Consider the following 45711-nt stretch of genomic DNA (forward strand, 5'->3'; position numbering starts at 1 on the left):
TCATTAGCGTGGTTTGAGGAGAGGGTGAGGGAGATGGCGAAGGCGTGGGAGACGGTGAAGGGGAGGGTGAAGGGGCCACAATCACCGCCGGCTCATTTTTTACTACTGGTTTGGCAGAGTTTTGTACTTTGCAACCCCCGAGGCTGCAGAGCAGGGCTGCAGTGATGAGACATTTCGACAATCCGACCTTGTGCATTTAGTTTTTCCCATGAGTTCTCACTTAAGATCGATTAAACTGCCTAAGTTCAGGTTAATGGTGGGAGAGGGAATCTCCTGATCAGGATTGCCTCTCGGGCAAATCACAGGCCACTGCTTATCCAGTTCGGCGACGAACGCCGCCGGGGTTAGAGAGCCGAGGGATGAGTGCGGTCTCTCCCGGTTGTAATCCTCCACCCAGGCCGCGATCTCGACGCGAGCATGCGCGAGGCTGCGAACGATTTGCGTGAGCGGACAGCGACGGCGGTGGCATCGGGTCGCAGTTGCCGTGAGGTGGCGTCATTGTTCGGGGTGAGCGTTGCAAGCGTTGTGAGGTGGTCACGACGCCAGCGATCGACGGGTACGGCGGCATCGCGGCGTATGGGCGGTCACCGCAAGCGGCTGCTCGAACCGCACCGGGCACTGGTGATCGACCGGGTGAAAGCCTTGCCGGACATCACTCTCAAGGCGCTGGTCGCAGAGCTGGCCGAACAGGGCATCACGACCAGCACGGTATCGGTGTGGCGGCTGGTGCGCCCGGAAGGGCTGCGCTTCAAAAAAAACGCTGTTCGCGGTCGAGCAGCTGCGGCCAAAGATCGCGCGCCGGCGCGAGCAGTGGAAGAAATACCAGGGACGGCTTGATCCCAGGCGCCTCGTCTTCATCGACGAGACCCGGGCCAAGACCACCATGACACCGATCCGGGGATGGGCACCGCGGGGGCAGAAGCTCGTCGCCCGCGCACCGTTCGGGCATTGGCGAACACTGACCTTCCTGGCCGCGCTCAGACATGACCGGATCGACGCGCCATGCGTCCTCGACGGACCGATCAACGGCCTCAGCTTCACCGCTTGGTCGAGCAGTTCCTCGTGCCAACGCTGGCGCCCGGCGACATCGTGATCATGGACAACCTGGGCAGCCAAAAGGGCGCAGCCGTCCGTCAGGCGATCCGCTGCGCCGGGGCCAAGTTGCTGTTTTTGCCGCCCTACTCGCAGACCTGAACCCGATCGAACAGGCCTTCGCCAAGCTCAAGCTCCTGCTGCGCAAGACCGAGGAGCGATCCGTCGATGCAACCTGGCAGCGCATCGGCCCCCTCCTCGACGCCCTCCCGCCACAAGAATGCTCCAACTACTTCCGAAACTCCGGATACGCCTTAAACTAAGGGAAAACGAGTTTGGAGTTCCGAAGCTTAGTACCTACTCTGAATAGTATCGATCATAGTTGGCGGAGCCATAACCATAACTATCAAGAATACCCCCTGCATACCTGTTCAGCACGGTGCCAAGGCATGGTACAGGAGCTAACATTTCCATGGCGTCGGTGAGTTGGCGGCGTGTGGTTTTCCCGCTGTCTACCACCATGATGTAGCCGTCGAGCAAGCGGGTACTGAGTACTGCATCGTCATTAGCGAAGACTGGCGGTAAATCGAAAATAATGACTGCTCCTGCAGTTTCATCTCGCATAGTCCTAACCAATGAGTCATACGTCCCGCCGGCAATCGCTTGAGCAGAGTCCATGGAAACTGCGCGAGTGGGAAATACAGCCAAACTGGTGCCCTCGATGCTCAATCCGACCTCTCGGAGGTTTTGCTGATCACCAAGCAAATAATCGCTGATGCCCGATTGGAAGTCGATTCCGAGTTCTTTCGCTACGCAACCGCGCCGAAGGTCTAAGTCTACCAAGAATGTCGAAACTTGTAGTATTCTCGACAGCGATGCTGCGAGGTTGGCCGATAAAAAGGACTTCCCGGCCGCCGGGGTGGCCGATGTTATGCCAACCAAGCGAACCTTCTCTTCGATAAACTGTTTTGCAAGCTGGGTGCGCATCAGGTTGAAGGGACGCGATCGTTTATCGCGACTGTTGAACCCTACAATTTTGTTAGCTTCAACCGCTCCCTTGCGGGGCTGCACAACCTGAAGCCTCCTGATATCCAGTTGGTCACTGCCGATAAAGGCAGTATCGGCATCTTGCATTCTCATTTTCCTTGTCCCCAGGTCAGCTCGACGCACGGCGTCGAAATGACCATGAATTCTTCTTGGAGCGCGCGCGCGGGCGCCTCTTTATAATAGGAACGACAGCCAGCGGTGCGGCCCCAGTTAGCCCCTGTAACGTTTTCGGGTCACGAATGGGTCGTAGGAAAAGTTCGACTGCCATCGCGAACAAGAAGCCAAGCGCCAGGCCGCCTCCCAGTCCCAAAGCGGCAATCAGTAGCCTGTCAGGACGCACGGGCGAATCCGGTACGACAGGAGGATCGACGACGACGAGCCGCTCGCCCAATTGCTCATCCTCGGCTCGAACCCCTGTCTGCGCAGCTAATAATTGGTCCTGCACCGAGCTATATTGACTGTTCAACACGGAGAGCTCTTGCTCCAGTTCGGAAACCTGTTGTTGGACCAGGGGCTGCCTCGCTTGATTGGCCCGTCCAGCAGCGATTTGCGCTTGCGCTCGCTCCTTCGCGGCACGGAGAGTTGCAATCTGCGAGTTGTTATTCGCGATCTGTTGGTCGACCCCCTCCAATGGGATCCGATTAACGTTCTGTTTCGCCAATTCTCTTGCTTCCGCTAGCCGCTGCCTGGCGAATATGACGTCAGGGTGGCTTTCGGCGTAAACTGCGCGAGCGGCAGCCAAAGCAGACTCGGCCTGCTGCACCACTGCAGAGCGTTCATCAGAGCCAAGCGCTATGTTTTTCTGGGTAATTAAGCTTGAGTTTTCCCGTTGTAGCGCAGCGATCTGCATATCGTAGCTGGTCGGATCGCCGCTGAGCATCATGCCTCCAGCCCCCAAGATGCCTCCGTACTGCGAATTAATAGAGGAAATTTGCCCCTGCAGTTCTGCAATCTGTTGCTCCAGCCCGACCGCTTGGTCCGTCAGGAACTGAACAGTACCAGTCGCCTGCTCCAGAGTTCCGCTGTAGTCGAGCTCCAGAATGTCATCCATCAAATCCTGAGCGACCACTTGTGCAGCGGCAGGCTCCGGATATTCGAACGAAATCCGAAAGGCGATGGTACCTTCTGTGCGGCTCCCACCCATTGCAGGAGCGATCGTTATCGCATCGCGCATCCGCTGGACGATTTCGGAAAGGGGCTGGGAGCGTCTTGGGTCTGTGTAGAGACCATGTTGTTCGATCATCGAGAGAAGGGCAGGCCGGCTCGTGACCTGCTCGCGGAAACGCGCAATTCTCCGCTCTACCACTTCGCCGTCTGGCGTCCCGACAACCGATGTTGGCAGTTGTGGCGACTCAACGAGCATTATGGCGCTGGACTGGTATACGGGGGGAATTGCGAAAAATGCGGCGACAGCAGCGATGACGCCTAGCAGAGTCGGCGCTGCAATCCACCAGCGGCGATGCCACAAGATTGCCGGAAGCTGCTCGAGTATATTTCCAGAGACCGGCTCTTCCCCGTACTCCGTTGTTGAAAATTCATTCATAGAGTACTTCCAAACCTATAACGTAGACCAAAGCTAATCTGATAGTTTTCCCTGTTTTCAGAACGCACATCACCGAACGTTTTCGCGTAACTGGGGCTAACGAAAGCAAAAAGCTGCTCGGCTATTTTACGATCGTAGCCAGCTGAAGCAGCAAACACACTTCGTGAACCGTCGAAGCCAACCTGAGCGGGCAAAAGACTAGCGCCTCTATGACTATAACGAGCTGTGACATTCACACTATCTCGCAAACTAAGACTTCGGGAGTAGCTGACCGCTGCCGAGGTAACCGAAGTGATGCCTCCAAAAGCGGTGGCTTGAGCTCCACGGGATGCAGTACCGCAAAGGTTCCCGTTGTATTGCAGCTGACACACGCTGAAGCTTCCGGCGAAACCGACATTGTTTTCGGATTCACCGTTGGGTCCTTCGACGTCTGTAATAGAAATTCCCACATTAAGGTTGGCGTTCAGAGTCTCGCTAAACCGATGCGAGATGCCGACTGTTGGAGCGATCGTTGTTCCATTTCCTCGCCTAGGTCCGCTGTTTCCCTCGTAGTCTGCCCAGACAACGCTGACACCAGCGTTCAATCCAGTTCTGTTGGATAGCTTCCGACCATAAGAGCCTGTTATGCTGTTGGAACGATAATTAGAGGCCGCTGGGTCATCGGAGTTATTGAATCTCACAGACGCGCCCAGCGAAAGTGAGTCTAGGGAGCTGAGTGCATGGCTCACAGCGCCGCCTAGCTGATAGCTGTTGGTGCGGCCTCGGCCTCCGGTCTCCGTAAGGTCGGGATCCAGGTCAAGCAGTTCGCCGGGGCCAAATTGTGGGGAAATTACGGAGCCCGTGTCCTCCGCTGCGGGGTTAAAATTTGCTGAAGTTTCCCGCGGAATCGTCGGATTCAGAAGGAAATCGCGAACGGTCGATCGAGTGGAGCGGACTGAAGCGTTCAGGCTCAATGTCGTTCTACTGCTGATCAGTTGTTGGATGCCGCCGCTAAGGCCCAGATTTATAGGCGTGCCATTTTCGCCATCATAGAGATCTATACCAACGTTACCCCGCAAGGCCCCGCTGGTCGTCTCGTCCCCCTCATAAAACACTGATGGGCTAATCTGCAGCCTTGCGGACACGGCGCCATTTTCTTCACCGTCATCAAGGAAGGGGCTTGAGCCCACAACCCCTTGAGCTGAAATGTCAACGGTGCCGCGCACCTGCGCATAAGCTTGCGACGAAATCGGTGAAACTAACACCGTCGCCAATCCGCTCCAAAGCAGCCACTTCGTTTTCTTATGAGCGCCCCTGCTCATGATACGATAATCATATCGCCCGCTTCAATCTGGACGATGTTTGAGCTTTCGAGATCAGCCGCGTCCACTCTGCCCCGCATAAGAGGCTTTATGTTTGCCCCGAGAACCCTCAGGCCATCGGCCGACTTACGCAGAATTGTGATCCTGTCGAGGTTAGCGAATTCGGTGCCACCCCCGGCCAAGCTTAGCGCCTCGAGAACATTGATGTCTCGTGCTGTTTCAAACGTACCTGGCGATCCTACCCGCCCAAGCACCGTAAACTGAATGGGAGCCGGCGTTAGGACTGAGACGGTCACTTGCGGAACCTCGCCGCGGTACTGAGAACTCAAGGCATTCCGAATTACTGTCTCGAGTTCCTGCGGCAGACGACCCGCCGCAGCAACTTGGCCCACTAGCGGGAAAGCGATACTGCCGTCTGGTAAAACGCTCATACTACGCTGGAGCCGCTCTTCCCCCCACACGTACACCTCAATCTGATCCCCAGACTTTATCTTGTAGGTAGAGATGCTAGCAGTCGGTTGAAATTGGGTCGGCGCGCTCTGCGAAGGTACGTTCTGCGCATCCTGCGCGACTGCCGGTGAAGCAAAGAGTAGCGCACAGAGCGAGAGAGGGGCAAGTTGCTGGTAGAGATCCTTCATGTAATCCTCCAATTGCGGTCGACCGCAGATCCAACCCCGCTATAATGGAGGTTATGCATTTGAGCCAACCTGTTTCCTCTGTCGTCCTTTTCTGGAACAAACTGTTGCTGCTGTGTCTCGGCCTCTTAATCACGGCTGCCTGTGCTGACCGCACTGAACAGGCAACGCAACATGCAGCCCAAGCCGATCTGCACTTGCAGGCTGGGGAGCTCTGGCTGGCTCGGCAGAGCATTGGTGACGCGATCGCAGAACGGGATGACCTTCCCGAACTCCACCTGCTGCATGGCCGCATCGAAGCTGCCTCGGAGGCTTATGGGACCGCGTTTGCCGCGTATTCGAATGCCCTCGCCTTGGACAGTAAAAACATGGAGGCCTTGCAAGCCGTTTCGCAGCTTGGGTTACGCACCGGCGACTTGCGCGAGTCGCTCGACGCAACTGAACGAATCTTGGTTCTCCAACCTAGCCAAGAAAGCGCGTTGCTGGTCCGCGGCATTCATGCTTTCGCGAGAAATCGATACGGTGACGCTATTGAAGACGCCGATCGCGTCATCGCATTGCGCCCTGGGAGCGAGGAGGCGTCCATCCTCAAGAGCCGCGCGCTCTTCATGATGGGCGATGCAGCAGAAGCGTTAGAGGTGATTGAGGCAGTGCAGGGCGGTACAGCCGACAGCGAAGGCGTCGCCCGCACCAAGCTTGAGCTATCTCGCGAAACGGGTAGCCCTCAAGGAATGCAGGCTCAATTCAATCGGCTGAGGCAGCTCCGCCCGGATGACGCAGACCTCAGGATCGATGAGGCGAACTTGCGCTTCAAGCTGGGCGAAATTCAGGCAGGGACAAAGCTTTTAACTGACCTCTTAACACGCGAGGACCTTCGGCAGATGTCTGCATCCCAAGCAATTGATCTTTTGAGGGATTACTCGGCTGCAATTCCCGAGGGCGCTGTGCCAGACCTCGCCGCCAGCGCTAGCCAAACCACGCTGGTCGAACTTGCGAGGTATTTCCTTGAGAATGAGCGCGCGGGGGCGTCTGATTTGGTAATTCGGCAGCTTCCGGCCAGTGAAGCCCAACCCCTTGAAGCAAGGCTTGCGCTTTTGAGAAACCAGCCGTCACAGGCACTAAAGACTGCAAAGGAGGTCCTCAGCAGAGACGAGACACAGTGCGATGCTTTGCTCGCGCTTTCAGAAGCTTCGCTGGCGAACCGCGATGTGCCTAGCGCGACGCGCAGCGCTCAGCGCGCAGCGGCTGAATGCCCGAACCGGAGCGAAGCGTGGCTAGCGACAGCCGCCGCTTACCAAGCGCGGGACGAGCCAATCGGCGTGCAGCGCGTTTATCGCGACGCAATCAAGGCCAATCCGCAAAGCTTCTCAACTGCCAAGGCATATGCGGATTGGCTCGCAAGGGAAGGGCGCCAACGCGAAGCATTGGCCATTGTGAGAAGCTTTACCCGCAGTTCTCCCGCCCTCCTTCGAGGGTGGGCATATTACCGGTCGCTCTGCACTCGATTGAATGGAGGATGCGAAAACGATGCGCAGCGCGGATTGGCTGAAGCGCGCACCCGTTACGGCATTGATACGAGGACGGGAGAGCTTCCCCAAACTGGACTTTTTGGAAGGCTGGCTCGCCGGTGAGCTCACAACGGGACGAAAAGGTAAAATTTCTCGGGCTGCTCTTCGACAATTTAACGGAAGAGGAGGTCATCGGGCTGGTCCTGCGGCAGGCAGGTTCAGCGGACTTCTTTTATGTAGTCACACCCAATGTCGACCACCTCGTCCAGCTTCACCGTCACAACGCAGTTGAAGAACTCTGGCTCAGCTATGACGCTGCCGATCTGTGCCTATGCGATAGCCGCATACTGCATGCCCTCGCTAAAATCTCAGGGACCGATCTACTAGTGGTCCCCGGCAGTGACCTGACGGTACACTTGCTTGGCCGGTCTGCACTGCACAGGAAAACTATTGCAGTGGTCGGAGGCGGTGACGAAATCTGGACGAGCTTGGCGAACCGCTTTCCAAGCTGCACCTGGCATCACCACCTCCCTCCAATGGGAGTAAAGTCGAACTGCCAAGCCCAGCAGGATATCATCGATTTCGTCGAAATGACGGGCGCCGATATTGTTTTCTTCGCGATCGGAGCGCCGCAGAGCGAGTTGCTTTGCCGCCGGCTCAAGTTGCGGCAGAAAGCAAAAGGCGTTGCACTTTGCATCGGTGCATCTCTGGAGTTTGTCACAGGTGCCAAAAGGCGCGCTCCGCAATGGATGCAAAAATTCGCCTTGGAATGGCTGTTCCGTCTCGTTAGCGAGCCGAGCCGACTGTGGCGGCGGTATTTAGTCGAAGGACCTGCGATATTTTGGATTTGGCTTCGCTATCAACTCAGCGCCGGTCCCCATCGCGGGGAGTCCGATTCCAGTTCGACTGGCGGGACGTGAAGAGCCCAAGATAGATAGGGATCTTCTGAAAGACGTAGAGAGGTACCCGCGCCAGCGTGGCAGGGGAAAGCACGGACCGCCCTTCTTTCCACCAAGCGAGAAGGGTGGCGCTAAGAGCAAGTGCCAAGGCCAATAAGATCGTCCAGGACGCAGCCCAGCACCCGCTCCACAGGCCGATTGTCAAAGTAACGAAAGAAGCGGCTGTCCCGACCAATAAAAGCAAGGCAAGCGGCGGCACACATAGGTGCATACCAAGCGCTGTTTGGTGCGGCGATAAACGAGTCATTCCTGTCAGCAGTTGGGGCAAGGCGTATTTGGAAGCGATACGGAGGAAGCCATGCTCCCACCGGCGGCGCTGGGCTACCGTGTCTCCGGCTGCGGCTGAGGAACTTGTAACTTGGGCACTCTCAACCAGTTGCACGGCTATACCCTGACGGGCGAGCTCTATCGAAAGGCGCAGATCCTCGACGACGTCCGCTGATGCTAACGGGGCGCTTTCGAAAATGACCCAGGGGAAAGCCATGCCTGTACCGAATAACGGTATCCCACCTCCTATCCGGTAGAGACCTCGAGCTCGGACGGAGTTCTTGATGAGCATCGCGAAATTCGAAATCTGGACGATAGGCGGGGCGCTTGGCGGTGCGTTTAGAAGATTGCTGGCCTGTACCGGCACCCCCATCGAAAACGCGCTAGAGATCAGACGTTCGATGCTCAGTCGGTCCGTCCGGCAGTCAGCGTCGAGGACCATCACAACGTCCGGCGGGTCGAAAATTAGGTGGTCTCGGCCATAAGCGAGCGCGAAGCCTTTTCCCCGCCTGGCCGCATCCGTCCGCTCAATCACCGTAGCACCGGCATCGCGTGCGATCTCGGCCGTCGCGTCTGTGCAGTTATCGGCGACGACCAACAACCGGACCTCGGGTCCGGCAATGGACAGCAAAGAGCTGACCGTCTCGCCTATCGTCACTGCTTCGTCGTGTGCTGGTATGAGGATTATTGCGCTGCGGGGCAGCGTTTCTCGCGGCGTTTCCCGCAAAGGGCGCAAGCCGACTAACACCTCAAGCGAGTAGGCCGCCAGAGCGACGGTGGGCGGAACAGCAATTAGCCACGCCAAGATCTCAAACATCAGATGGCTATGCTCAGGCATGCTCAATCATTGCAAGCTCAGCCTCGGATTTGTCCTTTTTCGGCCCCTCCGGAACGATTGCCTTGCCTCTGCGCAGCAATGAGGTACTCGGCCTGTGATAAAAGGGAGCAGCTATGTCACGGACGTATTTTTCGCAAAGGAGAGTGCTCGTTACCGGTGGTGCGGGCTTTGTCGGTTCCCACTTGATCGATAAACTGATCGAACAGGGAGATGAGGTGTTGTGCGTGGACAACCTGTTCACCGGCGCCAAAGCGAACATTGCGCACCTCTTGGGCCACCCACGCTTCGAATTCATGCGCCACGACATATGTTTCCCCCTCTTCGTCGAGGTCGATCTCATCTATAATCTGGCGTGTCCGGCTTCCCCCATTCATTATCAGCACGATCCGGTCCAAACCACGAAGGTGTCGGTCATCGGCTCAATCAACATGCTTGGGCTCGCAAAGCGCGTTGGAGCGCGCATATTGCAGGCCTCAACCAGCGAAGTATATGGTGATCCCGCCGAGCATCCGCAGACGGAAAGCTACTGGGGCAACGTCAATCCTATAGGATTGCGTTCTTGCTATGACGAAGGCAAGCGGTGTGCTGAGACATTGTTTTTTGACTACCACAGGCAACACGATCTTGAAATCAAAGTAGCCCGCATTTTCAACACTTACGGACCTAGAATGCACCCATCGGATGGGCGGGTCGTCTCTAACTTCATCATGCAAGCTTTGCGCGGAGAGGACATCACTATTTATGGTGAGGGCAACCAAACTCGCAGCTTTTGCTATGTCGATGACCTCGTTCGAGGCCTGATGAAGTTGATGGAAAGCAACGATGGTCTAACCGGCCCGGTGAATATCGGGAATCCCGTAGAGTTTACGATCCGCGAGCTAGCAGAGCTCGTGCTTGAGATGACGGGCTCGCAGTCGAAGCTTATTGAGATGCCATTGCCTTCGGACGACCCCACGCAGCGGCGCCCCAACATTGAGTTGGCACAGAACGAGCTCGGGTGGGAGCCCAAGATTCCGTTGCGCGAGGGCCTTGTGCCCACAATCGAGTTTTTCCGCCGGCTATCCAATTAGCGCCGGGCGAGAATTCCTACGATAAATTCACGGTATTGCTCTGCGATTGCAGGCCAAGCGAACCGCTCGATGCCCGCTGGTGCTGGGGTTTTGCCCGCAAACAGCGCTGATCGCAATTGCGTCACCAGTTGCTGCTCCTGCTCAGTGTCGCACAAGAATTGTCCTGCGCCGAGTATCCAGCGCAGGCGCTCAGTCTCGTGTGCAACGATCGGAAGGCCGCAGGCCCAGGCTTCGAGAAACACATTGCCGAAAGACTCGAGCAAGGAAAGATGAAGGAAGGCGTCGGCGCAGCGGTAAAGGTCCGGCATTTCGTCTGCGGAAAGCGTGAGTTGATTGTATCGGCCGGGCAACAATTCGGCGGCGAGTTGCCGGGCTTCACCCCTTAGCGGGCCGTCTCCAGCAACTGCAAGGAAGGCATCGTCGAGCTTGGACACTGCCTTGATGCCATCCAGTACCCGTTTGCTCTCGATAAAAGCGCTGACCATGAGGATGACCGGCCTATTGGCAGGTAACCCAAAGCGTTCCCGGCAAGACGCGCCCGGTTGGAAGCGCTTTAGATCAACCCCATTGGGTATGAGCGCGCAATTCCATTTCTCCTGATTTCGGGCAAGGTAGTCCGGGTTAGTGCAAACCAAGCCGTCGCAGTCGAACGAGCGATACTCGGAAGCGTTTGTAACAGCCGGCCAATCGCCGTTCTGAGTTACGAATAAATGCGCGGTTCGCGAGGGGCTCTTGGCTCGAAGCGACCACTGCGTGAACGGGAAGGAACAGGTGATCGTGGCGTCGTAGTCTGCAAGTCGCTCGCGCACCATGAGATTGGTGGCAAATGTAGCGTCCTCCCAAGAGGTCTCTGATCGAAACGGCGGAAACTTCGGTAGGCGCTCAAACCGTTCTCGGCGCACTGAGGGAACTTGATAAAACCGATAGGGTGCACCGGGCCTCGGCTCGCCCGAACCAGCGACGGTTACTACATCTCCTGAACGAGCCAGTTCGCTTGCAACGGCGAGGAGGGCTACCTCGGCACCGCGGTCATAACGATGAAAGCCAGGGAGCGCGAAAAGCAGCTTCAACGCAGAACGAGCTTCCGCTATCTCCCCCGTCGATGGCTGAGGGGAAGCTAACGTTGCAGACGATGGACTGCTTTCGTTCATTTGCCAGCCGTTTGCTCAGCTCGGGGCTTTTGCACGACCCTCGGCCGTTGCCGCATTACCGGAAGCCGATCCAGGCGATGCCGGCGGCCTAAAATCGTCTTGGTACTCAATCTCAGCTTGGTCACGGGCTGCCTTTAAGCGACGCTGCAATACGGTCATTAGACCCTGGTTTTGCAGCACTTGTACCGCTGCAGCCTGCGCTTGGTCTCCGGACGTCGGCTGCCTGGCTTCCCCAGTGATCACAGCCGCAGTCACCATTCCTCCTTCCGGAAAAATGAAAGGTTCAGTGCGGGGCAGGGCTACGATCGCATTCATAGCTTCCTGTCCAACTTGGGCACTATCCAACCGACCAGGTTCACGCGTGAATTCGATCCCGAGTTCGCGAAGCTGTGCAACAACTGCTTCCATCGTCTCGTCGTCTTCAAAGGCTTTCAGTTGTTCCGGATCCGCTGGCATCGGGAACTGAATACGGTCAATCGTATAGACCGTACGATCCGCAAACAGTGCCGGGTTTTCTTCGATGTATGCGGAAATCTCTGCCTGATCAGGCACGTCGGCGGAGCGTGATGCGTTCCTGCCGAGGATTTGCACAAGCAGCCCTTCCTCCATCTGGCGACTGCGCGTCACGAATTCCGGAGTTTGGTCGAGCCCCTCCTCGCGGGCAGCCTGGGCCAGAAGACGACGGTCTATAATCCTCTGCAGGGCTGCCTTCTGGATCATTGTCTTGTCGGCACCTTCTGGGACAGACATTGCCTCTAGCTCCGTATTGATTTCCTGAAGTGTGATTTCCTCACCGTTGACAACAGCGGCCACTTGGCCAGTCGCCTCTTTATCGCATGCTGCCAGAACAGTAAGGCAAGCAAGCAGGCTCAATTTTAACGACGCTCTCATATCAACACCCTCACACCAAAAGTAATTTCTGCAGGCCCTGCGGGGAAGCAGCGATGAAATCAGTAGAAAACCGCCTTAAGATTTCCAAGGCAGCGGTTGGATCGCGTCCAAGGAGCGACACGCGCATCATCGCGCCATCTGGAATACGTCCTTGCAGATTTGCTTTGGCGACAACCCAGCGTTGTTCGCCCCAGCTCCGAGGGTAGGCTGTACCGAGACGCGTAAAATACAAAACCTGCTCGATCCGGTCAGGGCCCTTAGCAGTAAAAAAGTTTGAAGGAATCTGCCTTCCCGGAAGGTTGAGCGGGACGTCCACCGTCGGGCTCAATTCAAAGCCACCCACAGGATAGCAGACTTCGGGCCTGTGAACCTGAACCACCCCATCTTGAAGATGGTTGTAGGCCAAGAGAAACATTACTGACGCACCAGGCCCCTCGTACACCCGAGTTACGAGATTGTCATAGAGGCGGTCTGACAAGGCGTCGGGTGGGGGCAGGATCACGCCGCTCGAACCAACTGCTTTCCAATTCCCAAACCTCTCTGGCACCCACTCCTCAAATCGCTTTGCTGGAACGGCCGCATAGGCTTTCGAGGGTTGCCGGGCGATCGCGACGGCTGAGGCAGCGGCAAGCGCGCCACCAATGAGGACATGTCGGCGAGAAATGAGCGGTGAACCACGAACTTCGAAGGATGTTTTTTCAGTCATTGCGCCGTCTTCCTGTTCTTTCCCAGATTGGCCTGATCAATTCATCCAACGCGAAGATCACAGCTAGGGCAATGGCAAACATGAAGATGCCTGCAAAGTCGTGAAGGAACCCCTGAGCCGTTGCTTCACCGGCATGGTAGGTGAGAAGGATCAGAGTAACGACTCGAAAAAAATTCGCCGCGATAGCAACAGGCAAGATGAAGAGAACAAGTAGGCCAGCGTAACGTAGATCGGCTTGATGGCGGATATATATGTAGAATAGCGAAATCGCCGTGAGAGAGACGATTGAATTCAATCCGGAGCAAGCAGCGGCAACTAAGAGCTCGTACTGCCCGATAAATATTCGGACCCCTTCTCCACCGATCGGATACCCGAATGCGCTTAAGAAAGCGATGGAGACCCGCGAGAGCTCCATTTTCAGTGGCGTGGTCACGGCTGCGACGACCGACTCAGGCGGTGGAAAAATAAATGCCAGATAAAGGAGAGGGAACCACAACTTGCGCATCGCTGCCCCGCCGATGACGCTGTAAAGCACCACCAGCAGAGCGCCATACATGAGATAGCCTTCAAGCTCTACGATCTGGGTAATTCGGGCAAAAACAAACAACGGCAGAAGGATGGCAAGTAGTGCAACCACCCGAACGACAGGAGGTGTTTGGGTTTCTGCTTTAGCTTGCGGCCATTCCCTCCACAGCAACCAGAGACCAGTGAAAAGTACGATCGGGCCGTGCGCTCCCTCCTCCCCACTCCATGTTTCCCTGATTACGAAGCTCATGGTCGGGACCAAAAAAAGAACCACGCCGACAAGGAGCGCAATCCATCCCAGGAGGGCATTCGGGCCTCCGAACCTTCCAGAGCCGTTCTCTCCTTTTGCCTCTGTTGCTACGCTGGCCATCTTTTATCGTATCTCACTTTTTGACTTGCCGGATCCGATGTCTGCCATATCTCTAGCGGTGCTTTCAGGTGGTAACAATCGCCGAATTGAGCTAGCGAGGAACCGTCTCTTATCGGGGCGCTTTGATATGCCGTGTCAGCGTTTAGCTTTAAATCAACGGCCCTCCGAGAGCAGCGCGCTGAAGGATGGTTGCAGCGCAAGTTGAAATATATGCGAGTGAAAAGAAAAGTCGGACGAAATGTGCTGCTTTGGACCGCAGTTGGCTTGATGACGTTATCGGCTGCCGGCGCGATCTTCTATTCAGGTTGGGGGCGCTCTGGCAAATTGAGTTCCGGCAGGGACACTCCAATTGAGGAATTATCGCCGATAGCGCAGCTTGCCCTTCCTCCCGGAATAGAGCAGCTGGAACTTCTGTCGGAAGACGAGGCTCTCGCCGCCAACAAGTCGCTCCCATACTCTGATGATCCTGTTGAAGCTGCCTCGCCTTTCAGGCAGTCTGCCGACTGGACGCAGGCAGCAACTTACGATTCTGCGCTCGAGTGCCTATCGGCCACGATCTATTACGAAGCAAATGGGGAAGGGGCGGCCGGCCAGCGAGCCGTTGCCCAAGTTGTCTTGAACAGGGTCAGGCATCCTGCATTCCCCTCGTCAGTCTGCGGGGTTGTATATCAAGGCTCACATTTGCGCACCGGGTGCCAATTCACGTTCACGTGCGACGGGAGCCTGCTTAGGACTGCTTCAGCGCAAGGCTGGAGCCGAGCAGAGCGGATTGCAAGCGAAGCGCTTAAGGGCAAGGTGGAGCCTTCCGTCGGAATGGCAACTCACTACCACGCCAATTATGTATTCCCTTACTGGGCACCGAGCTTGGCCAAGGTTGCGACGATCAACACGCATATCTTTTATCGCTGGAGTGGTTCCTGGGGTCGTCGACGTGCATTCAGTCAGGCGTATGCAGGCGAGCTCGTGAATTCGCCCAGCATTGAAACGGTCCCACTCCTTGAGGGCCTTGAGGAGGCTTTTCTCGATACGTCAGTTACCTCATCTGCAGGCGATCTACCGCAGAGCCGCCCAAACAGAACCAGCCCACTTGCAGACGTGGAAGCGCCTTCATCAGTTCGAGCTGATCAGCGCTCGGGAACACTTAAGTTAGATGAAGCCCCTTCGGAGTTGGTCGTAGAATGACATGATCTCCTTGAGGCTTTACTCACAAGGTGAGACATGGCGCAGCGTAATCGGTTGAAGTGTGGCCGGCCGCCTGCGGTGTAAGTATCTTTGCGCGTTTATGGCTCTGATCGAGTGCATTCATATGCTCTGTCTGTTCAAGCAGCACGGTGCGGCCGCAGTCCCTTGTGAGGCCCGCATGTTGCAGGAAAGCGCCGATCTTTCATCAACCGTCAGGCTGCTTTGCTGGACGCGGAGGGCACTTAATGATGCCGTCACCGCTCTGGGCGCTCCGCGATCGACAACCTCAAACTTATCAAGGTGACCCCCGACCTAAAACGACTACACGTCGCCACGACTAGGCTGATGCGAGAGCCGTCCACAATTTCGCATCAGGATAACAAAGCAACTAATCGTGTCTTCACAAAATTTCTTTGCCTAGTATGCTGAGAAGATGCGAGAATTAAGTCCCGTGAATTTGGGTGGCGATAGCGGCTCGCGGCGCCGCAACGATATGCCTGAGTATTCACCTTTAGCCGCAAAGGTGTGGCGCGAACAGCGCGTGTCGAAACGCATCATTGTCACTTTATACAGCGATAAGCCTTTTTCTGGCGCGCATGATTTTGGACCGCTTGTGGATGGGAAGTGCCGGTGATCCTCGACACGAAAACGGTCGCAAAACCTTGGGGCGTCGATGCTCTGCCCGCTCCTTTCAAGGGGCAAGGTGGGGGCGAGCGGATTGGCGAGATCTGGTTCGAGCCGCCCTCCTTGCTAAGTCAGCTCTTGGTCAAATACATCTTCACTAGTCAGGCGCTGTCGGTTCAGGTCCACCCCTCTGATGCACAGACTCTCGCCGATGGCAAGGGCTGCCAAGGCAAGGAAGAATGCTGGTTGATACTGGAGGCCGAGCCAAATGCAAAACTTGGCATAGGATTCACCGAAGACCTCAGTCCTGATGCGATGCGCGATGCGGCAATAGACGGTTCGATTGAGCGCCTCTTGGCCTGGCATCCGGTGCAAGCCGGCGACTTTGTCTACATTCCAGCTAACACTGTGCACGCGATCGGGGCGGGAATTGCTCTGATTGAAGTGCAGCAAAATTCTGACATTACCTATCGCCTTTACGACTACGCCCGGCCGCGCGACCTGCATCTGGAAAGCGGCATATCTGTCGCGCTGGGTAGACCGCACGACGCCCTCCTACGCTCGCGGGTGCCTGAAGCTGGACACCAGCTACTGGTCGATGGCCCGCTTTTTCGACTCGATAGGCTCGACGGAGAACCAGGGATAGATTTGCATACTTGCTACACTGGCCCGCTTCTCGTCATCCCTTACGAAGGGTTGGCTCGTGTGGCTGGGGACATAGTCGTGGCAGGCCAGTGTGCACTGGCCCAAAGTCTCAGCTCGGTGGTTTTTACGGACAATTCCAAGGTGCTAATTGCTCAAACTACATGAGTGATGCGAGCTGTAAGGGAGCAAAACTGTTCGATTGTTGAATTTTAAAGCAATCCTCGAAGTGGCCAGCACCTTATGGGTTTTCGTAAAGCTAAATGGGCGCCAGCATCCATCTGCGCTGCATTGCCGGAGATCATCCTCCGAACTGGGCTGGAATTTGCAACGGTGACTGAGATCCAACAAAGCAAGGTTGAACGAGCTCAATTGAGCGTTCCCGAATCGCAGTGTTGGCGCCTGCCACACGATTAATCCGGGACGTGCGCACCGATAAGCTAGGAAGTGCCTCTAGTTTGAATTTCGTCTAAAGGTGGGAACTTGAGAAAAAGCGGCGCTACGAAGAAGCCGAATAATAGCCCCCCAAGATGCGCTTCCCAAGCCACAAGCGCGCCACCCCCCGATAGGAAAGCGATGACCGCCAAGACGGCAAACAGGACAAGGTGGTTCTGAACGAAAAGTTTGACAACCATCCATGTCCTAGGCGATCGGATTGGAACAGCGTTTCCTGTCGAGGGATGGATCCGAGCTAGCATACCAAGCAGACCGAAAACTGCGCCCGATGCGCCCAGCATTGACGCGGCTTCTCGGTTGTTCAGCAGCAAGAAAAATGTAGCCCCTGATACACCGCTTCCAACAAGTAGGTACAGGTAACGCAGCCAAGCGATTGGAGGTTTTCCTAAGCGCGAAATAAGGGGCCCGCTCAATAGGAGCAGCACGGCAGAGTTCATGAGGATATGGACTAACCCCCCATGCGCTACAATGTGGGTGAAAATTGGTAAGACAGGGTTCCGCGAGAGCAACTGCCATGACACGGCCCAAGATGCCATTTGGCCATCGGAGCCTAGCCAAAGGCCAGCTAACAAAACCACGATCGCCAAGGGTGCCACATGCGCGTGCCATGGCACTGGCCAATCTCTTGTAAAAAGATTGTTGCCCCCGTCCTCCGGAAGAGGTGCATCTTCAAAGTTCATGGTCCGGGTGCCTAACTAACTTACGCCAATCCGCCAAGTGGATAGCGCCGCCTCAGGGCCCAGCTTCCTAAAAAGGGGGGGCCATATCGGCATCGGGATGTGATTCAAAAGGCTTCAGCGATGAGGCGTGTTGGATGGCAAATTACCGGTAGGAGTGGCCGCTTTACGCATCCGGTTCTGAAACAGGAGTGCATTTGGTTTGAGCCATCTTTGCCGAGGCATGAGTAGGATACCGAGAATTGATGACCGGCGGGTATTCTGTGGGTTCTGCACGGCCCTGAAGTGGCGGTTGCGGTAGCGGTTGGCTTGAAAACATTTGAGGTCCGAAGGAAACGCTTTACACAAAGTTTTGTCGTTGACCCAAACGCGGTGCCTCGGAACGGATTATCTCGAGGCTAACCAGCTTCGGGGCCCCGCCTGCTCTATCATCAAAGCCAACTGGATCGCCGGTGTCTCAAAAGTAAGGCCCAGGCCTATACTGTCGGGTCACCAAGGACGAGACGAACACCAACCTTCTTTTGTTCTGCAATGGGGAGGGGGCGCACCGAGCCACGGGGCCGCTGAGATTTGGTCCTAAAAGTTCGGGAGATGACCTTCGTCTGCATCGCAGGCATTCCCATTGCCGCGTAACCTTTGGCCGTCCCCTCTCTGTAAAGAGCGCTGAAAAGCCTCCGGTCTGAGCGGTTGCACTTCGGTCCCTTCTGCGCTTTGCTTTCGCGGCCAAGGCCGTTCCGAGACGGCCCTTTTCTCCTAACCACCCGCTCATCAAAGGGAGCATCTCGCGAGAGCTTTCAGTGGGGCGCTTGTGGATACTTGGCCGATTCCAATTGCCTTTTGACGCAGCTTTTCATCAGCAATCGAGCCACATCCTGCCACCACAAAGCACGGGACGCTTGTCCGGTGACACACGAGAGGATCGTTGCACGAGAAACCCCCCTGCGCTTGCCGGCCGATTCCGCATTGCAAAGCCGCGCCTTGCGTCAGGAAGATTGGTCTTAGTTCCCTTCCGGCTCGGTGGAACATCTGATTCCAACTTAATTTGCGCTCATCTCACCGCACAGAGGCGTAATTCAAAGCTATGAACTGCCATGGGCTATGGCCCGGGCGCCGGGCGGCGTAGGAGCCTCGGCCGTTAACCAAGCTTGGGTGTGCGGTTTTAACGATCTTGCCGCTACCGCTTGCCAATCCTTACGGATTTGGTTTTCTCATTATTTAGAGATCAGTGACAAGGAGGCTAGGATGAAATTTCGCGTCTTTACGCTCAAGCTAAGGCACGCTGAAATTGCAAGCGTTGCAGCAATGGTTATTTTCGCGGTGATTTTTGCCATTAGCTCAGCCGGGTCCGCCGGGTCACAGTCGGAGTCGAACTTCGCATTATCTATGGAGGGATAAATGATACAAGCCATCCAACGAACCTCTGCAAGCGGCACGCCGCTTACTGCTATGTTAAACTCGGGCGAAGATTCGGTCCTTTGCAGCATACTTCAGCCAGCGAATGCAGTAAGACAGGAGCGGACGATTGCTATTCGGTTAGCTAGCGATGAGGGCGCGAGAAGTTCTGCGAGCATGGTGATTAACCGCAGCTATGGCGCCCGCGGGTACGGCTCTGACCACCAAATTCAACCCGAGCATCAGACCGTTACGTTCACGGCCTCTTCGGGGAGTGACGTGTTCGGAACAATCACGCTAAAGGTAGACTCTGGCTTTTCATTAGCTACTGATATAACCTTCTCAGAAGAATTGAGTTTAATTCGCAGTGAGCCGGGAATGAAACTGTGTGAACTGTCCAAGTTTGCTTTCGATCCATCACCAGATGCCCGGCCTTATTTGGCTAGCTTGTTTCACATTATATATCTTTATGGAACCGATCGATTTGGGTGCAGTGACCTCGTAATTGAGGTGAATCCGCGGCACGTGAAATTTTATCACTTGATGCTCGGCTTCGAGTGTATCGGAGCGCTAAAGACAAACATGGCCGTATCTGCCCCGTCACAGCTTATGCGCATAAAAGTTCAGAAAATTGGGGAGAATATCGACCAGCTGGCCGGTAAATTCGGAAAGTCTGGTCGTTCGCTTTATCCTTACTTTTTCAATAAAAAAGAGGAAGCTGGCGTAAGGCAACGTATCGCCCGACTGACGAACGATACTGGCCGTGCTGTGGAGGACTCACTAAGCGATAGTAAGCCGCAAATTTATCTGAGGTGCGCTGCGTAAGTCGTTGCTGATAGATGGATAGTCAAAAATGAAATAGCGGATTGTCGGCCTACATCAATTCCAGAAAAAGTAACTGACTGTATGACATAACGCCCAACGTTCGCACGAGTTGCATGGCAATTGGTCCCGCTTTACCGCGCGGAACTGGTTGAGCAATGGGTTACGTGGCGGGGTCTTGAGGAGAACGAGTAGGCGACCCTGGCGGCTGCTCATTCAGTTTGGCGGCGAACCCACGGCGCTGCATATCGATGCGACGAATGCGCCTTGTCGTGGTTGTAGGCCTCTACCGAAGCGGCGCTGTAAAGGTGAGCAGGAGCGGGGCTGAAACAGAATGTTTCGTCGTGTATCTTAGCGCGCATGCGACCGTTCGCTTGAAGTGCGGCGAAGCCCACCTCTCATCAAAGTGTGTGTTTCGTCAGCATTCCCGGAGCGATCTAACGACACTCCGCCCGCTTTGACGCCCTACAGCGCTGGCTTTTTCGGCAAGTTCCGAGCTGTGGTGGCCGACGATCAGCATGGGGCTCGTCAGCGTGAGCGATGTGTTCCCTACGTTCACACACTAAATGTGATTCGACGCGAACTGCTGCTGGGAAAAAATAAGTCCCACCGCTTACCTGTATCCACTTGGGTTGGAACCTGGATCTTTTGAACAAGCGGAAGCGACGTCCGGTCGCTTTCGATCATAAACGCAGCCCAAGTTACCTGCTGGATCTGGAAGCATGCGCTACGGACTTCGAGCTAATCGCGAGAATCGCACCCGATTTTGTTCACGCCACACACTGGGTTTTTCCTGATGGCGACCTTAGGCTTTTTTTGCAGGTTTGATAGCGCCGATTCGGCGGACAAGGACGCGCATCTACTAATGTTGCTCCGGGTTGCGCCGATTGGATCCCGCCGTCGGCAATGCGTAGATGCGAGCACCGGATTCGATTTAGGCCCTATCTCGGTGCGGCAAAGTTCGTATCCTTGGGGGATACACAGGTACCGAGCCGTACGTCACTAAAAGGATGTGGCGTGGTTCGGGCACGTAAAGCACGGTCTCGCACAAGGATCACTAATCAGAGCCTGAATATCGAGATATAAGCTTATTTACCAAGTTCAGACGAAAAGAAGGTGCTAACTGCAGCCCGCAGTAAGCACCTTCCTTTTTTGCAAATTTTAGTGATTTAAAAGGCGTAATTAACCCGGACTTGCTCTTTGCGGCGACGCATAGCGAAGCCGATCGCGCCAAAGCCGAGTAGCATCAGGGCCCATGTGCCCGGCTCAGGAACTGGAGCAGATGGTTGGAAGCTAAGCTGACCACCATACGAGCCTTGACCGCGCCCAACGCCATTGACCGTAAGAGTGTTTAGAACGCCCGTAAAAATCGGGATATTTATGGCTTCAGCAAACTCAAAACTACCGGTACCACCAATTGGAACAATAAAATTATTGAACCCATTAAAGAATGAGACTGACGTAAAGTCGACATCGGTGGAGCCACCAAGAGACCCTGCAAGCGTTGTCGTTACCGACCCACTACCAAGCCCATCTTGGCCGAGAGTGAAATTGAACACATCAGAAAAGGCCGAAGCTGGCAGGTTCGAACGTGCGATAGCACCGGACACGGGCCCGGCAAAGGGATTGCCAGTGACTATGAACGAATACGACGAACCATCTGCCGCGATCCCGCCCGTGTTAGGAACAAACACCTCCGCAGAGGCAGGTTGAGCAGCCACGGCGAGGACACACGCCGAAGCGGCCGCCATAGCTTTAAGTTTTGTAGCACTGAATTGAAAGCTCATGTGGTTTCCCTTTCAAAAAGAGACCTAACGAATCGTTAAGGCCATCAATAGCGCAAAAATGGATGAGTGCAACAGGCTTTTGCGCCGATCACCCCAGAAGCTGCTAAAGGAAAATCGAATTTCCTTCTCGCAACGGAATTTCCTTCTCGCAACGAGCGTGCCTGACTAAGCCCGCGCCGTGACAAGCGAGGCCGTGAGGTATTAAGAGAGCTTTGCCCGTTTATGGGGGTCAGGCTAATACCCCGCTTAGGGCGTTTCGGGCTTCTATCCTCGGCCACCACTCTATTGACTATAAGTAAAATCATAAATTCTAAAAGACGTACGTGATACTGAAAGGCGGCGATATCAACCAGCAATTAGAGCAGTCTCAATCAGGAGACTTCCGCATTCTTGCGACCTTGAGTCTTCTGATGGCGTTTTCTTCTATATCGATCGATCTTTATCTTCCCGCACTACCCACAATGGCTCTCGATCTTGGCGCAGATGCTGGTGAAATGTCCTTCACGGTTGCGTCTTACCTTGCCGGGCTTACGCTTGGTCAATTGGTCTGGGGGCCAATTGGAGATGTGATTGGACGTAAACGCCCAATCATTTTCGGCCTGATTATATTCGTCGGAAGCTCGATCGGCTGTGCGTTGTCAGGCTCGTTATCCGAGATTATTGCCTTTCGCCTCTTTCAAGGCCTTGGCGCAAGCGCGGGCGTCGTCTTGAGTAGGGCGATCCTTCGGGATCTTTATTCCGGGGACGAGGCTGCTAGTAAGCTCTCTACGCTAATTGCAATTATGGCCTTATCGCCCCTCATCGGCCCAATAGTTGGGGCACAGCTATTAGAAACTTTCGGATGGACGGAAATTTTCTGGATGCTTGCAGCTATCGGTATCTTCACTATCGGCGCCGTCTGGAGATTGCCCGAAACCTGGCGACGACCATTTGATAAACATCCGCATCCAATCAGTGTTTTCGACCGGTATTCAGCGCTTGGGCGGAACAGAGAACTATGGATTTACGCCAGCGCGGGAGCGTTTTATTATTTTGGAATGTTTGGGTTTATTGGGGCGGCTGCCGATGTATTTATTAATCAAGAAGGCTTGTCGCCCAGCGAATTTGCTTGGTTACTCGCAGGTGGGACATTATCCATCATCATCACAAATTTAATAAACGCTAAGATTCTGAAGCGCTTCAGCTATCGACTGGTTTTACGAATGGGCGCGACAGTCGCGCTTGTGGCGGCATTGATCGGGTTGGCGATAATAGTGCTTCACGGAGAAGCACTGATCGCAATGATCGTAGTCATAGTGGTCTTTATGGCGATGGCGGGTTTTGTCGTGGGAAATTCCATTGCTGGCTCACTCGATACCTGCCCCAATCAGGCTGGCGCCGCATCTGCAATGGTGGGTGCCCTTCAATATGGTGGAGGAATGGCTGGGTCGTTGCTGGTGGCGCTCTTTGCCGATGGTTCCGCGCGTCCCATGACGATAGCGATGCTGGTTGGCGGGATCGGAGCCTGCGCGCTTTCGATGCGCACTTCGCCTCGCCGTCCTAGCCTGTGAGTTCTTGTGAGCGGTCCCATGACCTATCTCCATTTCAGACTCGCGAGGGCCGTAATCGGACAATCTCGTTGCTACCGGCTCAACGTCCGATACTGACGTAAGTGAAACCGGCCGCGCGCATTTCCGCAGGGTCGTATACGTTTCGTAAGTCGACCATGACCGACTCGCGTGCCAACTCCTTCACTCGCTCCAGATCAAGTGCTCGAAATTCGTCCCACTCCGTAATGAGGACGATAGCGTCTGCCCCCGTGATGGCTGCGTAGGGGCTGTTTGACATCGTCACATGCGGCATCATAGGTTGCGCGTTTTCCATGCCTTCAGGATCAAAAGCCACGAGCTCCACACCCGCATCTGTTAGGGCCTGTGCGACAGCAAGGGCGGGGCTGTCTCGCATGTCATCGGTGTTGGGCTTAAATGTCAGGCCAAGCAGTGCGACCTTCTTCCCGCGCGCAGCTTCGGCACCCCCCATGATATCTATCACTTTGCGGCCCATAGCGCGCTTGCGGCTTTCGTTCACTTTCACCACAGCTTCGATTAGCTGCAGCGGACTGCCGTAGTCTTCAGCGGTTTTAAGTAACGCCATCGTGTCCTTGGGAAAGCATGAGCCTCCATAACCTGGTCCTGCGTTCAGGAATTTGGGCCCGATGCGGTTATCGAGGCCGATCCCTCGGGCAACTTCCTGGACGTTGCCACCAGCCCGCTCGCACAAGTCCGCCATTTCATTGATGAAAGTGATTTTTGTAGCGAGGAAGGCATTGGCACCATATTTGATCAGCTCGGCACTGCGACGGCTGGTGAAGTGGATGGGTGACTGATTGAGGAACAAAGGACGGTAGACTTCACCCATCACTTGCTTACCAAATTCGTCCTCGACGCCGATCACAATCCTGTCCGGACGCTTAAAGTCGCCGATGGCTGCGCCTTCGCGCAAAAATTCAGGATTAGAAACGACCGAGAACTTTGAGGTGGTGCCGGATTCGCGAATGATCCGCTCGACTTCGTCGCCGGTGCCGACAGGTACGGTGGACTTGGTTACAATCACAGCAGGCTCATTGAGGCTGGCCGCAATCTCTGAAGCCACGCTGTATACATAGGACAGGTCGGCGTAACCATCACCGCGTCGGCTCGGAGTGCCGACGCCGATAAAGATCGCTTTGGCTCCTTGGATCGAACTTGGCAGGTCAGTACTGAACGATAGTCGCCCGGCATCAACATTATTCGCGACTAGATCAGCGAGCCCTGGTTCAAAGATCGGCATCTCGCCATTCTGCAGTTTGGTGATTTTGCCTTCGTCCTTGTCCACACAAGTGACCTCGTGCCCAAAATCGGCAAGACACGCGCCGGACACCAGCCCGACGTAGCCAGATCCTATCACCGCAATTTTCATATAATTCGCGTCCTTTGAATTGAATGGGCCTAGTTCACTTTCCGCCTCCACAACGCAAGGAGAGGCTAGATTTTTTTGCTAATTTTAATCACAACAAAGGCTAGTTGCGTACGGGAGCCGCTGGAGATCCGTGAGATCGAACGACGATCTTAAGATCCGACCGCATGAAGCAAGCGGCAAAACTAGAATAGGAGGTGTCCTGACTTGCGAACGGGTAACGCTAGATTCTTGTTGCTTGACGCCCGCGATCGCTCGCCCGTAACGCCGCTGCCATGAGCACCCATAAACCGATCCGCAAAGCCGTCTTCCCCGTCGCCGGCCTCGGCACGCGCTTCCTGCCCGCGACCAAGGCGGTGCCCAAGGAATTGCTGCCGATCGTCGACCGCCCGCTGATCCAGTATGCGGTCGACGAGGCGCGCGAGGCGGGGATCGAGCAGATGATCTTCGTCACCGGGCGCGGCAAGACCGCGATCGTAGAGCATTTCGATCGTGCCTTCGAGCTCGAGGCGACGATGACCGAGCGCGGCAAGGACATGGCCGTGCTCGAACCGACCCACGCGACCCCGGGCGACATCATCGCGGTGCGCCAGCAGGTCCCGCTGGGCCTCGGCCACGCGATCTGGTGTGCGCGTGCCGTGGTCGGCGACGAACCCTTCGCGGTGTTCCTGCCCGACGAGCTGATGGTGCCGCAGGCCGGCGGGGGGGCCGGCTGCATGGCGCAGATGGTCGCGGCGTATGACGAAATCGGCGGCAATCTGATCTCGGTGCTCGAGGTGCCGGAAGACCGGGTCTCGAGCTATGGCGTGATCGATCCGGGCGAGGAGCGCGGAAATCTGACCGAGGTGCGCGGTCTGGTCGAGAAGCCCGCGGTGGCCGACGCGCCCTCGAACAAGATCCTCTCGGGCCGCTATATCCTCCAGCCCGAGGTGATGCGGGTGCTCGAGACGCAGGGCAAGGGCGCAGGGGGCGAGATCCAGCTCACCGACGCGATGGCACGGATGATCGGCAGTCAACCGTTCCACGCGGTCACCTTTGCAGGCCGCCGCTTCGACTGCGGCAGCAAGCTGGGCTTCGTGGAGGCGACGCTGGCGCTGGCGCTGGAACGCGATGACATGGGCCCCGAGGTGCGAGCGATGGCGGCGCGTTTGCTGAGAGGCTGAGTTTAAGCGCAATCAAGCTTTGTAGGACCTTGCGAACGGAAGGCAAACGCGTCCCCGTTTGGGATCTGACGTTAAGTATAATCACACCCCGATACCGCTGATGCGTCGGTTTAAGAGGCCAGGCCTTAGAAAAACGGGTGCAGAGGGCACCCCGAAGTCGAACGTTTCGTTAGAACTGTTTGAACGAAATACTCCCTTCCTATTTTCTAAGTTTGATGATTGTTACATCTTACAGTCGTTCGTCCAGCGCATGGTGCCCTGGGACACTAAGCCAGACGGCCTAGGTGGACAAATCCGACGTTTGGAGTCCTCAATTTTGAACGATGATGTCGCCGGGATACGCGATGCAGATAAACGGCTACGATTGTCGCTATTGTGTTCGCGGATGAGGGGTTGATCGCCGCCTGAGGGTCGATGACAAATGGAACAAGCCGCTTTGGTTTGGGTTCGCGTCAGCTTACCGAAAGAAATTTGAGACTGCATCTAGCCAAGAAGCTGAAGTCGGCGTGAAGTGAAGGGTCAGCGCGGATGAGGGACGAGCCAGGCTGGGACTTTATGGGTCTTGTGTTCTGCAGCGTTGTCGAGGATCGCCTGGTCCGCCGGCACCTCGAACTCGATGCGATCGAGGAAGACGATGTAGGTAAATTTCTCGGTGGAGGCCGGAGCGTTCGGCTGCTTGAAGCTGGGCCAGCGGTGCGAAGCGAGGTCTTGGGCCTTCCTGGTCGCCTTCCCCGGGCAGTGCCTACAATCCTCGGCACCGCGCCCGTACCGTCCAGTGGGCCATCTTTTTAACCCTGCAGGCGCTCATGAGTCGACGAACAATCTCGGCGACGCGCTCCGGAGGGACCTGCGCCTTTCCAATTGGGCGGCACTTGTTGCGAGGAGTGCCTTCGCACTTTCGTAAATGCAACGCTCCTGCCAGCGTCGTACGCGGGTAGTGGACTTGCTCGTCCTTGCCTTGTTAACCGAAACGCCTCGACCATGGCCGGTCAGTAATTTTGATCGGAGCGCGCCAGATGTGCTTCTGAGAGCCTTGAGGCTCTGCTCCTATGTCGCGCAACGGATGGCGACCTGCTGCTGGTAGGACGAAGGATATCTCTTTGCGCGTGCGCGCAAAACCAACCCACACAGCAAGGAATTCCAGCCGAACTTACGGTCTGCTTGATCCATCGGAGTCAAAAACCCAAATTTGGCTCATAAAAAGGTTGCAAACATTGGCTCAGCGTTTCGCCATGATGCACTAAGGTTAGCACTGCGTAGCTATCCGCCCAATGCGATCCTTCGGGGCACGCTCCCAGCCGTAATCGGGGCAACACCAGCCCGGGCCATATTTGGGGCAAGGCCGCAGTATCTCAGCCAATGCCACGCTTAAGCACCCGTCACTAAACAACGGCGCCTCTACGTTTACGTTCAGCTCATGAATAGGTACCTTGAAAGCAAGCTCAATACCAAGCTCTCAGCATTCGACGCATCAGTCGTAAACGAGAAGGTCTGCCTAGGTTGCTTCTCGCGTTTGGACGAAGATTGGCCAATTCTGTAGAGAAGACGTGCTCGGCCGACCTCTCCGCCGCACAAGATGCAGATCTATGAAGCCAGCACAGTAACCTATTTTGTGGCGCAGGTCGTTCAATAGGTATACAGTAAAGAAAGTGGTCGCCTCGAATCAACTCGAATCAAAACGGGGAGGTTAACTTGGCTGAGTTCTCGAACCCTCGAAAGGTTGCCGAGCGTATTCGGATGGCAACAAAATCACTGGCTGATCCGCATGACATCGCTGTTGTGCGGCAATATATATATGAGTTAGAGGCAATTGCGCGCAAGCAGGAGCTAAAAGATGCGCGTGCGACGATGACGCAAGAGATAATTGGTTACCAGGAAGGCAGCCAACCTGAAGATGGATGTTCTGCGGAGGGTTCAGGACAAATTGTTCCTTTAGCAAGGCCACCACTGAATGGAAATCTCAAGCTCGTTTCGGAAGTGGGAGAGCGTCCTTGCAAGTGGATTCTAAAACTTGATGGGATCCCTTCTTCGGATTAAGCATTAGTGCTGCAAGAAGGTCACATCATTGTAGCCGACCTATCTATGCCCACCCAATTGGTTGGAGAGGATCGCATATGGCCAATGGAGGGAAATTCGCTCACCAGCTACGTAATTCCACTCAGGTGGTTTTGGGTAACCTTGAGCTACTCGCCTCAAGAGTAAAAGATCCATCCTGCATCCGGTTCATTGACAATGCGCAATCTGCCGTGGTCGAAATCTCGGTGGTTGCCGATAAAATTGAAGACGCGGACGATACCGATCAGAGTCCACGTTGAGGCTCGGTTTTATCGAAATATTAGGTGCGCAGCTCATCACTTGGGTGCACTCGAAGTACATGCTCTGACGCCTGTTTGAAAAATTTTGATACCCCAAGGCTGATGGTCTGACCCAACCATTCTAGCGGTTCGCCGTTGGCTAAAGGGTCCGTTGTATCACTACAGCCCAACCTTGCCTGACGCATCGTCGCTAGCGGGCCGGCCCAGGGGGTCACACCAGGTGAGTAAGGCGCCGGGCATCGCGATGCCCGGCGCCTTCCGCTCTCAATTTTGACCAATTCTGAGGAACACGCCCGTGGCGGGCAAAGAGACTGCGTTCGCGGACGCGGAGCAGTTTCTCACGGTTTTAAACAATGGAGGTATAGGCACAGCTCAGCGAGTCAGCAGGTAGGCCGCCATAGCGATTAAGGCCCAAAGAGCGAACGCCATAAAGAATGCGAAAGAGAAATTAAGGGCCGGCTCGAGATGGGCTCGTTTGGGCTCGAAATGATTGGCGTTGCTTCCAGCGAAAACCTGCTCCACCTTGGAAGTTGGAGGTTTAGCCTTGAGGAGGGCCGCACTGATGGTCGATGTCGGGATCGAGGCGTTGAATTCGCACCCAAAAAAGCGGCCGCTTGCCCAAACCACACGCGCTTGAGCGATCCCGATATTCGGCAAGTGAACCTCTATCCAGTCTTCCACGCAAAGCGTCGGCGCTTCGGCTTCAATTAGAAGGCCACCCGGGGAGATGTCGCGAACGAGAACCTGGGTCTCTCCGGCTTCTGGAGAGTTCGCAACCGCAGAAAGTTCAAGCGAGCGTCTTTGAGCGAACCGACGCTGTAAGCCTTCGGCCGCCCCGCGCGAAACGATGTCATCCCCCGATGCGGGTGCTCGAAGAACGGCCTTCAGATGCATGCGGATTCCCCTTAGAGGAAGGGATATGAAGAATATTCGTTAACGAATGGTTCGCACGTGAGCGAGCGTCGCACTAAATGTGGGGTAAGTCTTTGACGCCCTCACCCCTCGACGGAATCTACGATGCCCCCGCCTAATTTGAAAAGCACGTCGGTTGAGGGGGTGCTTGTTGTAGCCGTTGGATCAGGAAACTTAATGCGTTGTGCCTCTAAGCATAATGATACCTTACCAAGAAATGACACCGCGAGGTGTTCCAAAATTGGAAAGTGGATGCTTCAATCACAGCGAAGAAATCTGTTAGGAGGGTATATTCTGTAGTTTGTACTAGTTGAGATTCGTTGATTATTTTTGCTCAATAACAAACCTAGCGCCGAGCAACGCCGTCAAATAATTTACTTAAGTGACCAATGGCTATCATTGAGGTGGTGGCATCAGATCAATGCGCCTTCGACGCCTAGGCCTGAAACGCAAGGACCTTGCCCAGATTTGCGTTCATATTGGCCTGGTTCCGATCACATTCCCGGGAGAATGGTAACGGCACACCAAGATTTCTTCATGTTTGCCTCGGCTTACCGAGCAGCCCACCTCATGAGTGTCCCTCCAAATTATCTGAGTATAGTGGCTTACGTCCTCAACCCTCGTCGTGGTGCTGTTGGCAGGGAATACGCCAGGTTTAAAGTGGCGTTTCTCTGCGATCCATGCGGCAACCTTTCTTCGCGTCCCAAACCTCCCCGGTGTGCCGCCCCAAATGTTTTCACCGATTCTGGGTTGATTAGGCTCGTCGGGCGAATGCTCAAACCGTCCGGTAGCTGCTAGATATTCCGACCACTGTTTCGCGCCGTGTGCCAATTCATCATTCCAATTCAGCGGTTTCAGCCCGAGTCGACTACGCTCAAGGTTGTGCGCTGCCAAAATATTGGTTTCAAAATCTGCCGGTGCCCTCGCTCCGACAAGGAGCAGAGAAGCAAAGAGAAGCAATCCTCCTGCCTTTTTCGTAGTCGTCACGTTTCATCCTCCGAGTCTCGCTCGAAGTATGTGGCCTCAGAATCTCAAGGAATGATTGACGGCGGCCTTGCGCAGAGAGGGGGCGAGTTACGGTATCGATTGGTATTGCCCTGCGCGGGCATAAGCGGGATCTCCGACTGTTAGCTGAGGGGTTCCTTTGGCGGGACTTCGCTGAACATATCGATCCGCGGCACCCCGACCATGTCAATATTGCCGCCCACGTCCTTCAGGCCCGGCTGCGGTACTCCAAGTTCATGGACCCTCCAACCAGCTCCCTATTAGCATCTTGACGCTGCCAGAGCTCAGCTGCACTCTGACATGTCGTTTAGGCCCTCTGGCCTGCCCGAGCCATCGGGAGGCAGAAGCCGTCGGACAAAGGCGGAGGGACGATTGGGCGGCCTTTGTAATGCTTGGGTCAGGATGTGGCGGAGCGGAGACGGTTGGCAAGGCTCTACAGCTCGAATGACGTAAGCTCCGACAGGATTGAACCCCCGTTCGAACCGTTCACGGCCAGAATGCCAAGCCAAGAGCCCAGACCGCCAGAGGCTTTTCGCAAGGTCACCTTCAACTTTAACATCAATTCAGCCTGATTCTAGCATGTTCTCAACTGCTTGGAGACAAACGTCGGGACTTTCGAGCGCTGTGCTTTCTAATGGCCGGCTTAAGCTTGGAGAAATCGATGCCGCTTGAGCGCTATATAAAAGGGCAAAGACACCCACTGAAGCGCCAGCCATCCAGATGGCTCCCAATGCAGGCGCGCTGAGCTTACCATCCTCATTGCGATTGGCCTTGTTAGCAGCGATTTCGCATGCTTTCACGAGGAAATAAGCGCAACCGAGCCATGCAAAATGTTGAAGCATATTCCCCCCTGCTCATGTTGGAATACGCTCATCTAGGCGGCGTACGTCAGAGGATTTGTGTGGTCCCCATACTGAGACACTTTGATAATTTTTCTCTTCGGGCGGTTGAGTTAGATGTCGTCGGGCCACGCAGGCAAAAAATTGTCGTCTCCTATGTTTGATTGGAGCCTCAAACCAAATGAAGGCGCCGCTGGTCTAACTCTATCAGCCAGCATTCCAGCGGCGAAGAGGCGGACTCCACCGTGGCCGGCGAGAGCAACATAGCTGCTAGCCGCTGGATCGCAGCCAACTGCACGTTCGACCAGGTGATTTACGAGTTCGGCGAGAGTGGGTGGATCCGTGCCAGCTAGGGACCGCGCCATTGCCGGGAGCTAATGTCAGCCGTGAAAGAGCGTCGCAGGGGGCGTTTGACGACGGTCTATGTGCTGGGCCTGAAAGCTTGAACGTTCGGAATTGCCTAGGCTGCATGGTAATTGAGTTGATGGCCCTAATCGTGTGGTCGACAATGTAACCCGCAGCTTTAGCGCCGATCCACTCGGGGCGAGGTTCGATCGTTCGCTTCGAGATTATCTGATAGGGGATATAGACTCTACCAACCGCTCAATGTCGCCTTCGCGCATCTTTGGTTTATCATATCAGTCATCGCATCGTTGAATGTCCGCAGGCCGATTTTGCTGGTCGTAAATGCGCAGCAAAGGACTTCTCCTCCTCTGGTGCCACAGCGGTCTACTCGTAGGTGCACCTTCAGATCGGCCGACGTTACACACTCAGAGATCGTCAGGTGAAAAGCGCGGCCATCCTGTTCATCATCCCAATGGGTCTCGAGTGGAAACCTTGCGCTCTTGGCCTGATTAAGGATGGCTGTGGCGAAAGCATTCATTCGCGAGCGATCAGCCCAGAAGCGCGCTCGACAAGGTTTCCCGTTCTCTTTGGCTGACACATAAAACCAACCGAAGCCATCGGAAGCCCGGCTGTCGTCATCAAACCCGTGATCGCAATTATATCCGAAAGCCAGTTTTTCCATCTGGTGTCCTCGAGTAGGCCACTGCTATTCAGACGACTATAACCAGAGCTTCCTGCAGGAGTTCCGTTTAGTATTTAGCCGATCCATTTCGGCACATCTGCACCTCGCTCGCCTTCTTCGCGATCACCCTTTGATGAGCTTCGGCCGTGACGTGACCCCCAGCTTCCCTCCAGCTGGGGGTTAGAGTCGGGCGGCTTTGTTGCGCATGAGCGCGGTTGAAGCAATGGGCTGCGTAGCGGAGCCCGTAGGGCGTAGCGAAGCAGGCCATTGCTTATTCAGTTCGGCGGTGAACGCCGCCGGGGTTGCGTAGCCAAGGGCCGAGTGCTGTCTCTCCCGGTTGTAATCCTCGACCCAAGCCGCGGCCAGAACCCGGGCATGAGCAAGGCTGAGGAACAGGGTCTCGTTGAGAAGCGCGTCGCGCATCCGGCCGTTAAAGCTCTCGCAGAAGCCGTTCTGCATTGGCTTGCTCGGTTTTCTGATCCGCCGAGTTAGGCTAGGGTCCAGACTGAACCAGAGCCAGAAGGCGACGGCAGTGGCGAGCGCCACACCGGATAGGAAGTTGGCGGCAAGCTTGTTGCAGCGGGTCGCGATACGGCGGAAGTCCTTGAGGCGGCAGAAGGCAGTTTCAACGAGGTGGCGGTCGCGATATCGCTGCTTAGTAGCGGATTGTGCGCTTGCGGTTTGTCGGTCCGGGATGATCGGAGTGGTTCCGGTTTTGCGTAGCGAACGCCGCAGCCGATCTGCATCATAGCCTTTGTCACCGAGCAGATAGCGCATCCCGCTGGCGCGTTCGAGAAGGGCGGGAGCGGCGGCCACGTCGCTGACGTTGCCCGGCGTCAGCATCAGCGCAAAGGGGCGGCCAATGACGTCGGTGAGAGCGTGGATCTTGGTGGTCCAGCCACCGCGCGATCGCCCGATCGCCTGGACCGAATGCCCCTTTTTCCTCCGAACGCCGAACGCTGCGCTTTGATGTAGGTGCTGTCGATAGCGGTGCTGCGTGTCACGGCTCCAGCATCGACCAGGGCATTGAGCAACTTCAACCAAAAGCCGCGGCGAGACCACCGGTTGAACCGATTGTAGACCGTCGTCGACGGTCCGTATTCGGCGGGACAATCGCACCAGCGGCAGCCCACCTTCGACACATGCAAAATGCCCGATATCACTCGCCGATCATCCACCCGCCGGGCGCCTGGCTGGTTCTTTGGCAAATGCGGCTCAATGGCTGCCCACGCTTCATCCGACAGCCAGAACAACGAACGCGACATATGCAGGAACCTCCATATCCAGTGGAGAACCCTTGAATCAATGTGCACGACGCTTTTCAAGAAGCTAATTGGGTCTGGACCCTAAGAGCGAGTTACGTAATGCAGCGAGTGAAGGCGGCGGCAATAAACTCGAAGGTGTTATAGATTTTGTTGCGGTGAAAGAACCACTGAGGTCCAGGCTCAACGCGGAGGCGATGGGAAACAGTTTTGGTCGGGACTGTTAGAGGTCTTTTTCGCGGCCCCTGATAATCTCAACAACATCGCCCACGCTCGCTTCGTGGAAGAGGTTCTGGGCAAACTCCAAAGGCACGCCAATGCAACCGTGAGTTGCGGCTCCCCATCGAACCTTGCTTCCGTGAACCGCCACACCATCACTGGTCAAACGAAGCGTAAATGGCATCGGTGCATCGTAGGTTGCCGAGTGATGATCTTTCAGCTTTGCTACGATTGGAAAGCGACCCAGTGGTGTCTCATGCCCATCTACACCATACAGGATGACTGCGGTACCTATCTCATGTCCCCCGCGAAACGCTGAGATGAGTTGGGTGTCGAGATTGACGCGAACAACGAGGGGGCCCGGAGTGTCGTTATTATTCCAGACAAAATCTCCGTAACGCAAACGCTTGCGGACATTGAGAATGGACTGCGTTCCCCGCGGCACGAGCCCCTGCGATGCAGCGCGGTGACTTTCATCGGGGCTCAAGAACAAGCGGGAGCCGGTTTGCAAAGAAGCCTGAGCCTCCGGAGGTGATACCTTAGTCGCACCATCGGCGCGGGACCACGCCTCTTGTCCGAAAATTCCAAGTGCAACTGCGGAAATCAAGAATACTAGATACTGAAAGCGCATTTAAGCTATCGCCTGACGTTGCAAACGCCTCTGGCGCCGCATTGACGCACCACACATTGCAGCCCCCATAAGCATGAGGACCCACGCAGATGGTTCTGGAACGGCAGGAATTTGCTCTGGCGGAGCGGGCGGCTGACCCTCGCCTCCGCCACCACTGCTACCGCCTCCTCCATTTCCACCTCCGCTTGAGCTACCTCCGGAAATGAAACCCGGACCCAAGCCGCCTCCGCTCACCGGCAGAGGCCCTCCCAAAAAGGTTGGCGCACGCGGAGCGACATCGCCATCTGGAAATTGGGCAAGAGGAACTCCCAAGGGAGTCAGAGCCATCAACTCTTCCGGAGTTATCACCAAGTGATCGTTTGTGGCCGGTGAAAACACTTTGCCGAGCACGCGCTCGGTCACCAAATCTGCTGGCTCGGCCAGCGAGCTGGCAGCGTCGCTTGACCGCTTCGTTTTGGAGAGCTCGGCCTTTGTACGTTCACCAGGCGAACGTGCGTCCAGCAAACTTGCAATATTCGCAACGGAATCGCCAATAGAGGAGCCCGAGTCGCTCAGCTCGGTGTTACTGGCCCATAGCGCAATTGAACCCGCACCCACGAGGATCCCAATTGCCACTCCCGTGGTTCGCCGGTTGATCGTCAAAAATGAGCGTTCCATTTTAAGGCCTTCCTGCGCCTCCGTTGCACTTCATATAACGTCCGCACAAGGTTAATCAAAAGTATGTACCATGGTGAACCAGAAAATTCAGAAACCAAACCGCGGCTTTATAACTCACAGGATCCGGGTGGCCATGCGTGCTGATTACGCCAAAACGCGTCGAGTGAGGTTAGTTTCCAAGGCTAACGATGAAAGGTGCTTCAACATGCCACCATAGGACGGGATTGGACCAACTCTCACAAGCAAACGGGGGCCGCAAATCCGGTCACCGAAGTGCAAGCGCACCCATGCGTTCCAACCGAAAAGCCTTTTTGCAATTGCAGTATCAGCAAATGGTGTTGAGGGCCCGACCACGAACTAATTTATTTATATCAACGGGTTGGCGTGACTCGGCACTCTCGTCGTCGATCTTGGTTTATACCGTCTCGCTTCGAGAAGGTTTTGAAAAGAGCTTCCGGCGATCAGCGAAGCGGACCGATGCCACCCGTGCGCATCATTTGCGCAAACCTAACCTTGCCAAATGCATTCGTCGATGGCGAATGGGCGCTTGCGGAGCCCTTTTTTTCTCCGCCACCGCAAACTGGCTGACCTCGCAGACTGCCGGACCGGTTGGTTGTCGAGGGCGTTCTCGAGCTGCTGCGCGGCGGGTCCGCGGTGTGCTTGGTTAGCATCGATCGAAGCTGCGCAAGGTGCCGATGATGGTCAGACACTACCCTAGCGCATTCTCGCTCTGGCGAAACAGTTTGGCCGCTACGCCAATACGCCTGCGGCCGGATCTTCCGGGGCATGTGTGGGCGCCGCGAAGGATAGCACCCGATCGCCCATGCGCCCGTTCGAGTGAAAAAGTTCGGCGAGGCGCTGGACGAGGTGTTTTGCCTTATGGACGAGGACATTGGCCCGCCAGGTTTGCGGATCGACATCGTTGTGGAGGGCGGCCAATCCGACCGGTGTCCCAGTGCGGTTCACTTTACCGTCACCCTAATTTGAGGTGTCGCCAAGTTCTGTTCCTGCTGTACAGAGGCCCCAACGGGAAGGAGTGTTGACGTTGGAAACCTTTTGGGATTGGTTCACGGTTTTTTGCTTTGCAGGGCTTGTTACGCTGATGCTGCAGAGGTCGTCTGAAGAAGAGCCGCGTGACAAATTATGGCAGTACGCCCCCCCAGCAATCGGGTTGGCAGTGGCAAACTACTTCGGCAATGAAGAGGTGCATTGGGTCGCTGCAGTTATAATAGCTGCCGTGGCACTCTACGTGTTTGCCGTTTTAAAGCCCCGAATATCAAGGCCTTAAATCGGCCAACCCCGCTTCCGCTCTAACTGGAATGCGGTCCATACGCATTACAGGGTCGAGGTCGGTTTTTATCTGTAAGGACTCCTTTTTAATGTTATGGTTTCCGCGTTTATTTGAAAGGCGGAACGTTCTGGCATGCCCATGATATGTGTTCTGCCTTTAACACTACAGCAACGTTGCTGAACCACGCAGAGCCCGAGTACCAACAGCGCCGAGGATTCATTGAACGCTCAGAGTGGCCTATCCCCAGAGTGCGATAATTCGGCTCAGCGACGGCCGGGATTGCATGCTCGTGAAAAGCGAATGGTTCTCTATGCGCTTTCCATAGCTTTGGATTGCTTGGCGCTTGGAGGGGGGTACTTGTTAGCGCGGGAGTTGAGAGATGCTGTTTGGCTCGACGCAGGCGGACCTTCCATATTAGTCATCGCTCTACCCGTCTTCCTCATGCTCTCAATCGCGCGCGAGGCTCAGTCGGTGGAGGCGCTGGAAAGTCGATCGCTCGCTGTGCGTCGCGCTTTCGGGGCACTTTTCGGATCTGCATTCGTAATTGTGGCGATTTCGTTCTTATTGAAAATCGAGGACATTTCGCGCTTGGGTTTTGTGGCAACCTTTGCCGCCTCCGCCATCTTTATCGTAGTTAACAAGCTGATAATAGATTATCTTTTCCATCGCTGGATGAAGGGGGCGGCGATAGCGCGACTTCTCGTGCTGGATGGCCTCGCGGCTCGTCCCGCACACCAGATGGATGTGGTCGATCTTGAAGCAATTCATTTGCGCCCGGATCTGGGTAACCCCGCCGTCATGGATGCACTTTCTCGCATCATTGCTCCCTACGATCGGGTCGTCATAGCCTGCCAATTTGAAGATCGAGACCTGTGGTCGACCTACCTGAAGGGGCATGACGTCGGTGGCGAGATTCTTTTGGACCGTGACATTCTCCGTGGTGCAATCGCCATCGGACAACATGGCGACCGCGATACGCTGGTGCTCTCGCGGGGGCCGATAAGTCTCGCAAATAGATTTAGTAAACGTGTGCTCGACCTCGTCACTGCCATTATCGCACTAATCGTCCTTTTCCCTCTGATGGTGCTAGTCGCCATTCTGATAAAGATTGAAAGTCCCGGGCCGGCCCTGTTTCACCAAGTGCGGGTGGGGCAGGGGAATCGTCATTTCACCATCTACAAGTTCCGGTCCATGCGAGCAGATGCTAGCGATTCAAACGGAACACAATCTGCAGGGCGAGCTGACCTTCGTGTCACACGGATCGGTAAATTCATTAGACGGACAAGTATTGATGAATTGCCACAGCTATTGAATGTCATAATTGGAGATATGAGTATCGTCGGACCAAGGCCGCACGCGCTCGGATCTCTCGCAGGGAACACGCTGTTTTGGGAAGCCAGCACCCATTACTGGGCAAGGCACGCCCTAAAGCCTGGTATAACTGGCTTGGCGCAGGTAAGGGGTCATCGAGGGGCGACAGAGACTATCGAAGATCTGGACATGCGCGTACGTGCCGATCTTGAGTATGTTGAGAATTGGTCGCTTTCGAATGATTTTCTCATCATCCTACGCACTTTTCGCGTAATGATTCACAAGAATGCATTTTGACGCCTTGGCCAACGCCAGGATGGCTCGTCGGTGCCAATCTGTAGCTGCGGAAAGCAGGTGCGCAAGTTATGCCGAATGGCGTCTCGCCAAAGCGGCGATGGTTTGGAGCGGCAGCTGACCCTGCCAGCACCCCATGATCACCGGATGGGGTCTGAAACAAGCGGATAGGCATTGTTGGGTCACCAGTGCCGGCGTAGGTTCCCGCTGCGCTGAAGGTCCTGCGATTATTTCTACAGGGCCCGGGTGCGGATCACGATGCCCTCATATCGATATTGGAAAGGCATGTCGGCCCTGCCTTGCTTATTTAGCGGGCTTGAAACGCGATCCCCCATGGCGTCGATCCGTTGGGGTTACGCAGGAGCGGGCGGTGTCGCGGACCTCTTCACAGTTCAGTTGCCTTGCTGTCGAAGCGCTCAAGGAGCTACTTTCATAATCGCATCTGAAACGAAGCAGAGCCATGCTCTACACTCACCGAAGCCTGACGGGACCTCTGGAATAATTGACGTTGATGGCGCCTTGTTGGAGCTCCGAGCCGCTCAGCCGACGGTTGAGCTCGCGCTAGTTTTTGCAGCGATCCCCTCTGTTTTTTGCCATTCTCGCGGCGTTCGTTCGAGTTTCAGGCGCATTTATCCCGTTGAAATCCGTCGTTTATTGGATATCCCTCGCCCTCATTGCGATGGCGTGCCCACGCGATTAGAAAAAATGAAGCCTTCGACTGGCCATGCGGCTTTGCCCAGGCTCCCAAGTGGTTGGTACCAGACACGGACCGCGCTCCAATCGTTAGCCGGGGAGACATCCACCGCTATTGCGTTGCGCTCGATTTGACCGCGCCGACCGTCGATTGGCGACCAATTGGCGTGATCGAGTAGCACGGAGCGGTTGTCCAGCACTCGACTAACCGTCGCGACATGACCCAACCGCAACGAACGGTGCGGTCGGAACGTCATTACCGCTCCAATCCGCGGCACCTTTCCGGTCGCATAGCGACTCTTCGCCTGCTCCCACCAAGTGTGCGCATCGCCGTATAGTAGGATCCCCGAGACTTTGCGTGCAAAGGGCTCCGAACGAAAATAAGGCCGGAGTTCAGTGCTAGGAGACGGCGCGCGCACTGAAAGAGCAGGGAGGGATTGCCCAAACGCGTGAGGTGCCGCCAAGATTACGAAGCCAGTGAGAGTGAAGGATAGGATTTTTTTCACTTCTTTGATCCGCCCACCTATCACAAAATGCCCGACGGTCAGTCGCATGCAACATCGTGCTATTCGTCGGCCAGCGACAGTTATTTTAACGGCAATGAGCTAGAAGGACCAGCTTCTAATTATTTTTTCTAGTTCCGCTGGAGGCAGCGTTCAGTTCAGCATGGAAATCCCCCATCAGGGCAGCCGCCTATGAATGTCTAAAATGCGTCGCAAAGACGTTCTGAATGTCCAGATTTTGGGTCGACACGTGAAATTCCGCTCTCGGCGAAATCCGGGCGTCAGCCTGACCTATCTTAGGATCGCGGACGCTCAGCGTCGACGGCTTGAACTGGGTGGAAAGCTTCCAGTCCCTTTTTGTGAGATGGACGTAGGAAACGGTGATCCAACTGAACCGCATGCGTCGGCAACAACCCGCCACTTAGCGCACGAATATTCTAGGCAGCGAAGTGAGCTTCGCTTGCTTGTCGACCTGCTGCACGATGAGCGGTGCTCCCAGTAATTAAGTGCGTGAATCAATCTGGCGGATTTGATTCAGGAAATGCGTTGGATCGGCAAGGGCAGGGCGGGAATTGTCGCCACATGGAACCCAACCAAACCGAAATTCACCTACACCTTCAAGCTATCGACCGGACCCGGAACATCGCGCGTGACTACCATCTTACGGCAAGCTCTGACCTTTTTGGGTGGACCATCGTCGAGCGTCGCTGGGGGCGCATTGGCGCGAAGGCGAAAAGTACCCGCACAAGTTTTGAATGCGAGCAAGATGCAGCGGAGTTTGTGACGGCCATTCGTCGTCGTAGAGCCAGCGCCGGACGACGCATCGGTGTTTCCTATCGGCCGGTAGCGTCGCATTGATTTGCTACCACAGTAAAATTCCCTTGTTGTTCGTTAGAAAGCTGCTTGGTTGCCGGAAATGCGTCCATCGAAGCTGTAGGTTTGGAATTACCGAGCTTCAGCGTTCGACGGTGATTTCGAACAGTTTGCACAAAATATTTCTGTCGCGGAACCGAAAGGGTCGGGTCTTTGGGGAAGTCGAGTGATCGGGCGCGGTAGCGTGGAGATCGAGACGCCATACCGGCGATAGCCTAGTCGAAGAGCCTCGTAGTTTCCCGCTTTACCCTGTAGACTGGGCGCATGACACGATGGCAACTCATTTCACTGCTTGCACTTATCATGCTCGGCGCGGTGTTCTCATACCTGCTCAAAGACACGGGAACAATTGGGCGATCTATTGTTCATTCGGCGTCTGCGAACCTCATCCTTCAGGATAAAGAATCTCCACAATTGACGCATGGAGATGGCAACCTAACCGTTGTGATTTTCACAGATTACCAATGCCCGTCGTGCAAAGTGGCAGATTCTGCTCTGCAGCGGGCGATAGCACGAGATGGAGACGTCAGAGTGATCTATAAGGATTGGCCAATTTTTGGTGAATCTTCCTTGAAAGCGGCAAAGGTAGCCTTGGCCGCGCACCGACAGGGCGTCTATTTTCCCGTCCATCGATTTTTGATGAAGTCAGCTCAAGTAGACGATACAGCTTTGCGCACGTCCGTTGAAATTGCAGGAGGAAATTGGGAACAGGTGGAAGCTGACCTGTTGGATCATGGGACGCAGATCGTAAGGCAGCTTGAAGCTAATGATCGTGACGCATTCTCACTTGGCCTCCAAGGCACTCCAGGATACCTTATAGGCTCACTGTTGGTCGAAGGGGCTTTGACGGAACGTGAGTTTACTCGTGCTTTCAAGCAGGCCCGAGCAGAGCCTTGAGTGCAGCCGTCGCGCTTATAGACCCAGCAAGCGCTCTTGGATCGTCCTTAGGTTAACTGCTTACGCCATTGGTTTGAAAGCAGCTTTGAGTGGTCGTAAGCTCGGTCTCGGTGTTCTCGATGTTCGCAGGTTTGCGAAGTCCGCGTTGACATTTGTGGTGAGGCCTAGACCCTAAGAGCCCGTGTTCGCCGTTCTGCCTTTGGACAACCTCCCCTCGGGCATGGAGCCCGGTTATTTTCGCGATGGCGGCTCTGGAGAAATCCAGCGAAAGGTTTCGGAAGGGGCGGCGCTCATCAGTGGCGCTTCTAATACCAAACGCGTCCGATGAGTTTGCCTGGATGACAAGATAGTTTCGAGCAACGCTTCGCGAAGTTTGCCGATGTCAGGGCATCTATGTGGGAATCTATCGAACAAAGGCAGTAGCCGGGCAATTTGATATTTAGCACGCTAGCAAACGAACTCGTCTGCTGAGTGAGCGCCGTCGCCACGCACTTCGCTCATAGCAGGTTATATTCGAGCGTTCATCCGTAGTCCGATCATATCAATCCCGGGGTTCTGCTCGGAATTAAACACTTGCGCGTTGCTAATGTGGACCCAGCTCATCTCAAGGGATACACGCGATGACACGCTGGCTCCTATTGCGATTTCCGGAGTAAACAAGACCCTGCTGCCCAGATCGGTCCGCATGCCCGTTACAATATCAACGCGAAGATTTGGCGCGTCGTGCAACGCCAATCCCACACCGGGACGTACGTATATCGGGCCTACATCGATTTTCCAGGAAAGCCCAGCGGCGACGAAGTTGGTGTCGCCGGCGGTGTTGATCGATCCAAAGGCCTGCGCGGAGGGCTTACCAAGGAAGTCTAAGGCGCCGATCGGCTCTGTACGAGCACCGATTTGGATATCAGCACCTTCCTCCCCCGTGTCGAGGGTGAATGGCGTATCGACCGCGTGAGCATAGAGGCCCCCGAAAACTTCACCTGCTTGGGCGGGTGTCCCGATTAATCCGATGACAAGCACGGCGGCCAGCAAGGATCTCTGCATTTGGCAATTTCCTCGGAGCAGGGCTGAACACCTCCCATTCTCAAATTTCGCTATGCTGACGGCGAAAGATGTCTGGGATCGAATAGGTGCTTCAGTTCCGTTGAGACATCGACGTTTTTGCTCTTGAGGCCTGAACGGATACCGGGCCCCACAGTGACCTGGGAGGCCCGGACTTTGTAAATTTAAAGTTCTACCGCTCGGTGGGACTTAAGACCTAGCCCGAGGATTTCTTTGCCGAACCACTCCCCTGCCCGGCCTTACGCCCCAAACCAAACTCTTTGGCCATGGCTGCGCGCCGCTCGCTGTATGCAGGCGCGGTCATTGGGTAATCGGCGGGGAGATCAAACGTCTCGCGATAGCGCTCGGGCGTATAACCATGGTTTGCAAGATGGCGCTTGAGCGTCTTATATTTTTTCCCGTCGATCAAACTGATGAGATGCGCGCGGTCTGCCCGGCTCTTGCGGATACTCACCGCTGGTTCTGGTTTAGCCTCCACTGGCTCGGCTTCGCTTTGACCCAGCCCAGCCAGCGCGGCGTAGGTCTCTCGGATTAGCTCAGGGATATCATTCGAAGCCATCGCAGTCCCTTGCACGTGGGCTTCGACGATCCGGGACGTCAGTTCAATCAAGTCGGCGTGTTCACTCATGTTGTACTCCTTCGACACCTCTCTAGGCTAACTTTGTCGGAATTAAAATAACTTAACGGAATTTTTTGTAGATACTCCCTGGGTTGAATAGGTCTTGAATAGTCGAGCGGGGGACATTTTGTTACTGGATTTGCCGCTTAGCCCAAGGCCCAGTCTCTTGCCTGCACTGGAGGGAAAGGAGTGGTATTTTCAATCGAAGGATGCTCACCCAGCCCGTGGATTCCGGGCGTCGTCGCGCTGGGCAAAACAGTTTGCTATGGGCAATAACGAATTGCCGAGATTATGGCGCGTTACCGGAATGGCTAACGTCGCAGATTCGGGCAAATTCGGTAACTGAACCCCCAGCAAAAGATCCACTCCGCGACGGTGGATAATGGAATGCAGAAGCTCGAAATGCTTCCGGTCGGGAATTTGGATGATCATTCCTTGGACGAACCGCGCCGAGCGCGAACTTTTACCCGGAGCGGGTCAAGACTGCCTGCCGTCACGTTTGCACCGCGACCCTCCAGCGCCCATTCGTCGAGAAGGATTGGAAACAAGCCAGTGCGAGCCACCACAAGCGCGGTAGCCATGCATGAGAATTTTATCATCTCTTAGCATATAGAAAGGGTTGGGGCGCCTTACTGAGAACCCCACGCTGCCCCGCCCTCTTTTTTCTCAAAATTTATCTCAGCTTTTGAACGGTCCGACGTCTGTGAGCTACCGCTCTCTGGTCCCGCGTATCACGCGCTCTGTTTTGAATGTCTGGCATTCGTTGTAACATCCGATGCAGAAGCAAAGTTACGAAATGTTTGTAAATTTGCACCATAAGGGCCCCCGATAACCACGATCAGGGGAAGCGGTCAGTCCACCGCACCGAATGGCAAACTTTGTGGCAGCCATGTTGAGAGATCGGTTTAGCCGGTTCATGAGGCCTGCGCGCGCGGTAACGCACCGGCTCGCACCTTGGCGAGGAAAGCGGGCGGCGTTGCCACCTGGCAAGCGCGGGCGCATCGTTGTTTGGGCAATTGGGCTGGGGCTGGTGGCTGGCGCAATAGATCTGCCACTGCCTGCGGAAGACGCGTTTCGAGCTCTAAGAGCTACGGTGAAAATGCATCCGGCAGATGGTGAGGTGCTGGTGGTATTGCTCGATGATAAGTCGCTCAATGCGATCGGAGGGAACGAGCCGAGCAGAGGCCAGGATGCTCAACTTCTTGAGCGACTATTCGCGATGGGCGCAAATCGGGTATTTTTCGATCGTGTATATGCGGACCCTACCGACCTCCATGAGGACCGGAAACTCGTTGCCGCATTCGAACGGCACCGGGGAAAGGTCTTCGTCGGAGCCTTACCGCAAATTTTGCAAAATGACGGGTCGGTGGTCGACCTTCTGCCACATCCCCGGTTCCGATCCTCTGTTGAGATTGTAAGCCTGGAGGGGCAAGAAGCACCGTTTGGGCTTTCCGCGAGTTTCCCCGTCAAGACATCCATACTTGGCGCGAAACGCCGCTCGCTATCGGCCGAATTGGCTCGACTCGAGGAAGGGGAGGGCTTTTATCGTCCTGACTTTGCGATCGACTACGCGACTATCCCTACAATTAGTTACATTGACGCTTTAAATGGCGATGGTTTTAGGGACGCCGTTGACGGTCGTGATGTCGTGGTTGCGCCATCAAGCCATACGTCGAACGATTTCCATCCCATGCCGTATCGTTGGGCGGTAAAGAAGGTCCCAGGTGTCTACTTCCACGTTCTCGGGGCAGAGACGCTCAAGCGTGGTCTCCCCACAAATTTTGGATGGCTGCCAATATTTTTCTTCGCTTGTGTTATAGTGGTAGCACAGGCCCGAATAAAGAGGCCTTCAACACGGTATACGCTGCTTGCTGGCGCCAGCTTCCTCGTTGCTCCCTTCGTATTGGACGGCGTCAACATCAGTGTTGACGTCATGCCAGGGGTTATCTGTTTCTTGATAGCTTCCATCCGCCTTCAGCGCCTCGCTCGAAATACGTATTACGGCGCAACTGGACTCCAGCGGATTGAGACCATGCACGAATCGAAAATGATTGCAGCCAAGGATGTATTTGCGCTTAAAATCCGCAACTTCGCAATCATCTCAGCCAGCTTAACTCCACTACAAGTCGAGCAGTTGCTGCAGAAGGCGCTGCTCATGTTACGCGCGACCAATCCCGATCCGCAGGTCGCCTTTCACAAAGATACATTCGTTTGGACGCGGCCCAAATCGATGCTTACTGACGCGCAGGGCCACTTGAAGGGGCTTCATGCTATCTTCCGTACAAGTATAACAATCGGTGCCCACGCACCCGATGTCGCCACCTCGCTAGGTTTGGACAGGAGCTATGAGGCTTCGATGCGCGAGCGAACGCAGAATGCGATCCAGAGCGCTGAAGATGCTGCTCGCGCCGGCGAAATATTTCGGGTCAGCGAAACGCAGATCCCGGAAGATCGCAATTGGCACCTCCAGATTCTTTCAGAACTTGAGCACGCGATATTGAACGGGGAGGTTGAAGTTGCCTTTCAACCGAAAGTTTCGCTTTCAACTCTCGCTATCGTTGGCGCCGAGGCGCTGCTTCGATGGACTCACCCTACTCGAGGCCCAATCAATCCGGCAGAAATCATTGCTATCGCCGAAGCGCACAGCCGCATGGACAAGATCACTAACTTTGTACTGAACCGCGCGCTTAGTCAGACTCGCTTGGCTATAGCTCGTGATCCTTCGTTTATGATCGCAATCAACATTTCGGCGCTCGATCTGCATGATCCTTTGTTCCCGTTTGTGGTAGAGCAGAACCTTGCAGCTCACAGGATTCCCGCGTCTAATATTGTGCTCGAGATTACGGAAACAGCCCAGATTTATGACGAGGGGAGTGTCGCCTTGACACTTTCCGCCTTAAAAAAGATAGGTGTTCAGCTCTCAATAGATGATTTCGGGACTGGGCATGCGACGCTGGAGCATCTGCGCCGAATTCCGGCTGACGAAGTGAAGATAGACCAGAGTTTCGTGATGGGCATGGAAGCCAGTGATGAAAACTGGATGCTGGTAAAGACCTCAATCGAGATGATCCATTCGCTCGGTCGTAGGGCAGTCGCCGAGGGCGTAGAGAACCAGACCATCATGACGATGTTGCGTGAGATGGGTTGCGACGAAGCTCAAGGATATCACTTCTCCAAGCCCATCACCATGCAAGCCTTGGTTCCGAAGCTATCGTGGGGAGCCGCCGCGGCTTAAGCCTCTTGCAATATGGTTAATCTCTGTTAACCATGCTCGTTAGCACATGATGTGCAAACAGGAGGTTCTTATGTGGGAATATTTCCGGACGCTTTTCGGCGCGCGCTAAGCGCTTTGATCCTGGTTACGTAAAGCCCTGGCTGTGCCGGGGCTTTACTTTTTTGACGCTTAAAGAAAGCACAAAGCGGTAGGCTGAGCGCCCAAGTTTAGTTTTCCATCTTCCCGCCCCAAACGGCGATGTATGGGGGCAGCACGCTGCCTTTGATGCCTATCTAATTGAAGACAGGTTTGGGATCGCAATGCGATCGTCGGAGTGTCTGAGATCGGAGCGCCTTAGAGTCGGTTTCAGAACTCATGCTGAGCGACCGATACGGCGGACGAGCAGCATGATGGAAGCGGCGTAAAGGAAGGCTTTGGCCGATGCGACCGAGGCTTCGAAGTCTTTAGCGAGGCGCCGGTTTCGGTTGATCCAGGCGAAGAAGCGCTCGACGACCCAGCGCCTCGGCTGACCCGCGAAGCCGACCTGATCGGATTTACGGCGAAC

General features: G+C 55.2%; 37 protein-coding genes and 5 pseudogenes. 16 read left to right on the plus strand and 26 right to left on the minus strand.

What is annotated here, in order from left to right; translation table 11 throughout:
• Nucleotides 1–216: 216 nt before the first annotated feature.
• Nucleotides 217–429, minus strand: a pseudogene (locus tag A9995_RS16840) (integrase core domain-containing protein); the annotation flags it as partial.
• On the opposite strand from A9995_RS16840, the pseudogene A9995_RS16260 reads away from it, so the two are divergent.
• Nucleotides 418–1355 (plus strand): annotated as a pseudogene (locus tag A9995_RS16260) (IS630 family transposase). The pseudogenes A9995_RS16840 and A9995_RS16260 overlap by 12 nt on opposite strands.
• A gap of 34 nt (nt 1356–1389) precedes the next feature.
• On the opposite strand, the gene A9995_RS15235 reads toward A9995_RS16260, so the two are convergent.
• Genes A9995_RS15235 through A9995_RS15245 form a run of 4 tightly spaced genes read right to left on the minus strand, consistent with a single transcriptional unit; the run spans nt 1390 to nt 5561 of the window.
• Complete coding sequence (locus tag A9995_RS15235) at nt 1390–2166, minus strand: CpsD/CapB family tyrosine-protein kinase (RefSeq protein ID WP_145917004.1); 777 nt, start codon at nt 2164–2166, stop codon at nt 1390–1392.
• A 22-nt stretch (nt 2167–2188) separates the two neighbouring features.
• A complete protein-coding gene (locus A9995_RS15240; RefSeq protein ID WP_067614577.1) occupies nt 2189–3622 on the minus strand; it encodes a Wzz/FepE/Etk N-terminal domain-containing protein in 1434 nt (477 codons plus the stop codon).
• A complete protein-coding gene (locus tag A9995_RS16845) occupies nt 3619–4923 on the minus strand; it encodes a hypothetical protein (RefSeq protein ID WP_145917005.1) in 1305 nt (434 codons plus the stop codon). The genes A9995_RS15240 and A9995_RS16845 overlap by 4 nt, the downstream gene beginning before the upstream one ends.
• Nucleotides 4920–5561, minus strand: a complete 642-nt coding sequence (locus A9995_RS15245; protein WP_067614579.1) for a polysaccharide biosynthesis/export family protein — start codon at nt 5559–5561, stop codon at nt 4920–4922. The genes A9995_RS16845 and A9995_RS15245 overlap by 4 nt, the downstream gene beginning before the upstream one ends.
• A gap of 59 nt (nt 5562–5620) precedes the next feature.
• Here A9995_RS15245 and A9995_RS15250 point away from each other — a divergent pair, with 59 nt between their 5' ends.
• Complete coding sequence (locus A9995_RS15250; protein ID WP_233998252.1) at nt 5621–7189, plus strand: lipopolysaccharide assembly protein LapB; 1569 nt, start codon at nt 5621–5623, stop codon at nt 7187–7189.
• Nucleotides 7186–7986 carry a WecB/TagA/CpsF family glycosyltransferase gene (locus A9995_RS15255; protein ID WP_067614584.1) on the plus strand — a complete coding sequence of 267 codons (801 nt, stop codon included), beginning with the start codon at nt 7186–7188 and terminating at the stop codon, nt 7984–7986. The genes A9995_RS15250 and A9995_RS15255 overlap by 4 nt, the downstream gene beginning before the upstream one ends.
• On the opposite strand, the gene A9995_RS15260 is transcribed toward A9995_RS15255, so the two are convergent.
• Nucleotides 7931–9130, minus strand: coding sequence for a glycosyltransferase family 2 protein (locus tag A9995_RS15260; protein ID WP_082992796.1), 1200 nt, complete (start codon nt 9128–9130; stop codon nt 7931–7933). The two genes, A9995_RS15255 and A9995_RS15260, sit on opposite strands and share 56 nt — an antisense overlap.
• Before the next feature lie 113 nt (nt 9131–9243).
• Between A9995_RS15260 and A9995_RS15265 the strand changes: the two genes are divergently transcribed.
• Nucleotides 9244–10200, plus strand: coding sequence for a UDP-glucuronic acid decarboxylase family protein (locus A9995_RS15265; RefSeq protein WP_067614588.1), 957 nt, complete (start codon nt 9244–9246; stop codon nt 10198–10200).
• Here the strand turns inward: A9995_RS15265 and A9995_RS15270 are convergent.
• From A9995_RS15270 to xrtV, 4 genes are read right to left on the minus strand one after another with little or no spacing between them, the layout of a single operon-like run.
• Nucleotides 10197–11351: a glycosyltransferase family 4 protein gene (locus A9995_RS15270; RefSeq protein ID WP_199797285.1), complete on the minus strand. Its 1155-nt coding sequence runs from the start codon at nt 11349–11351 to the stop codon at nt 10197–10199. The genes A9995_RS15265 and A9995_RS15270 overlap by 4 nt on opposite strands.
• Before the next feature lie 15 nt (nt 11352–11366).
• On the minus strand, nt 11367–12224 hold the full coding sequence (locus A9995_RS15275; protein WP_168157426.1) for a SurA N-terminal domain-containing protein: 858 nt from the start codon (nt 12222–12224) through the stop codon (nt 11367–11369).
• A 28-nt stretch (nt 12225–12252) separates the two neighbouring features.
• Nucleotides 12253–12948, minus strand: a complete 696-nt coding sequence (gene epsI / locus A9995_RS16265; RefSeq protein WP_082992797.1) for an exosortase-associated protein EpsI, V-type — start codon at nt 12946–12948, stop codon at nt 12253–12255.
• Complete coding sequence (gene xrtV / locus A9995_RS15280; protein WP_082992798.1) at nt 12941–13843, minus strand: exosortase V; 903 nt, start codon at nt 13841–13843, stop codon at nt 12941–12943. Before xrtV ends, epsI begins: the two co-directional genes overlap by 8 nt.
• Nucleotides 13844–14032: 189 nt before the next feature.
• Here xrtV and A9995_RS16270 point away from each other — a divergent pair, with 189 nt between their 5' ends.
• The gene (locus A9995_RS16270; protein ID WP_233998253.1) at nt 14033–15025 is read left to right on the plus strand and encodes a cell wall hydrolase; all 993 of its coding nucleotides are present in this window, start codon (nt 14033–14035) and stop codon (nt 15023–15025) included.
• Between the two features lie 624 nt (nt 15026–15649).
• Entirely contained in the window at nt 15650–16459 is an 810-nt protein-coding gene (locus A9995_RS15285; RefSeq protein ID WP_369815868.1) for a class I mannose-6-phosphate isomerase, read from the plus strand.
• Between the two features lie 272 nt (nt 16460–16731).
• On the opposite strand, the gene A9995_RS17700 is transcribed toward A9995_RS15285, so the two are convergent.
• Nucleotides 16732–17427 (minus strand): rhomboid family intramembrane serine protease, encoded by a 696-nt coding sequence (locus A9995_RS17700; RefSeq protein ID WP_082992800.1) that lies wholly within the window; start codon nt 17425–17427, stop codon nt 16732–16734.
• A gap of 1392 nt (nt 17428–18819) precedes the next feature.
• On the opposite strand from A9995_RS17700, the gene A9995_RS16850 reads away from it, so the two are divergent.
• Nucleotides 18820–19641 carry an N-acetyltransferase gene (locus A9995_RS16850; protein ID WP_145917006.1) on the plus strand — a complete coding sequence of 274 codons (822 nt, stop codon included), beginning with the start codon at nt 18820–18822 and terminating at the stop codon, nt 19639–19641.
• 1166 nt (nt 19642–20807) lie between these two features.
• Here A9995_RS16850 and A9995_RS16280 read toward each other — a convergent pair.
• Nucleotides 20808–21425 carry an FxDxF family PEP-CTERM protein gene (locus A9995_RS16280; protein ID WP_082992801.1) on the minus strand — a complete coding sequence of 206 codons (618 nt, stop codon included), beginning with the start codon at nt 21423–21425 and terminating at the stop codon, nt 20808–20810.
• Between the two features lie 323 nt (nt 21426–21748).
• On the opposite strand from A9995_RS16280, the gene A9995_RS15305 reads away from it, so the two are divergent.
• Entirely contained in the window at nt 21749–22975 is a 1227-nt protein-coding gene (locus A9995_RS15305) for a multidrug effflux MFS transporter (protein ID WP_082992802.1), read from the plus strand.
• A gap of 79 nt (nt 22976–23054) precedes the next feature.
• Here A9995_RS15305 and A9995_RS15310 read toward each other — a convergent pair whose 3' ends face one another.
• Nucleotides 23055–24362 carry a UDP-glucose/GDP-mannose dehydrogenase family protein gene (locus A9995_RS15310; protein WP_067614602.1) on the minus strand — a complete coding sequence of 436 codons (1308 nt, stop codon included), beginning with the start codon at nt 24360–24362 and terminating at the stop codon, nt 23055–23057.
• A gap of 272 nt (nt 24363–24634) precedes the next feature.
• Here A9995_RS15310 and A9995_RS15315 point away from each other — a divergent pair, with 272 nt between their 5' ends.
• The 3 genes from A9995_RS15315 to A9995_RS16860 all read left to right on the plus strand — a co-directional run bounded on the left by A9995_RS15315 (nt 24635) and on the right by A9995_RS16860 (nt 27837).
• Nucleotides 24635–25522, plus strand: coding sequence for a UTP--glucose-1-phosphate uridylyltransferase (locus tag A9995_RS15315; protein ID WP_067614604.1), 888 nt, complete (start codon nt 24635–24637; stop codon nt 25520–25522).
• Between the two features lie 1692 nt (nt 25523–27214).
• Nucleotides 27215–27559 carry a hypothetical protein gene (locus A9995_RS16855; RefSeq protein ID WP_145917007.1) on the plus strand — a complete coding sequence of 115 codons (345 nt, stop codon included), beginning with the start codon at nt 27215–27217 and terminating at the stop codon, nt 27557–27559.
• A 77-nt stretch (nt 27560–27636) separates the two neighbouring features.
• A complete protein-coding gene (locus tag A9995_RS16860; RefSeq protein WP_145917008.1) occupies nt 27637–27837 on the plus strand; it encodes a hypothetical protein in 201 nt (66 codons plus the stop codon).
• 372 nt (nt 27838–28209) lie between these two features.
• On the opposite strand, the gene A9995_RS15320 is transcribed toward A9995_RS16860, so the two are convergent.
• From A9995_RS15320 to A9995_RS17140, 9 genes and pseudogenes are all read right to left on the minus strand, one after another.
• A complete protein-coding gene (locus A9995_RS15320) occupies nt 28210–28731 on the minus strand; it encodes a PilZ domain-containing protein (protein ID WP_067614606.1) in 522 nt (173 codons plus the stop codon).
• 492 nt (nt 28732–29223) lie between these two features.
• The gene (locus A9995_RS16285) at nt 29224–29736 is read right to left on the minus strand and encodes a CAP domain-containing protein (RefSeq protein ID WP_082992803.1); all 513 of its coding nucleotides are present in this window, start codon (nt 29734–29736) and stop codon (nt 29224–29226) included.
• Nucleotides 29737–30317: 581 nt separating this feature from the next.
• Nucleotides 30318–30596, minus strand: coding sequence for a hypothetical protein (locus A9995_RS16865; protein ID WP_145917009.1), 279 nt, complete (start codon nt 30594–30596; stop codon nt 30318–30320).
• A 589-nt stretch (nt 30597–31185) separates the two neighbouring features.
• On the minus strand, nt 31186–31620 hold the full coding sequence (locus A9995_RS16870; protein WP_145917010.1) for a hypothetical protein: 435 nt from the start codon (nt 31618–31620) through the stop codon (nt 31186–31188).
• Nucleotides 31621–31800: 180 nt separating this feature from the next.
• Nucleotides 31801–32091 (minus strand): annotated as a pseudogene (locus A9995_RS16290) (transposase); the annotation flags it as partial.
• 105 nt (nt 32092–32196) lie between these two features.
• Nucleotides 32197–32885: pseudogene (locus A9995_RS16295) on the minus strand (IS5 family transposase); the annotation flags it as partial.
• A gap of 220 nt (nt 32886–33105) precedes the next feature.
• Nucleotides 33106–33732 carry a L,D-transpeptidase family protein gene (locus A9995_RS16300; RefSeq protein WP_082992804.1) on the minus strand — a complete coding sequence of 209 codons (627 nt, stop codon included), beginning with the start codon at nt 33730–33732 and terminating at the stop codon, nt 33106–33108.
• Nucleotides 33733–34389, minus strand: coding sequence for a PEP-CTERM sorting domain-containing protein (locus A9995_RS17705; protein ID WP_082992805.1), 657 nt, complete (start codon nt 34387–34389; stop codon nt 33733–33735).
• 750 nt (nt 34390–35139) lie between these two features.
• Complete coding sequence (locus A9995_RS17140; protein WP_168157427.1) at nt 35140–35355, minus strand: hypothetical protein; 216 nt, start codon at nt 35353–35355, stop codon at nt 35140–35142.
• Between the two features lie 79 nt (nt 35356–35434).
• Here A9995_RS17140 and A9995_RS16310 point away from each other — a divergent pair, with 79 nt between their 5' ends.
• Nucleotides 35435–35677, plus strand: a complete 243-nt coding sequence (locus A9995_RS16310; RefSeq protein ID WP_082992809.1) for an XrtV sorting system accessory protein — start codon at nt 35435–35437, stop codon at nt 35675–35677.
• A gap of 303 nt (nt 35678–35980) precedes the next feature.
• Nucleotides 35981–37288, plus strand: coding sequence for an exopolysaccharide biosynthesis polyprenyl glycosylphosphotransferase (locus A9995_RS15330; protein WP_067614610.1), 1308 nt, complete (start codon nt 35981–35983; stop codon nt 37286–37288).
• A 668-nt stretch (nt 37289–37956) separates the two neighbouring features.
• Here A9995_RS15330 and A9995_RS17455 read toward each other — a convergent pair.
• Nucleotides 37957–38532 carry a CHAP domain-containing protein gene (locus tag A9995_RS17455; protein ID WP_369815869.1) on the minus strand — a complete coding sequence of 192 codons (576 nt, stop codon included), beginning with the start codon at nt 38530–38532 and terminating at the stop codon, nt 37957–37959.
• Nucleotides 38533–39063: 531 nt separating this feature from the next.
• Between A9995_RS17455 and A9995_RS16315 the strand changes: the two genes are divergently transcribed.
• Nucleotides 39064–39339 carry a WGR domain-containing protein gene (locus A9995_RS16315; protein WP_082992806.1) on the plus strand — a complete coding sequence of 92 codons (276 nt, stop codon included), beginning with the start codon at nt 39064–39066 and terminating at the stop codon, nt 39337–39339.
• A gap of 279 nt (nt 39340–39618) precedes the next feature.
• Entirely contained in the window at nt 39619–40251 is a 633-nt protein-coding gene (locus A9995_RS16320) for a thioredoxin domain-containing protein (RefSeq protein ID WP_082992807.1), read from the plus strand.
• Nucleotides 40252–40758: 507 nt separating this feature from the next.
• Here the strand turns inward: A9995_RS16320 and A9995_RS15340 are convergent.
• Both A9995_RS15340 and A9995_RS15345 read right to left on the minus strand, forming a co-directional pair.
• Complete coding sequence (locus tag A9995_RS15340; RefSeq protein WP_067614614.1) at nt 40759–41295, minus strand: acyloxyacyl hydrolase; 537 nt, start codon at nt 41293–41295, stop codon at nt 40759–40761.
• A gap of 214 nt (nt 41296–41509) precedes the next feature.
• A complete protein-coding gene (locus A9995_RS15345; RefSeq protein ID WP_067614622.1) occupies nt 41510–41941 on the minus strand; it encodes a MucR family transcriptional regulator in 432 nt (143 codons plus the stop codon).
• Between the two features lie 907 nt (nt 41942–42848).
• On the opposite strand from A9995_RS15345, the gene A9995_RS15350 reads away from it, so the two are divergent.
• On the plus strand, nt 42849–45167 hold the full coding sequence (locus A9995_RS15350; protein WP_255360166.1) for an EAL domain-containing protein: 2319 nt from the start codon (nt 42849–42851) through the stop codon (nt 45165–45167).
• A gap of 352 nt (nt 45168–45519) precedes the next feature.
• Here the strand turns inward: A9995_RS15350 and A9995_RS15355 are convergent.
• Nucleotides 45520–45711, minus strand: a pseudogene (locus A9995_RS15355) (IS5/IS1182 family transposase); the annotation flags it as partial.

Origin of the sequence: Erythrobacter sp. QSSC1-22B, assembly GCF_001678665.1 — a bacterium.
In the GTDB taxonomy this organism is placed as follows: domain Bacteria; phylum Pseudomonadota; class Alphaproteobacteria; order Sphingomonadales; family Sphingomonadaceae; genus Qipengyuania.

What these genes read in the sequence shown, in the direction of transcription:
- A9995_RS16860 (WP_145917008.1), top strand. Translation starts at nt 27,637, where the DNA reads ATGGCCAATGGAGGGAAATTCGCTCACCAGCTACGTAATTCCACTCAG.
- A9995_RS15240 (WP_067614577.1), bottom strand. Translation starts at nt 3,622, where the DNA reads ATGAATGAATTTTCAACAACGGAGTACGGGGAAGAGCCGGTCTCTGGA.
- A9995_RS17700 (WP_082992800.1), bottom strand. Translation starts at nt 17,427, where the DNA reads ATGAACTTTGAAGATGCACCTCTTCCGGAGGACGGGGGCAACAATCTT.
- A9995_RS15310 (WP_067614602.1), bottom strand. Translation starts at nt 24,362, where the DNA reads ATGAAAATTGCGGTGATAGGATCTGGCTACGTCGGGCTGGTGTCCGGC.
- A9995_RS16315 (WP_082992806.1), top strand. Translation starts at nt 39,064, where the DNA reads ATGGAACCCAACCAAACCGAAATTCACCTACACCTTCAAGCTATCGAC.
- A9995_RS17705 (WP_082992805.1), bottom strand. Translation starts at nt 34,389, where the DNA reads ATGGAACGCTCATTTTTGACGATCAACCGGCGAACCACGGGAGTGGCA.
- xrtV (WP_082992798.1), bottom strand. Translation starts at nt 13,843, where the DNA reads ATGGCCAGCGTAGCAACAGAGGCAAAAGGAGAGAACGGCTCTGGAAGG.
- A9995_RS16320 (WP_082992807.1), top strand. Translation starts at nt 39,619, where the DNA reads ATGACACGATGGCAACTCATTTCACTGCTTGCACTTATCATGCTCGGC.
- A9995_RS15270 (WP_199797285.1), bottom strand. Translation starts at nt 11,351, where the DNA reads ATGAACGAAAGCAGTCCATCGTCTGCAACGTTAGCTTCCCCTCAGCCA.
- A9995_RS15260 (WP_082992796.1), bottom strand. Translation starts at nt 9,130, where the DNA reads ATGCCTGAGCATAGCCATCTGATGTTTGAGATCTTGGCGTGGCTAATT.
- A9995_RS16300 (WP_082992804.1), bottom strand. Translation starts at nt 33,732, where the DNA reads ATGCGCTTTCAGTATCTAGTATTCTTGATTTCCGCAGTTGCACTTGGA.
- A9995_RS15265 (WP_067614588.1), top strand. Translation starts at nt 9,244, where the DNA reads ATGTCACGGACGTATTTTTCGCAAAGGAGAGTGCTCGTTACCGGTGGT.
- A9995_RS16280 (WP_082992801.1), bottom strand. Translation starts at nt 21,425, where the DNA reads ATGAGCTTTCAATTCAGTGCTACAAAACTTAAAGCTATGGCGGCCGCT.
- A9995_RS15315 (WP_067614604.1), top strand. Translation starts at nt 24,635, where the DNA reads ATGAGCACCCATAAACCGATCCGCAAAGCCGTCTTCCCCGTCGCCGGC.
- A9995_RS15245 (WP_067614579.1), bottom strand. Translation starts at nt 5,561, where the DNA reads ATGAAGGATCTCTACCAGCAACTTGCCCCTCTCTCGCTCTGTGCGCTA.
- A9995_RS17455 (WP_369815869.1), bottom strand. Translation starts at nt 38,532, where the DNA reads ATGCGACTGACCGTCGGGCATTTTGTGATAGGTGGGCGGATCAAAGAA.
- A9995_RS16870 (WP_145917010.1), bottom strand. Translation starts at nt 31,620, where the DNA reads ATGGAAAAACTGGCTTTCGGATATAATTGCGATCACGGGTTTGATGAC.
- A9995_RS15350 (WP_255360166.1), top strand. Translation starts at nt 42,849, where the DNA reads ATGAGGCCTGCGCGCGCGGTAACGCACCGGCTCGCACCTTGGCGAGGA.
- A9995_RS15235 (WP_145917004.1), bottom strand. Translation starts at nt 2,166, where the DNA reads ATGCAAGATGCCGATACTGCCTTTATCGGCAGTGACCAACTGGATATC.
- A9995_RS16845 (WP_145917005.1), bottom strand. Translation starts at nt 4,923, where the DNA reads ATGAGCAGGGGCGCTCATAAGAAAACGAAGTGGCTGCTTTGGAGCGGA.
- A9995_RS16850 (WP_145917006.1), top strand. Translation starts at nt 18,820, where the DNA reads ATGATACAAGCCATCCAACGAACCTCTGCAAGCGGCACGCCGCTTACT.
- epsI (WP_082992797.1), bottom strand. Translation starts at nt 12,948, where the DNA reads ATGACTGAAAAAACATCCTTCGAAGTTCGTGGTTCACCGCTCATTTCT.
- A9995_RS15340 (WP_067614614.1), bottom strand. Translation starts at nt 41,295, where the DNA reads ATGCAGAGATCCTTGCTGGCCGCCGTGCTTGTCATCGGATTAATCGGG.
- A9995_RS15320 (WP_067614606.1), bottom strand. Translation starts at nt 28,731, where the DNA reads ATGCATCTGAAGGCCGTTCTTCGAGCACCCGCATCGGGGGATGACATC.
- A9995_RS15330 (WP_067614610.1), top strand. Translation starts at nt 35,981, where the DNA reads ATGGTTCTCTATGCGCTTTCCATAGCTTTGGATTGCTTGGCGCTTGGA.
- A9995_RS16865 (WP_145917009.1), bottom strand. Translation starts at nt 30,596, where the DNA reads ATGCTTCAACATTTTGCATGGCTCGGTTGCGCTTATTTCCTCGTGAAA.
- A9995_RS15345 (WP_067614622.1), bottom strand. Translation starts at nt 41,941, where the DNA reads ATGAGTGAACACGCCGACTTGATTGAACTGACGTCCCGGATCGTCGAA.